Annotated in this window: 39 protein-coding genes and 1 pseudogene; 31 read left to right on the top strand and 9 right to left on the bottom strand. The window is 62.5% G+C overall.

The annotated features are described in order from the left end of the window. From G485_RS30635 to G485_RS28390, 5 genes and pseudogenes are all read left to right on the top strand, one after another. Nucleotides 1-217 (top strand): annotated as a pseudogene (locus G485_RS30635) (ISAs1-like element ISMul1 family transposase); the annotation flags it as partial. A gap of 179 nt (nucleotides 218-396) precedes the next feature. Continuing rightward, a complete protein-coding gene (locus G485_RS0112270) occupies nucleotides 397-1,473 on the top strand; it encodes an LLM class flavin-dependent oxidoreductase (RefSeq protein WP_051318225.1) in 1,077 nt (358 codons plus the stop codon). A 33-nt stretch (nucleotides 1,474-1,506) separates the two neighbouring features. After that, on the top strand, nucleotides 1,507-2,136 hold the full coding sequence (locus G485_RS26230; RefSeq protein ID WP_035155931.1) for a cysteine hydrolase family protein: 630 nt from the start codon (nucleotides 1,507-1,509) through the stop codon (nucleotides 2,134-2,136). After that, complete coding sequence (locus tag G485_RS26225) at nucleotides 2,133-3,476, top strand: zinc-binding metallopeptidase family protein (RefSeq protein ID WP_051318224.1); 1,344 nt, start codon at nucleotides 2,133-2,135, stop codon at nucleotides 3,474-3,476. Before G485_RS26230 ends, G485_RS26225 begins: the two co-directional genes overlap by 4 nt. 39 nt (nucleotides 3,477-3,515) lie before the next feature. Continuing rightward, complete coding sequence (locus tag G485_RS28390) at nucleotides 3,516-4,613, top strand: TetR/AcrR family transcriptional regulator (protein ID WP_051318223.1); 1,098 nt, start codon at nucleotides 3,516-3,518, stop codon at nucleotides 4,611-4,613. A gap of 102 nt (nucleotides 4,614-4,715) precedes the next feature. Here G485_RS28390 and G485_RS0112250 read toward each other — a convergent pair whose 3' ends face one another. The 9 genes from G485_RS0112250 to G485_RS0112210 form a co-directional block, all read right to left on the bottom strand. Then, complete coding sequence (locus G485_RS0112250; RefSeq protein ID WP_027092807.1) at nucleotides 4,716-6,032, bottom strand: glutamate-1-semialdehyde 2,1-aminomutase; 1,317 nt, start codon at nucleotides 6,030-6,032, stop codon at nucleotides 4,716-4,718. Between the two features lie 276 nt (nucleotides 6,033-6,308). Continuing rightward, nucleotides 6,309-7,397, bottom strand: coding sequence for a Gfo/Idh/MocA family protein (locus G485_RS0112245; protein WP_027092806.1), 1,089 nt, complete (start codon nucleotides 7,395-7,397; stop codon nucleotides 6,309-6,311). A 4-nt stretch (nucleotides 7,398-7,401) separates the two neighbouring features. Then, nucleotides 7,402-8,256 carry a sugar phosphate isomerase/epimerase family protein gene (locus G485_RS0112240; protein WP_027092805.1) on the bottom strand — a complete coding sequence of 285 codons (855 nt, stop codon included), beginning with the start codon at nucleotides 8,254-8,256 and terminating at the stop codon, nucleotides 7,402-7,404. Between the two features lie 74 nt (nucleotides 8,257-8,330). Next, nucleotides 8,331-9,218 (bottom strand): carbohydrate ABC transporter permease, encoded by an 888-nt coding sequence (locus tag G485_RS0112235; RefSeq protein ID WP_027092804.1) that lies wholly within the window; start codon nucleotides 9,216-9,218, stop codon nucleotides 8,331-8,333. 16 nt (nucleotides 9,219-9,234) lie between these two features. Beyond that, nucleotides 9,235-10,113: an ABC transporter permease gene (locus tag G485_RS0112230; protein WP_420805769.1), complete on the bottom strand. Its 879-nt coding sequence runs from the start codon at nucleotides 10,111-10,113 to the stop codon at nucleotides 9,235-9,237. A gap of 131 nt (nucleotides 10,114-10,244) precedes the next feature. Beyond that, nucleotides 10,245-11,771, bottom strand: a complete 1,527-nt coding sequence (locus G485_RS0112225) for an ABC transporter substrate-binding protein (RefSeq protein WP_027092802.1) — start codon at nucleotides 11,769-11,771, stop codon at nucleotides 10,245-10,247. Between the two features lie 94 nt (nucleotides 11,772-11,865). Next, nucleotides 11,866-13,461 (bottom strand): response regulator, encoded by a 1,596-nt coding sequence (locus G485_RS0112220; RefSeq protein WP_035155928.1) that lies wholly within the window; start codon nucleotides 13,459-13,461, stop codon nucleotides 11,866-11,868. A gap of 30 nt (nucleotides 13,462-13,491) precedes the next feature. Next, nucleotides 13,492-15,204 (bottom strand): sensor histidine kinase, encoded by a 1,713-nt coding sequence (locus tag G485_RS0112215; RefSeq protein ID WP_027092800.1) that lies wholly within the window; start codon nucleotides 15,202-15,204, stop codon nucleotides 13,492-13,494. Between the two features lie 170 nt (nucleotides 15,205-15,374). After that, nucleotides 15,375-16,265 (bottom strand): LysR family transcriptional regulator, encoded by an 891-nt coding sequence (locus G485_RS0112210; protein WP_027092799.1) that lies wholly within the window; start codon nucleotides 16,263-16,265, stop codon nucleotides 15,375-15,377. A 184-nt stretch (nucleotides 16,266-16,449) separates the two neighbouring features. Between G485_RS0112210 and G485_RS0112205 the strand changes: the two genes are divergently transcribed. The 26 genes from G485_RS0112205 (at nucleotide 16,450) to ltrA (ending at nucleotide 43,807) form a co-directional block, all read left to right on the top strand. Beyond that, nucleotides 16,450-17,601, top strand: coding sequence for an ABC transporter substrate-binding protein (locus tag G485_RS0112205; protein ID WP_027092798.1), 1,152 nt, complete (start codon nucleotides 16,450-16,452; stop codon nucleotides 17,599-17,601). A 3-nt stretch (nucleotides 17,602-17,604) separates the two neighbouring features. Continuing rightward, nucleotides 17,605-19,299 carry an ABC transporter permease gene (locus tag G485_RS0112200; protein ID WP_027092797.1) on the top strand — a complete coding sequence of 565 codons (1,695 nt, stop codon included), beginning with the start codon at nucleotides 17,605-17,607 and terminating at the stop codon, nucleotides 19,297-19,299. Beyond that, nucleotides 19,296-20,414, top strand: coding sequence for an ABC transporter ATP-binding protein (locus tag G485_RS0112195; protein WP_027092796.1), 1,119 nt, complete (start codon nucleotides 19,296-19,298; stop codon nucleotides 20,412-20,414). Before G485_RS0112200 ends, G485_RS0112195 begins: the two co-directional genes overlap by 4 nt. A 7-nt stretch (nucleotides 20,415-20,421) precedes the next feature. Then, nucleotides 20,422-21,072 (top strand): metallophosphoesterase, encoded by a 651-nt coding sequence (locus G485_RS26215; protein ID WP_051318222.1) that lies wholly within the window; start codon nucleotides 20,422-20,424, stop codon nucleotides 21,070-21,072. 160 nt (nucleotides 21,073-21,232) lie between these two features. Continuing rightward, nucleotides 21,233-21,721 (top strand): RrF2 family transcriptional regulator, encoded by a 489-nt coding sequence (locus tag G485_RS0112185; protein WP_027092795.1) that lies wholly within the window; start codon nucleotides 21,233-21,235, stop codon nucleotides 21,719-21,721. A gap of 53 nt (nucleotides 21,722-21,774) precedes the next feature. Continuing rightward, on the top strand, nucleotides 21,775-22,692 hold the full coding sequence (locus tag G485_RS0112180) for an NAD(P)/FAD-dependent oxidoreductase (RefSeq protein WP_027092794.1): 918 nt from the start codon (nucleotides 21,775-21,777) through the stop codon (nucleotides 22,690-22,692). Nucleotides 22,693-23,015: 323 nt separating this feature from the next. After that, nucleotides 23,016-24,119 carry an amidohydrolase family protein gene (locus G485_RS0112175; protein ID WP_051318221.1) on the top strand — a complete coding sequence of 368 codons (1,104 nt, stop codon included), beginning with the start codon at nucleotides 23,016-23,018 and terminating at the stop codon, nucleotides 24,117-24,119. A gap of 8 nt (nucleotides 24,120-24,127) precedes the next feature. Further along, nucleotides 24,128-24,481, top strand: coding sequence for a Rieske (2Fe-2S) protein (locus G485_RS0112170; protein ID WP_027092792.1), 354 nt, complete (start codon nucleotides 24,128-24,130; stop codon nucleotides 24,479-24,481). Between the two features lie 82 nt (nucleotides 24,482-24,563). Continuing rightward, nucleotides 24,564-25,313: a DeoR family transcriptional regulator gene (locus G485_RS26210; protein ID WP_084423275.1), complete on the top strand. Its 750-nt coding sequence runs from the start codon at nucleotides 24,564-24,566 to the stop codon at nucleotides 25,311-25,313. Between the two features lie 694 nt (nucleotides 25,314-26,007). Next, nucleotides 26,008-26,886 (top strand): carbohydrate ABC transporter permease, encoded by an 879-nt coding sequence (locus G485_RS0112160; RefSeq protein ID WP_027092791.1) that lies wholly within the window; start codon nucleotides 26,008-26,010, stop codon nucleotides 26,884-26,886. Continuing rightward, nucleotides 26,887-27,717, top strand: a complete 831-nt coding sequence (locus tag G485_RS0112155; protein ID WP_027092790.1) for a carbohydrate ABC transporter permease — start codon at nucleotides 26,887-26,889, stop codon at nucleotides 27,715-27,717. Nucleotides 27,718-27,804: 87 nt separating this feature from the next. Further along, entirely contained in the window at nucleotides 27,805-29,136 is a 1,332-nt protein-coding gene (locus tag G485_RS0112150) for an ABC transporter substrate-binding protein (RefSeq protein WP_027092789.1), read from the top strand. 93 nt (nucleotides 29,137-29,229) lie between these two features. After that, nucleotides 29,230-30,528 carry a Rieske 2Fe-2S domain-containing protein gene (locus G485_RS0112145; RefSeq protein WP_027092788.1) on the top strand — a complete coding sequence of 433 codons (1,299 nt, stop codon included), beginning with the start codon at nucleotides 29,230-29,232 and terminating at the stop codon, nucleotides 30,526-30,528. A 20-nt stretch (nucleotides 30,529-30,548) separates the two neighbouring features. Beyond that, entirely contained in the window at nucleotides 30,549-31,448 is a 900-nt protein-coding gene (locus G485_RS0112140) for a VOC family protein (RefSeq protein ID WP_051318219.1), read from the top strand. A gap of 68 nt (nucleotides 31,449-31,516) precedes the next feature. Next, nucleotides 31,517-32,455, top strand: a complete 939-nt coding sequence (locus tag G485_RS0112135) for an acetamidase/formamidase family protein (protein ID WP_027092786.1) — start codon at nucleotides 31,517-31,519, stop codon at nucleotides 32,453-32,455. 30 nt (nucleotides 32,456-32,485) lie between these two features. After that, nucleotides 32,486-34,018 (top strand): FGGY-family carbohydrate kinase, encoded by a 1,533-nt coding sequence (locus G485_RS0112130; RefSeq protein ID WP_027092785.1) that lies wholly within the window; start codon nucleotides 32,486-32,488, stop codon nucleotides 34,016-34,018. Continuing rightward, nucleotides 34,015-34,797, top strand: a complete 783-nt coding sequence (locus tag G485_RS0112125) for an SDR family NAD(P)-dependent oxidoreductase (RefSeq protein ID WP_027092784.1) — start codon at nucleotides 34,015-34,017, stop codon at nucleotides 34,795-34,797. The genes G485_RS0112130 and G485_RS0112125 overlap by 4 nt, the downstream gene beginning before the upstream one ends. Before the next feature lie 12 nt (nucleotides 34,798-34,809). Then, nucleotides 34,810-36,429: a gamma-glutamyltransferase family protein gene (locus G485_RS0112120; protein ID WP_035155924.1), complete on the top strand. Its 1,620-nt coding sequence runs from the start codon at nucleotides 34,810-34,812 to the stop codon at nucleotides 36,427-36,429. A 61-nt stretch (nucleotides 36,430-36,490) separates the two neighbouring features. Then, a complete protein-coding gene (locus G485_RS0112115) occupies nucleotides 36,491-37,312 on the top strand; it encodes a BtpA family protein (protein ID WP_276203357.1) in 822 nt (273 codons plus the stop codon). Then, complete coding sequence (locus G485_RS0112110) at nucleotides 37,309-37,956, top strand: DUF1349 domain-containing protein (protein WP_051318218.1); 648 nt, start codon at nucleotides 37,309-37,311, stop codon at nucleotides 37,954-37,956. The genes G485_RS0112115 and G485_RS0112110 overlap by 4 nt, the downstream gene beginning before the upstream one ends. Then, entirely contained in the window at nucleotides 37,953-39,116 is a 1,164-nt protein-coding gene (locus tag G485_RS0112105; RefSeq protein WP_027092780.1) for an iron-containing alcohol dehydrogenase, read from the top strand. Before G485_RS0112110 ends, G485_RS0112105 begins: the two co-directional genes overlap by 4 nt. Then, entirely contained in the window at nucleotides 39,085-39,885 is an 801-nt protein-coding gene (locus G485_RS0112100) for an HAD family hydrolase (RefSeq protein ID WP_084423273.1), read from the top strand. The genes G485_RS0112105 and G485_RS0112100 overlap by 32 nt, the downstream gene beginning before the upstream one ends. Before the next feature lie 20 nt (nucleotides 39,886-39,905). Beyond that, nucleotides 39,906-40,886 (top strand): NAD(P)/FAD-dependent oxidoreductase, encoded by a 981-nt coding sequence (locus G485_RS0112095; RefSeq protein WP_027092778.1) that lies wholly within the window; start codon nucleotides 39,906-39,908, stop codon nucleotides 40,884-40,886. Nucleotides 40,887-41,093: 207 nt separating this feature from the next. Next, a complete protein-coding gene (locus G485_RS0112090; protein WP_027092777.1) occupies nucleotides 41,094-41,447 on the top strand; it encodes a hypothetical protein in 354 nt (117 codons plus the stop codon). Nucleotides 41,448-41,586: 139 nt separating this feature from the next. Further along, a complete protein-coding gene (locus G485_RS0112085) occupies nucleotides 41,587-41,877 on the top strand; it encodes a hypothetical protein (RefSeq protein ID WP_027092776.1) in 291 nt (96 codons plus the stop codon). A 493-nt stretch (nucleotides 41,878-42,370) separates the two neighbouring features. After that, entirely contained in the window at nucleotides 42,371-43,807 is a 1,437-nt protein-coding gene (ltrA, locus tag G485_RS0112080; protein ID WP_027091291.1) for a group II intron reverse transcriptase/maturase, read from the top strand. Nucleotides 43,808-43,842 lie beyond the last annotated feature (35 nt).

Here is a 43,842-nt window from a genome sequence, read left to right as displayed (position 1 = left end):
ACATTGGTCGATTGAAAATCGGCTCCATTGGGTACGCGACGTCACGTTTGACGAAGACCGTTCTCAGATTCGAACCAAAGAAGGGCCGCGAGTCATGGCCACCTTGCGCAATCTCGCAATTAGCTTGTTCCGCTTAGGAAATCAATCCAACATTGCGAAAGCGACCCGCCGTTGTGCCAGAAAACCAGAAAGGGCTTTGGAACTGATCGGAGCTTAAAGACGACAAAGGACATGTCTGAGCATTTATCAACCTGACTTTGACGAATCCCTGAATTCGCAAGTGATATAAGTTGACACAAGGGAGACTCGCGTGCTAATTTAGTAACAAAGAGGTTTAACTAAATATTTATATGATTTAAGTGTTTGGTTAAAATGACCGATAGGAGCGATGAGACGATGGCAACCTCCCCCGAGCTCGACTACAACAAGCTGGATTTTGGCATTTTCCTGCCGATCGCGAACGGCGGCTGGATCATCTCCGACGCGGAGCCGCGCCCGGACGGCAGCTACGCGCTGAATCGCGAAGCCGCCGTGCTGGCGGAATCGCTCGGCTTCGACTTCATTATGTCGATGGCGAAGTGGAGGGGCTACGGCGGCACGACCAATCATTGGGGCGTGTCGCTCGAGTCGATGACGATGATGGCGGGCCTCGCGGAGGCGACGTCCCGGGTGAAGGTGTTCGCGACCGTACATACGCTGCTCTACCATCCGGCCGTCGCGGCGAAGATGTTCGCCACGCTCGACCACATCAGCGGCGGGCGCGTCGGCATGAACGTGGTCTCGGGCGCTTACGCGGGCGAATTCCGGCAGATGGGCATGTGGCCGGAGCATCTGGACCATGACCAGAGGTACGACCTGGCCCGCGAGTGGATGCAGGTCGTGAAGCGCCTCTGGCGCGAGGAGCGGGTGACGCATCGCGGCGACTATTACCAGCTGGAGGATTGCGAGTCGAATCCGAAGCCGCTGCAGCAGCCGCGCCCGCCGATCATCTGCGCCGGGGCATCCGAGAAGGGGATGGGCTTCACGATCGAGGAAGGCGACGCCTGCTTCATCGGCGGCCGGGATTTGGACGAGCTCGCCCAGGTGAGCCGCCGCGCGAAGGAGATGGCGGCCGAGCGGGGCAAGACGATCAAGACGTACGCCATGTTCGGCGTGCTGCCCGGCGATTCCGCGGAAGAGGTCGAGGCGAGGATGAAGAAGTACCAGGACGGGGCCGACCTGGAAGCGATCAAAGGACTGCTGCGCAGCTACGGCCTGGAGCCCGACGGCCGCGAGAATTCGATGCAGGCCCGGGCGCGCAACGTGTTCATGAACGAGATGCTGACCGGCAACGCCGACGACATCGTCGGGCGGATCAAGCTCATTATGGAGACGACCGGCCTCGACGGCATGATGCTGACGTTCCCGGACTATATCGGGGATTTGCGCTACTTCGGCGAGAAGGTGCTGCCGCTGCTGCGCGGAACGAAATAAGCCGGCATCCGGCGAATGGGCGGTTGATCCGATATGATGGATATTCCTAGCAAGGGAACGGCGCTGCTGGTCGTGGACGTGCAGAACGATTTCTGCGCCGCGGACGGCCTGATGGGAAGGTACGGCGCGGACCTGTCGGCCATCGACCCGGCGGTCGGGCGAATCGGCCGCTTGGCCGAAGCGGCTCGCGGCGCCGGCGTCCCCGTTATTTTCATCCGGCTGATCACCTCGCCGCACACGGATTCGAAGGCGATGCTGGCCTTCTTCGCCCGCCAGGGCATCGACGAATCCGGCGCGGCCATCTGCCGGGCCGGAACGACGGGAGCGGATTATTACCGGCTGTTCCCGGCCGAGGGGGATTACGTCGTCGACAAGCAGCGATACAGCGCCTTTATCGGCACGAACCTGGAGCTGACGCTGCGGCATCTCGGCGTGGACAAGTTGGTCGTGACCGGCGTGTCGACGGAATGCTGCGTAGAGTCGACCGTTCGGGACGGCTTCATGCTGGATTACGAGACGTTCGTCGTCGAAGACGCCTGCGCGGCGTACGAGCGGGAGCTGCACGACATCTCGCTGCGGCTGATGCGGCTGAACTTCGCGACCGTCGCGACGACGGCGGACGTGCTGAACGGCTGGACGGCCGGGAAGGGAGCGCCGGTATGATTCGAAAGAACGGGACGGCCGCGAATGCGGCGCCGGCCGGGCCGGAGAAGCCGGTGGTCGCGACGGTCGCCGAAGCGGCCGCGCTGATTCGCCGCCACATCGACCGAGAAGAGCTGATCGAGCTCATTCTGGAGCTGTGCAATATCCGCAGCCTGGCCGGCTTCGAGAAGGAGGCGGGCGACTACGTCTTCGCGTGGATGGAACGGGAGGGGCTGTCGCCGAAGCGGATCGGCATGGTGCCGGACCGATTCAACGTCATCGGGCGGATGGGCGGCGACGACCCGGCGAACGGGCGGAACCTGCTGTTCACGAGCCATCTCGATACCGAGGCGCCGCAGTACAATTGGCGCGACGGCTGGAAATACCGGCCCGGCGGCGCGATCGACGATCCCGATTGGGTGCGGGCGGAGCTGCAGGGCGGCGTCTTCCGCGGGCACCCGGTGGAGAACGACCGGGGGCCGATGGCTTGTTTTCTGATCGGAGCCAAAGCGCTGAAGCGGGCCGGCCTCGCCTTGAACGGCCATCTGTATCTGACCGCCTGCCCGGCGGAGATCGGCCCGGAGCACGTCGAGGAGTTCCAAGGCCCGTCGTATTACGGCAAGGAGATCGGCGCCCAGTACATGATGACGCACGGCGGCGTCGCGCCGGACTTCGCCGTCGCGGCCGAAGGGACGGACTTCGGCATCTCGTGGGTATCGTGCGGCTATGCGAACTTCCGCGTCGACGTCTACGGGGAAGACGTGTTCACCCCGCTGCTCGAGCATCCGCCGCGCCTGCGGGACCATCCGAGCGCGCTCGTGCTTGCCGCTCCGCTGATCGAAGCGGTGCAGCGCTGGGCCGCCGATTACGAAGTTCGCCATACGTATCGCGCCCCCGGCGGGACGGCCGTTCCCAAGGTGCAGATCGCGGCGATCCGCGGCGGGGACCCGCACATTATGGGCGGCGGCAGCGAGGTATGCTCGCTCTACCTGGAGGTTAACCTGACGCCCGTCCAGTCGATCGCGGACGTGCAGCGGGAGCTCGAGGCGCTGCTGGCGGACGAGAAGTTCGCCGGCAGGGCTTATCCGATCGTCTATCGGCAAGGCTTCGAGGCGGACGAAGGGAAGGTGGGGCCGCTGCGCCGGGCGTTCGGCGCGGCGGGCGAAGCTTGCGGCAGAGGCGCGGCCGAGCTGGCCCACCCGGTCTACTCGAGCATGTGGCGGGATCATAACGTGTTCAACATGTTCGGCATTCCGTCGGTCACGTACGGGCCGAGCCGGTCCCGGCCGACGGTGGACGACATGATGGACGCCGCCGTCATCTACGCGGCGACGGCGTGGCGAATTTGCAACGGAAAATAGGAGACTGCGAGCGGCGGAAGCAGGAAAGGGGGGACTCGCGTGGCGGAGGTTCTCGAGTCGCCGAACGTCAAGGCATCGGTCAAGGAGCGCATTCTGAACGCGGCGGAGGAAGCGTTCGCGTGCAACAGCTTCTCGGGCACGCGCGTCGGCGAGATTGCCGTCAAGGCCGAAGTGAACCAGGCGTTGATCTATTATTATTTCGAGTCCAAGGAGCGGCTGTACCAGGAGGTGCTGAACCGGCTGTTCGCGCAATGGGAAGCGATGCTCGGCCGGCAGGACTGGCAGGGCAAAGACGCGACCGCGTTCCTTCGCGAATACATTCGGGCGCAGTACGAGATGAAGTGCAAGCTGCCGAATCTGTATAAAATTTTCCACTGGGAGTCGCTCGAAGGCGGCGGACTGTTCGAGAAATACGCCTCCCCGATGTGGACGCAGGATTTCCGCGACATCGCGGGCAAGCTGGCGGCATGGCAGGACACGGGCGCGCTTCGGCCGCAGCTGAACGCGAAGGCGCTGCTGTTCCTCATGTTCGGGATGATGGACCAGTTCTATTATCGCGGCGATCGGGAGCTGGCTTCGATTCTCGGCGGCGAAGGAAGCCTCGAACGGCTGCATGCGGAGGCGGCGGAGCAGATGATCGGCCTGACGCTGCACGGCGCGCTGTCCAGGCGGGAAGAGCCGGCGCGGACGCCGTCTTCCGCATCGCATCCGGAGCCCGCCCTGACGGTCGTTCGGCCGGCGGCGGACGGCGAGGCGCCGAGCGAGGAGCAGCGCCGCATCCTGGAGACGCTGCGGGATCGGTCCGAAGCGCCGCTCCGGTTCGTCGACGAGCGGTCGCCGGAACAAGCGCTGCAGGCGGACAGCCGGCTGATCTTCGTCTTCGCCGCCACTTCGGTCGGGGAAATGCCGGATTGGCTCCGCGGCTGGCTGACGGAGCTGGAGCGGCATCCGGCGCCTGCGGCGGGGCGCTTCTTCGGCATTTGGACCGGCGGGAACCGGCCCGCGGCGGACGGCCTGCAGCGGCTGCTGGAGGACGCGTTTAACGCCGCGGGCGGCTACGCGGTATCCCGCCTCCCGGGGCAATCGCCCGGCGATTATGCGGACAGATGCCTCGGCGTGCTCCGCTCTCTGCACTGAAGGGCGCGGGGCGGGGGGAAGAGCCGGGAAGCGAACGATCGCGGCGAGCAGCGGCACCAAGAAGACCCGCAGACACTTCTGCGGGTCGCATTCGTTATGGGGTCACCCCCGGCCGATCGCGCGCAGCGACGCCTCTGCCGCTTCCAGGGTGGCGTCGACGTCCGCGTCGGTATGGGCGGTCGTCAGGAACCACGCTTCGTACTTCGACGGCGCGAGGTAGACGCCGCGCTCCAGCATCTCGCGGAAGAAGCGGGCGAACCGCTCGCCGTCCGTATCCTGCGCCTCCTCGTAATTCGTGACCGGATGGTCGCAGAAGTGCGTCGAGAACGCGCCGACGATCCGGTTGATCGTCAGCGGCACGCCGTGGCGGGCGGCGGATTCCCGCAGCCCGTCCGTCAGCCGCGCGGCGAGCGCGTCCATGCGCTCGTACACGCCCGGCTGCCGCAGCACCTCGAGGCAGGCGATGCCCGCCGCGACGGAAGCGGGATTGCCCGCCATCGTGCCGGCCTGATAAGCGGGACCGAGCGGCGCGACCTGCTCCATCACCTCGCGCCGTCCGCCGTAGGCGCCGATCGGCAGCCCGCCGCCGATAATCTTGCCGAGCGCCGTCAGGTCCGGCTCGATCGCCGCCAGATCCGGGAACGCCGCCGCGAACGTCTGCGTCGACCCGTAATGGAAGCGGAACGCCGTAATGACCTCGTCGTAAATGATGAGAGCCCCGGCCTCGCGCGCCAACCGGCACACGCCCTCCAGAAAGCCCGGCTTCGGCATCACCATGCCGAAGTTGCCGACGATCGGCTCGACCATCACCGCCGCCACGTCGTCGCCCCAGCGCTCCAGCGCCAGCTTCAGCCCGTCCAGCTCGTTATACGGCACCGTGATGACCTCGCTCGCGATGCTGACCGGAATGCCGGCGCTGTCGGGAATGCCGAGCGTCGACGGGCCCGAGCCGGCCGCGACGAGCACGAGGTCGGAATGGCCGTGGTAGCAGCCGGCGAACTTGACGATCTTGTTGCGCTTCGTCGCCGCGCGCGCGACGCGGATCGTCGTCATGACCGCCTCCGTGCCGGAATTGACGAAGCGCACCTTGTCCAGCGACGGGATCGCTTCCTTCAGCATGCGGGCCAGCGTGATCTCGAGCTCCGTCGCGGTGCCGTACAGCGTTCCATTCTGCGCGGCGCGCACGATCGCCTCGGTGACGTGCGGATGCGCGTGACCGGTAATGATCGGCCCGAACGCGGCCAGATAATCGATGTACTTGTTGCCGTCCGCGTCCCAGAAATACGCGCCCTCCGCCCGCTCCATGAACACGGGAGCGCCGCCGCCGACCGCCTTGAACGATCGGGACGGGCTGTTCACGCCGCCGACGATATGCCGCTTCGCCTCTTCGTACAATTGCGCGGATCTTGCTCTCTCCATGCTCCGATAACCCCCTGGCCATAAGATAACGAACGCAACCGGGGACCGTCCGGAAGACGGCCCCCGCTGGGAAGTCCGCATCCAGTCGGAATACGACCCTGTGGCGGAGGAGACGGCGATGTACCGCAAGCTCGCCAAGGAAGTGGACGGCCGGTACGACAGGAAGAAATAAGCGAAGACAGCAGGATGTGGCAATTGGTGGAAGAGGGATTCCGTACAGCAAGGCGATGCAAGGGAACGATTCCCATGCATCGCCTTGCGCAAGTTTACCGCCGCTTACCGCAAGAAATTCATCGGCAGCGGCTCGGGTTTCCCGCACGTGCTCGACAGTTCGTAATGCCGGCCTTCCTCGGAAGCCTTCAGAATTCCGTGCATGGCCTCCAGCACGTGGTAGGCCAGCTCTCCGCTCGCCCGATGCGGCGCTCCGCTGCGGATCGCGCAGGCCATGTCCGCGAGGCCGAGTCCCCGGCTGTTCTCCGTATAGCCGTGCGTCAGGGGAACCTCCGCGAAATCGGAGTGACCCTGCCTTTTCACATAGACCGGCCCGCCGAACGTATTCGGGTCCGGGACGAGCAGCGTGCCTTCGGTTCCGTGCACCTCCATGTACGGCGTCTTGGTGCCCCAGACGTCGAAGCTCGTGATGAGCGTCGCGACCGCGCCGTTCGCGAAGTCGAGCACGCCAGCGATGTGCGTCGGGGTTTCCACCGGGAATTTGCGCCCGTAGTTGCTCGGGTTCGTGACCGTCCGCTCCGGGAAGGTAATGCGGGCCGAGCCCGTGACGCGGCGGATCGGACCGATCAGGTTGATCAGCGCCGTCAAGTAATACGGCCCCATGTCGAACAGCGGGCCGGCGCCTTTCTGGTACAGGAAATCGGGATTCGGGTGGAATATTTCCGGCCCGTGGTACATCATGAACGCCGTCGCGGCGATCGGCTCGCCGATCCACCCGTCGTCCACCAGCTTGCGGCACGTTTGGATGCCGCCGCCGAGGAACGTATCCGGAGCCGAGCCGACGCGCAGCTTCTTCTCGGCCGCAACGGCCAGCACCCGCCGGCCGTCTTCGAGCAGCGTCGCGAGCGGCTTCTCGCCGTACGCATGCTTGCCGGACTCCAGAATCTTCAGATGCACGTCGGCATGCGCGTTCGGGATCGTCAGGTTGACAACTATGTCGATCTCGGGGTCGGCCAGCAGCTCTTCGACCGTGCAGGCTTTCGGAACGCCGAATTCCTGCGCCCTCGCGGCGGCTCTCCCCATATCCATGTCCGCGCACGCCACGATCTCGATGATGTCGAACTTGCGCCCCGCCTCGAAATAAATCGGGCTGATGTTGCCGCAGCCGATCATGCCAACTTTGAACGGTTTCACGCTTTTATCCCTCCATGGAAGCGAGCAGCTTCGTGATGTTCCGGTAGCTGATTCCGACGCTTTCCAGCTCGTCGCGCACGGTATGGTCCTGTTCGACGAACAGATACTTGGCCGCGCCGATCCGATTGATCTCTTCGACGATGCCCCGGATGTTCATGGCGCCCTCGCCGATTTCCGTGAAATATTCTTTCTTGGAAAACAACATGAAGCGCCCGAACGTAATCGGCTCGGACTCGTCGATCGTTTCGAACGCGCTCAAGGGCCGAACGCCGGCCGGAACGTCCTTCTGGTGCACGAGGTCGCACCGGTCGCCCAGCTTGGCCAGCCATTCGATCGGATCGACGCCCCCGCGCAGCGCCCAATACGTGTCGAACTCGATTTTGACCAGCTCTTTGTCCGTGCGCTCCAGCAGAATGTCCAGCATATATCGTCCGCCGAACCGCTGGAACACCTCGAAGTGGTTGTGGTAGTAGAAATCGATGCCGTTCCGGCGGCAAATGTCCCCGTAGCGGTTCATCTTGTCGCAGAAAGCGTAGACGGCTTCGAGATCCGCGAACAGCTCCATCGGGCAAACGATCGTCTTGCTGCCGATCTCGTGAGTATAGGCGATCAGTTCGTCCCAATCGACGCTGTCCAGAATGCCGACGTGGCTGGACACGATCTTCAACTGGTTTTCGTCCAGCGTTTTTTTCAGCTCCTTCGCGGACAACCCGCAGAAGCGGATGCCGTTCGAAGCGTCGTGGATGAACAGCTCCAGGTTCCGGTAGCCGATCTTCGAAATTTCCGCCAGCGTTTTCGCGCAGTCCTGCTGCAGCGCCTGGCGCACGGAAAACAGCTGCAAACCGAGTTCAAAGCTCATGGGACAAGCCTCCTAAGGTTGTTTTCGTTCACGGCATCCGACGTCCGGCTTCCGGGACCCGCCCGCAGCCGGCCTTACCCTTTTACCGCGCCGATCATGATGCCTTTGACGAAATATTTCTGGAAGAACGGATACGCGATCAGAATCGGAACGACGCCGATGACGGCGATCGCCATCCGGACGGTCGTGCCCGGGATGCTGCTCATGGCGTCGCCCACGTGGGACGACATGTTGCTGCTCGAGAGGAACTGGATATCCATCAGAATGCGGTTCAAGATGTTCTGGATGCTGAAATAAGCCGGATTCGTGATGAAAATGACGCCGTTGAACCAATCGTTCCAGTACCCGATGCCCTGGAACAGCCCGACGGTCGCGAGGATCGGGGTCGACAGCGGCAGCACGATGGAGACGAACGTCCGGAACTGCCCCGCTCCGTCCAGGCCCGCGGATTCGATGACCGCGTCCGGCACCGACGTCAGGAAGAACGTGCGCATCAGCAGGATGTTGAAGCCGCTCATCAGCAGGTTCGGGACGATGAGCGCCCAAATCGTGTTCTTCATGTCGAAGTACTGCGTGTAGACGAGATAGGTCGGCACCAGGCCGCCGTTGAACAGGATCGTGAAGAACACGATGAACGTCAGCGGTTTGCGCGGCCCGAACGCTTTCTGCGACAGCGGATACGCCAGCATGGCCGTAATCGCCAGCCCGACCGACGTCCCTACGACGGTAATCAGCACGGTGATCCCGTAAGCCCGGATCAACTGGGTCGACTCGCGGGCCAGATACCGGTAAGCCGCGTCGCTGAATTCGGCCGGGAACAGCGAATAGCCGTCGCGGAGAATCGCCTGCTCGTCCGCGATCGAACTCATGAACAGCAGCAGGAACGGAAGAATGCACGCTAACGCGATCAGCATGAGGAACGCGTGGGCCGTCCACTGGATCAGCCGGTTTTGGCTCGTCATGCGCCGGCCCCCCCTTTCAGAACAATGCTTGGTCTTTGTTGATTTTGCGAACGACGTAATTCGAGAGAAGAACGAGAACGAATCCGACGATCGATTGGTAGCAGCCGGCCGCGGCCGACATGCCGATATCGCCGATTTGCATCAGTCCCCGGTACACGTACGTGTCGATGACGTTGGTTGCGTTCATGATCGGACCGGACTCCATCGGAACCTGGAAGAACAGGCCGAAGTCTGCATAGAAGATGCGGCCGATGAAGAGCAGCAGCATCATGACGATCACCGGGGAAATCAGCGGAATCGTGATGAGGCGGATTTGCTTCCACTTGGAGGCTCCGTCCAGCGTCGCCGCCTCGTAATATTCCTTGTCGATGCCGATGATCGCCGCGAGGAAGACGACGCACAGGAATCCGGCGTTTTTCCATAAGTTGACGATCACCAGGATGAACGGCCAGTAGACCGGTTCGTTATACCACGATATTTCCTTGATTCCGAACAGCGGAAGGATCGTATGGTTCATCATTCCGGTATCCTGGCTCAGCAGGGCGAACACCAGGTAGCTGACGATGATCATGGAGATGAGATAAGGAAGCAGCAGCACGCTCTGGTAGAAGCGCGAGAAAAATTTCGACGTGATTTCGTTCAGGAAAATGGCGATTGCGATGGAGAACGCGAAATTCACGACGATGAACACGGCGTTGTATCCGAGCGTATTGCGCGTAATGAGCCAGGCGTCCGAAGTTTTGAACAAGTACTCGAAATTTTTGAAGCCGATCCAGTCGCTGTGCCAAATTCCTTTGGCGAAATCGACGTCCTTGAACGCGATGACCAGTCCCAGCATCGGCAAGTAATTGTTGACCAGCAAATAGAGAAGTCCGGGAATGACCATCACGTACATGGCCTTGTTCCGGGCGACGTTCCTCCACGTTCGTTGCCAAAGGGTCGTACCCATGGCGCCTCCTTCCTGGCGGAGGAACGGACCGTCGCCGGGGGCGGCGGCCCGTTCTCCAGTCCTGCGGGCGGGTCGTCTTATTTCGAAGCGGCCCACTCATCCAATTGCTTTTGCTTTTCCGCGATGATCTTGTCGATGCCGGCGTCCTTCAGCTTCTTCCGGAATTCCGGGAGCACCTTGGCCGGATCGACCGTCCCCCATTCCAGCGCCATCTTGTATTGGTTGAGCACGTTCTGCACCGCGGCCACTTCGGTCTTGACCGGCGTCTGGTCGAACGTGAATCCGAGCGCTTTCGACGGCACAGCGGAATCGTTGAAAGCCTGCAATTGCTTCCAGAGGTCGGGAGAGTCGCCTTCCCAGACGTAGGTCAGGAATTGGTTACCGAACATCCAGCCCTGGTTCAGGTTGTACTTGCTGTTGTTCTGGTCCACGCCGTCCGGATAACCGGCGACGCCGTCGGACTTCACGACGTAGTGCTTGCCTTCGATCCCCCAGGCCAGCAGGTTGGCGACGTCCTTGTCGGTGAACATCAGGTTCAGCATCTGCATCGCTTTGTCCGGGTACTTGGCGTTGCGCGGAATGCCCCACATCATGTTGGCGACGGAGCTGGTCCGGGCTTGCGGCTGCGTCAGCGGGATGGTGACGACGGGTTTGCCGATGAGACGGGACTCTTGTTCGGCGTATCCCGGCTTGATCCGGGTCAGGAGAACGTCGCCCCGTCCGGCCTTCATCAGCTCGAGCCCGCTGTCCCTGTTCGTCGCGGCGTCCTTCATGATGAAGCCCGCTTCATACCAGCTCCGGATCTTGTTCAGCAAATCGGCGTATTCCGGCTGCTCGAACCAGTCGACGACCTTCAGATCCGTCGCGTCGCCGGGCAGCACGCCGAGCTTGTCGCCCAGGTTGTCGTACGTCATGTAGTTGTCGAGCAGAGAGTCGCCGGGGCCGAACGGGACGAGCGGAGTGGAATCCGGCTCGTTCTTCTTGATCGTGGCGAGCAGGTTGCCGACGTCGTCGAACGTCTTGATGTCTTCCGTCTTGATCTGGTACTTGTCCAGCACGTCCTTCGGGATGACGAGACCGTACATGTCCGCCAGGTCGCGCATCGTCGCGACGCCGTACGTCTTCCCTTTCACCTTGCCGGCGGAAATATAGTTGTCCCCCAGCGTCTTCACGATGTCCTGGCCGTATTGGGCCAGCAGGTCGTCCAGCGGAAGCAGTTGGTTCTTGGCCACCTGCGTCGTGTAGTTGAACCACGTGCCGACGACCATGAGGTCGACCTGCTCGTTCCCCGTCAGCATCAGGTTCGTCTGCTGGCCGTAAGTGCCGTAGCTGATCGGCATCAGCTTCACGGTCGCGCCGATCTTCTCCTTCGTGATTTTGTTGATCTCGTCGTTAACCGCTTGCATGTCTTCCGGGATGCCGTTCAGGACGAAGAACGGCATGACGATCTCGGGCGTATCTCCGCTGTTCGCGGATTCACCGCCGGACGCTTGCGTTCCGGAAGCCTCTTCGCCGCCTTTGGAGCCGCCGCCGCATGCCGTCAGCACCATGAGCAGCGCGAGCACAAGTGATAAACCGCTTACATGCCTCTTGAACTTGTTCATTTGCAGCCCCCATGCAGTAAGATTGGTGAATCTGAGTTGATTGTAGGGCAGCGGCGGGTGCGGGCTCTACCTGCGTTCTGACGTCTTCCTGACTCTAATCTGACCTCCGGCCGCTCAGGTCGTTCAGCGAGCGGCGGTAGTCGACCGGGTTCATGCCGGCTGCGGCTTTGAACATTTTCGAGAAGTACGAGAAATTCGTATACCCGACGCGGGCCGCGATCGCCTGCACGGCCAGATCCGTCTTGGCCAGCAGCTCCTTGGCGATCTCCACGCGCAGCTGCGTCGTATATTCGGTGAGGGACAAGCCGGTTTTCTTCCGGAACAGGCGCGAGATATAATCCGGATTCAAAAACACATGCTGGGCGATTTCCTGGCGCGTCAGCTCCTTGTCCAGATGGTTCCGGATATAGTTCTTGATGCGGTCGATCACCATTTCCGGCTTCTGTTCGACGTTCAGATGGGCCTCGGCTCTCTCCGTCACGTGGCGGAGCCAGACGCGCATATCTTCCAGGGAAGCCGTCGAACGCGCGGCAAGCTCGAGCGACGTGCTGTCCTGGTACAGCTCCGCCGCGTGAATGCCGTTCTCGTTCAAATAGAAATACAAGACTTGAAGGAAGTGGTGGTAAAACCGGTGCAGCATGTCAGCATCGAGCGCCTGTTCCTCGACCAGACGTTCCAGGAAGTGTTCCGCGTCCTGGACGAGCAGCGTCATCTTGCCTTCCTGCAGCATGACCTTCCACAGCCGGTCGTCCGGCAACGGGACGTTCCGCTTGGACGCCGGGGTTTCGCCCGGCATGAACACGCGGCTGCGGATCGCCACGTTGGCTTGCATGCCGTGCTTCAGCCGTTCGAACGATTCCGGCAAGCCCGTGACCGGAACCGGAAAGTCCACGTAACACGACAGCTCCCAGCCGTACGTCTCCCGGCAAAAGGCGATGAACCCCCGGCAGCAGCTTCGGATCGCGTCCAAATCGTACGGGGCGTCGGGCCGCTGCGGGATCGCCACGAACAGCGTCCCGGCATCGACCGCGACGGAGAACGCTTCCGCGAACCGCTTCGAGACGTACGCGGATGCCGCCTCCTTCAAGCTCCGTCCCGCGGATTCGCCTTCCGGCATCCGCTCCAGATCGATCAGCACGGGCAAATATTCGCTCTCTTGCGCAAGCTCGATATTCCGCGACGCGGCGGCTTCCTCAATCGCATGGCGGTCCGGAGGAATGACGCGGTGCAGAACATCGTGCCAGAACCGCTCCATGACCAGAGGCTTGTGCCGTTCCCAATATTCGCTGTTTTTGTGCCGGTTCTCCCGGTCCCGCCTGTCCAGCACCAGCCTTTTCGCCTTTTCGACCGCTTCGGACAATTCGTCGTGCGGCACCGGCTTCAGCAAGTACTCCAGGCCTCCCAGCTGGATGGCCCTTTTGGCGTAGGTGAATTCGGCGTGGCAGGTCAGGATGATCGACTCCACTTCCCGGCGGCTCTCCTTCACCCAGGCGAGCAGCTCGAGCCCGCTCCCCTCGGGCATCTCGATATCGCAGATCATGATGTCGACGGAATGGCTCCGAAGCACTTCCTTGGCCTGACGGATATTGTTGGCCGTCAAGACGGACGCGATGCCGAGGGCTTCCCAATCCAGCGCGTGCTTCAGCCCTTCCAGCGCATGGATCTCGTCGTCAACGATCAGCATGTTCATCGGTCGTGGCACCTCCAACGGAAATTCGGTTCATACGGGAATGAGCACTTCGACGGACGCTCCGCCTTCCGGACGGTTCGAGAACGTGAGCTTGCTGCCCGGATGCAGACGGGACAACCGCTCCCGGATATTCCACACTCCGATATGCTCGCCATCCTCGTCCACGATGCGTTCCCCTGCCTGCAGCTTCGCCAGCGCTTCCTTCGAAAACCCGCCTCCCGTATCCCGGACCCGAATCCAGAGGCGGGGGGCTCCTTCTTCCTTCCTCAGCCCGGTTTCGACCGTAAGCGTCATCACCCGGTCCATCGACATGGCATGCTTGACGGCGTTTTCGACGAACGTCTGCACGGTCAGAGGGGGCACGGGCAAGGGCAGCGTCTCGTTCTGCGCACGGATCTCGCACCGGAAGCGTTCCGGGAACCGCAGCTCCTGGATGCGAAGGTAGTTGCGCACATGCTTCAGCTCCTTGTCGAGAGAAACCGCGTATTGGTTCGTCTGCAGCATGTAGCGGAAGTAGCGGGACAAGGCGATGCACAGCTCCTGGATCACCTCGTATTTCCTGACGTGGGCCAGGCTGTAGAGAACGTTGATCGCGTTCAGGAAAAAGTGCGGCTTGATCTGAAGCTGGTAATAATTCAGCTCCGCCTGCTGTTTTCGCAGCTGCTCTTCGTAATAGTTGATTTTCAGCGTCTCGATTTCCTGGATCATGTTGTTGAACGATTCGTTCACGGTCTCGAACTCGTCCGAAGTCGGGTACGGCGCGATCGCGACTTTCAGGTTCCCTTCCTTGACGAGCTTCATGGCCGTCAGGATGCGCCTCAGCGGCAGCAGCACCGTCTTGCGCAGCATCATCAGCGAGATCGGAACCAGCAGCGCGACGGCCGCGAAGCACAGCGCGATGACCTTCGTCAAATACGGAAGCCCTTTCAAAATATCGCTGTCCGGAACGAGCGCGACGAGACTGATGCTGCTGGCTTGCGACTTCTCCCGCACGACCAGGAACCTGTCCCCTTCGCCCGACAGGTAATAGGAGTCGGTCGGGCGGGCCAGGTCGATTCGATGCCCGCGGACGAAGTCCTCGTTCACGATCGGAACGCCCGTGTCCGTCGCGAACAGCGACGTGACGTTTTTCCCGGAATTTACGTATCCGAGCGGCATCAGCAAATTTTTCACATTCACCCAGGCGCCGATCAGCAGATGGTCCGTCTTCAGGTACGTGACCAAATAATGCTCCTTGCCGAATTGCTCGACGTACCACGGCTTCGTGACGTCTGCCGGCGAGGAGATGGGGGCGCGCAAACGCCGGAACAATTGGCCGTATACGGACAGCCCGTCCGGAGGACTGTTCCGGTACGTCTTGAGCACGTCGTCGTTCGGAATCGAATAGACGAAAATGGAGTCGACCGCCTTCAGGAGCAGGATGTCCTGGTTCAAATCGTTGGAAAGCTGCAATTTGGACAGTTCGTATCCGGTGGTCAACCCGACCTGGTTCATCCCGATCAAGTCCGGGTTGCTCGACGCCATCTTGTACAAGTATTTGGAGACGTCGTCCAAATTCTCGTCGATCTGGCCCATGTACAAGGAAATCATGTTTTTGTTGGAAACGTAAATTTGGTCGCGGACGACATGGATCGCGTAGAAATTGTTGAAGAACAGGAGCGAAATCAGGGGGACGACGACGATCAGCACACCGGAAAACAGCTTGAATTGAATGGAATTTCTCCTGATCTTGAGCAGTCTCAACGAGTTCCCTCCCCGCGCGGATGCAAGCGGACTTGATGATCTGGACGTTGTCGGGCTTCCGTCGCAAAGATTAGTTCCATTCTAACAGAAATCGCCGTCCGGAGAATATGAAATTGAAGCGGGGAGCAATGCGGACATGTCTGGACGCGGAAGCGGCTGCGGCCTGCGGGTCAAACGCCCAGCTTGGCCCGCAGGAAGGAGATGAACTGCGCCGCCTGGGGCACGAGCTCGTCCTCCTTGCGGTACGCGAGGCTGATCGTGCGCTTCCGCACCCGTCCGGGCAAGTCGCGCATCGCCAGCGTTCCTTCCGACGCTTCCTTCATGACGCTGCGCCAGGGGAGAATGCCGACGCCCATGCCGTGCTTGACCGCTTCCTTGATCGTCTCGATGCCGCCGAGCTCCATCCGGACGTTCCAGCGCAGCCCGTTTTCCAGCGCCCACTGCTCGGACAGCTCCCGCGACGTCGAGCCGTGCTCGTGCACGAGGAACGGCTCGCGGCGCAGGTCGTCCACCTCGATGCGCTCGCGGGAGGCGAGCCGGTGGCGGGGCGGCAGCGCCAGCTTCAGCTCGTCGTCCGCGAGCTTGACGACGTTCAGCTCCGGATACGGCCGGTCCGGCAGCGAGACGATCGCCACGTCGATCTCGTAGCCGGCCAGCATCTCCAGCACGTCGCCGGCCTGCTTGACCGTCAGCAGCGGAAGCGTCCGCGGGTTCTTCTCCTGGAATTCCGCGAGGTAGGGCGGCAGGAAGTAGGTGGCCGGCGTGTAACTTGCCCCGATTCGCAGCTTGCCCCTTCCGGCCTCCTTGTGCTCCCGCATCAGCTGGCCGGCTTCCTCCACCAGCGTGACAATCTTGCGGGCGTAAGGGAGCAGACTCTCGCCCGCGTTCGTGAGCGCGAGCCTCCCCGCCAGCTTGCGGAACAGCTCCACGCCGAGCGACTCCTCCAGCTTCCGCAGATGGAAGCTTACCGTCGGCTGCTTCAGCCCGAGCTCCGCCGCGGCTTCCGTGACCGTGCGGCAGGCGGCCGCCTTCTCAAATACCCTCAACTGCTGAACGTTCATGCCGCAGCCTCCGTCCCTTTCGCGCAAAGTTCTTTCTCCTCCCCCAATATAGACGATATCTATGCAACTAACAATAAGGATAGAAACTATTTAATTTACATTTAGCACAACGTTTACGTCGGTCTGACAAATCCCCGCTAGAGTAGAGCTATACCAAAGATTCATAGGGGAGGATCCAATCCACATGCGCAGCTCCAAATGGTTGACGACCGCCGCACTGCTCAGCTTGACCGTAGCGGCAACCGCCTGCGGCAACTCGAACGACAACGCTTCGAACAACGCTTCCGCATCGCAATCGCCTTCGGCTTCGGCTTCGACATCGCCGTCCGCTTCCGCCGAGAGCGCAAGCCCTTCGCCTTCCGCTTCGGCGCCTGCCGAGAGCGCGAGCGCCGCGCCGAACGGCAACGGCGAGACGCTGACCGTCTATCTGAACGACTTCGACGACATTGTCAAGCCGATGTTCGAAGAGCAGACGGGGTACAAGCTCAACATCGTCAGCGGCAACGGGGCGGAGATCATGTCCCGGATCGAAGCGGAGAAGGGCAATCCGCATTGGGACGTCGTCTGGATGGACTCGATGCCTTCCATCGATCAGCTGGGCGCCAAAGGCGAGCTGCTGGAGGGCTGGACGCCCGACAACGCCGCCAACCTGACGGACTTCTCCAAGCAGTTCGTTCCGGCCAACCAATCCTACTACCCGACGGGCACGCACGCGGCTTCCGTCATCGTCTACAACACGAAGTCGTTCGACGAGGCCAGCGCACCGAAGACGTGGGCGGATCTGGCCGATCCGAAGTTCAAAGGAGCCGTCGGCATGGCCGACCCGGCCGTCGCGGCGCCCGCGTATCCGTTCGTCGCCTGGTTCTTCCAGTCGCAGGGCATGGATGCCGGCAAGTCCTACTTCCAAAGCTTGATCAAGAACGGCATTCACATCTATCCGAAAAATCCGCAAGTGGCCAACGCCCTGACGAGCGGCGAGATCAAGGCGGCGGCGCTGCAGGAGAGCAACGCCTATACGCTGAAGAACAGCGGCGAGCCGATCGGCATCATCTGGCCGGAGGAAGGGGCGCCGGGCTCGGTCCGCGTCGCCGCCATCCAGAAGAATACGCAGCATGCCGACGCGGCGAAGGCGTTCGTCAACTTCCTGCTGGATCCGAAGACGCAGCAGGCGCTCATCGACAAAGGCGACGAGAGCTACTTCGAGCCGAGCGTGAAGGGCGTCACCGCGAAGCCGGACCGCGATCCGAACGCCAAGCTGGTCGTGGCCGAAGCCGGCTGGGCGGGCGAGCACGAAGGCGAGATCAAGCAGTGGTTCGCCGACAACTCGGTGCAGTAACGAATGGTTAACCGATGGTTCGCTTACGGGAACAGGACGGGCTGGCTGGTGCTGGCCGTCCTGATTCTTCTTATTCTGCTGCCTCTCGCCGCCGTCGTCATTCAGGTGCTGCTGCCGGGCGTCTTCTTCGGCAATTGGCAGCTGGGCGATCTGTCGCTGCTGCTCGACGTGTTCCGGCGTCCGCTCTGGTATACTTCGCTGAAAAATACGATCGTGCTCGGGCTCGGAACGACGCTGCTGGGAACGCTGATCGGCGCCGCGCTCGCGACCGTGCGCGCGCAATGGAAATTCCCGGGCGCCCGGCTGCTGGACGTGACGGTGTGGCTGCTCGTCATTACGCCGTCCTTCATCCTCGCCCAGGGCTGGGTCATGTTCGCGGCCGCCGGCGGCCTCGCCAAGCAGTGGTTCGGCTGGGACTGGCTGCATTCGTTCATCTTCACGCCGGTCGGACTGATCGTCGTCATGGCGCTCAGCAAGTTCCCGTTCGCCTATCTGGCCGTCTACACCGCGTTGGAATGGAAGGTGGACCGGCTGGGCGAGGCGGCTCGGATGAACGGCGGCTCGCCTTGGACGGTCTGGCGCACGGTGCACGCGCCGCTGCTGCTGCCGGCTTACTGCTCCGGGGCGATGCTCGTCTTCATGGACACGGTCGGCGACTTCGGCCTGCCGGCTTCGATCGCCGCCGTCTTCCGGTTCCCGACGCTGCCCTACTCCATCTATTCGGCGCTCTACACGTCGCCGATCCGCTTCGATATGGCGGGCGTGCTGTCGTTCTATCTCGTGCTGCTGATCGCGCTGGCGATGAGCGTGCAGTTCTACGTGCTGCGCCGGTCGCGCTTCGACTTCCTGAACGCGAGGGCGACGCGATCCGAACCGAGGCCGCCGATCCGGGGAAAATGGCTGTTCGCCGCGATCAACGTGCTGACGATGGCGATCGCGGCAGGCATTCCGTTCGGCTCGAACCTGCTGACGTCCGTTACCCGTTCGGGCAGCGGCGGCGGCGCGGCGCTTACGCTGGATAATTACAAGCAGCTGTTCGAGACGAGCGGCCTGCTGTCGGAAGGGCTCGTCCATTCGCTGGAGATCGCGGCGGGAGCGGCCGTCATCGGCCTCATCGTCGGCTTCTTCGTCTCCTACGTGCTGACCTATTCCCGCTTCGCGCTGCGGCAGGCGGTCGACGTCATCTCGCTGATCTCGCTGGCCGTGCCGGGCGTCGTGCTGGGAATCGGGTATATCTTCATTTGGAACCAGGCGTGGCTGGAGAAGATCGGCATGCTGCTCTACGGCAAGCCGGGCATTCTCGTGCTGGCGAGCGTCGCGGGCGCGATCCCGGTCATCACCCGCATGCTGTCCGGGGCGATGGCGAAGGTGCCGGAACGCCTGCTGGCAGCCGCGCAGATGCAGGGCGCCGGCTTCGGCAGCCGGCTTCGCACGGTGTTCGTGCCGCTGCTGCGCGGCGCGCTCGTCTCCGCGGCGCTGGCCGCGTTCGGGGCGAGCGTATTCGACCTGGCGACGACGTCGATTCTGTTCCCGCCGAACTTCATGACGCTGCCGGTCGTCATCAACCAGGCGTTCGAGGACCTGAAGTTCGGCTATGCCGCCGCGGCCACGCTGACGGGAGGCGGCGCGGTCATCGCCGCCATCATGATCATCGAATGGCTGTTCAAACCCAAGAAGGCAAGGAGAACCGAACCATGACACCGATTCTGGAAGTGGAAGGGCTTCATAAAACGTTCGGAAGCCACGCCGCGCTGCAGGGGCCGAGCTTCAGCGTGTCGGCCGGGGAGATCATCAGCGTGCTCGGTCCGTCCGGCTGCGGGAAGTCCACGCTGCTGCAGCTGATCGCAGGGCTGCAGCAGCCGAGCGCGGGCGAGATCCGCTTGCGGGGCGAGGTCGTCTCGTCGGCCTCGCGGCTCGTTCCGCCGGAGAAGCGAGGCATTAACATGGTGTTCCAGGACTATGCGCTCTGGCCGCATATGTCGCTTTACGATAACGTCGCGTACGGCCTGCGCAGGAAGAAGGCTTCCGCGGCCGACATTCGCGCCAAGGTATCGGAGCTGCTGCGGCTGCTGCGGCTCGAGGGCATGGAGGAGCGGCTGCCCGCGCAGCTGTCGGGCGGCCAGCAGCAGCGCGTCGCGATCGCGCGGGCGCTGGCGACCGAGCCGGATCTGCTGCTGCTCGACGAGCCGCTGTCCAATCTCGACATGCGGCTCCGGATCGAGATGCGGGCGGAGATGGCGTATCTGTTCCGCCGTCTCGGCACGACGGTGTTCCATGTCACGCACGATCCCGAGGAAGCGTTCGCGATGGCGGATCGGCTGATCATTATGCGAAGCGGCGCGATCGATCAGATCGACACGCCGCAGGCCTGCTACGAGCGCCCGGCCACCCGGTCGGCGGCGTCGCTGCTCGGCACGGCCAACCGGCTGCGGGGCGAGGCCGTGCGGAAGGAGCCGGCTCCGGCGATCCGCCACGGGGACGAGGTCGTGCGCGGCGTCGCGCCCGCGGGCTGGGGCCCGACGGCCGCCGAGAAGTCGGCCGAGGCGCTGTTCCGGCCCGACGCGGCGCGCTGGGAGACCGGCACGCGCGGCGATGGCGACGGTGCCGCCGGCGGGCGACAGACGTACAATGATATCGGGGCGCGCGTCGTTCACAGCTCCTACGAAGGCAGCCGCTGGCGCGTGCTGGCGGAGACCGAAGGCGGCGTCAAGCTGGCGCTGTTCCATCATGAACCGCTGCCGGCGGGCACGCCGGGGAGGCTCGTCGTTCCGGTCGCCGACACCTATGTATATCCGCATACAGACGAAAGGTGAGCCGTTCATGACCCGCATATTAGCGATTTCGGATATTCACGGCCATGCCGCAGGGATGCGTTCCCTGCTGCGCATGGCCGCTTACGACCCCGGCCGCGACCGGCTGTATTTGCTGGGGGACTTTATCGATGCCGACCCCGTCACCTGGTCGGCCCTGCGCGAAGTGCGGGAGCTGACGGAGGGCGGGGCGCGGGCGGTGCTCGGCAATATGGAGCGCTGGCTGCTGGAAGAAGCGGTCAAGAAGGGCCGGGCGGACGGCGGCCTGTCCGAGCGGGAGCTCGCCTGGCTGCGCGGGACGCCGCTCGTCTGGCGGGAAGAGGACTACTTGTTCGTCCATGCCGGCATCCGTCCGGGCTTGCCGCTGGAGCGGCAACGGCCGGACGATCTGACCGGCATCCGGCAGCCGTTCTGGGGCGACGGCGGCGAGCTGCCATTCACCGTCGTGTTCGGGCACACGCCGACGTTCAAGATGGGCGCGGAGCCCGGCGAGCTGTGGTTCGGTCGCGACCGTATCGGCATCGACACCGGCGCCAAGCACGGCAAGCGGCTGACGCTCGTCGACCTGAGCAACCGCGTCGCCTATTCCTGCTCGACGGCCGCGGCTGAGCGCTACGGCGATTACCGCCGGATGAGCTGGATACCGGTTAGAGCCGAATAAGCCTAACGCCGGCCGCCGGTGAGCGCGCTGTCGAACAAGCGGGCTTGCCGTCGGCCGGCTGATGGTTGTCCGAAGCTTGCATTGCGCCGCCCGATCGTTTATTATGGATATCGAATATCCATAATAAGAGCGACCGCGGAGAGGGAAGGATCGAGGAAGCATGCAGTATTCCAAAAGCACCGACTACGCCTTGCACGCCTTGCTTCATATGGCGCATACGCGGCGGCGCGACAACATCGGAATCAAGGAATTGGCCGCTTCGCTCGGCGTCTCGGAGAGCTACCTGTCCAAGATCATGTCCAAGCTGAGACAGGATGGGATCGTCCGCGCCGTGCCGGGCGCGAACGGCGGCTACGAGCTGGCGAAGCCGCCCGGGCGGATTACGTTCCTCGACGTCGTCCGCGTCATCGAAGGCCGGCAGCGGCTGTTCGAATGCTCGAACGCGAATTCCCGGCAGCATCGAATGCTGGCCGAGGAGTCGGGCTCCGAACCCGCCGGGGACCTTCCGGACAGCGACGAATGCCTGGTGAAGCAGGTGATGGACGGGGCCGAGCGGCACCTGCATCAATACTTGCAGGAGCATACGATCCAGTCGCTGCTGGACGCCGCGGCTTCCCGCGAGCGCTCCCGAACCGCGGGCAGGAAGTGACGAGCTTCTTGCGCTTTAATTATGGACATTAAAGATCCATGGAGGTTATGATTATGGACCATGAGCTTCTCGATGCGGCGATTATCGGCGGAGGACCGGCAGGCTTGAGCGCGGCGCTCGTGCTGGGGAGGGCGAGGAAGCGGGTGGCGGTGATCGACGAGGGCCGGCCCCGCAATGCCGTGACGCGCGAGACCCACGGATTTCTGACGCGCGACGGCGTCAGTCCGGGCGAATTCAGACGCTTGGCGAAGGAACAGCTCGAGGCTTACCCGTCCGTAACCTTCGTGGCGGATGCGGTCGTGTCGGTCGCGGGAGAGGACGGCCGTTTTCAAGTGGCGACCGCGCAGGGCGCGACCGTCGTCAGCCGCAAGCTGCTGTTCGCCGTCGGCATGAAGGACCGGCCGCTGGACATCCCGGGGCTGGCGGACGTCTACGGGAAGAGTGCCTTCGTCTGCCCGTATTGCGACGGCTGGGAGTTGCGGGACGAGTCGCTTGTCGTCATCAACAGGGGGCATGAGCTCATGCATTTCGCCCCCTTGATCTCCGGATGGACGAAGCGCTTCGCCGTCTGCGCGAACGGGCCGGACGAATTGACGGACGCGCAGCGCGAGGAGCTTCGCCGGCATGGGGTGCCCGTTCACGAATCGCCGATCCGGTCGATCGACTCCAGCGACGGAATCGTGCGGCAAGTCGTTCTCGAGGACGGAACAGCCATTCCGTGCCGGGGCATCTTCTTTAAGCCCGAGCTGACGACGGGATCGGATCTGCCCCGGGCGATCGGATGCGAAGTGACGGAAGCGGGGACGGTGGTCGTCGACGGCTTCGGGAAGACGACCGTGCCGGGCGTCTATAGCGCTGGGGACGCGGCCTCGCGGATGCACCAGGCCATCGCCGCCGCTTCGGCGGGCTCGATGGCCGCCGCGGCGATGAACAACGAGCTGAACCTGGAGGCGTGGAGCCGGAACGGGTGAACGAAGGGGGCTGCGAGGGGAGGCGTATCGAACGGAGCGCGGCATGACGGCAGACGCGTCGGATCGGCATTGTCCGGTCCGGTGCGTTTGTTTTGCGTAAATATAGGTGACACCAATCGTTTTATATAGGACAATATTTTCCTAATTATGGGCGGTTGATGTGGGTTTTTGATTCAATTTGATCGTAATGTGATTTTTATTGACTTAAATTGATTGAAAATCTATAATAGCCTTAACGAAGACGGTATTTCGGGTTCATGTACGTTATATTGCATAACATGACATTAACCCGGCCGATTTTGCGAAGCAGAGGAGGAGCTCCAATGACCACAGCGCCGACCGATGAGACATCGGAAGGGAAGAGAGTCAGACCTGCGCCGTTTCCGATTATCGATACGGACGTTCACGAACGGATGGTATCCATCGAGGATTTGCTTCCTTATATGAAGGAGCCTTTCCTCGGCTATATGAAGCATTGGACGGGCTGGGGCGAGCTGAAGTATACGCACCCGATCGGAGGCTCGAGGCTGGACTCGCTGCTCCCGAACGGCAACGTGCCGGGCTCGGACTACCAGGTGCTGAAGGAGCAGCTGCTGGACCGGTACGACATGGACTACGCCATTCTGACCGGACTGTTCTATCCGGCGACAATGGAGGCGCAGTTCGAGCTGGCCGGGGCGCTCGCGTCCGCGTATAACGAGTGGTACGTTCGGAATTGGCTGGAGAAGGACGACCGGTTCCTCGGCTCGATTCACGTCGCGCCGCAAATACCGGAGTTGGCGGTGCGCGAGATCGAGAAGTGGGGCGACCATCCGCAGATGGTGCAGGTGCTGCTGCCGATCGGCAGCGTGCCGCTGGGCGATCCGTTCTACCATTCGATCTACGAGGCGGCCCAGCGGAAGAATCTCGTCGTCGGGATGCACCAGGGCAACTCGGTGACGACGGGCTTCGGCCAGCCGCGCTATTACATCGAATGGCATACGATTCTGTCGCAAGCGTTCATGGGCACGGTCGTCAACCTGATTCTGAACGGCGTGTTCGACAAGTATCCGGGCACCCGCATCGCCATGCTGGAGGGCGGCTTCACTTGGCTGCCGTCGCTCATGTGGCGGATGGACCACAACTACAAGTCGCTTCGCGTCGAGGTGCCGTGGGTGAAGCGGCTGCCGAGCGAATACGTCAAGGAGCACTTTCGGTTCTCGACCCAGCCGATCGAGGATCCGAATCCGCAGTTTATGCTGCGGATGGTAGAGATGATGGAGAGCGACGAGCTGCTGATGTTCTCCACCGACTACCCGCACTGGGACTTCGATTCGCCGCTGCGCAGCCTGCCGACCACGTTCTCGCCGGAGCTGAAGCGCAAAATTTTCTACGACAACGCCAAGAACTTCTATCAATTGCCGGATTCTCCGAAGGCTGCGAGGTGAAGGTTCCGATGAGACAAATCGTGTGCAGCTCGGAGGCGCTCGTTCCCGGGCAGAAAATGGCTGTTCAGGTCGGCAAGCGCTCGGTGGTGCTCGTGCGAATGGGCAACGGCGACTACAGCGCGCTGATGGATACGTGCCCGCATCAAGGGGCGAAGCTGTCCGATGGGGAGCTGACGGGGACGACCCTGCCCTCCGGCGTCGGCGAATACGTATACGGCAAGGAAGCCGCGGTGCTGCGCTGCCCCTGGCACCGTTGGGAGTTCGACGTGACCAGCGGCCAGGCGCTGTTCGAAGATCGGCGCGCTTGCGTCAAGCATTTCGAAGTGACGATCGAGGACGGCAACGTCGTCATTCATTATTGATCCCGCCGGAGGTGCGCGAGGGGTGCTCGGGCAAATTTATTTGTGTTATAGTTAGAACAAAAATTGGAAAAAGGCAGTCGATATGTCGATGAATAGGGAGCAGGAGATCTTACATCATCTCGGTAAGAAATCGCCCTTGTCAGTCGAAGAACTGGTCAATCTTCTTCAGGTGTCGGAGGCGACGGTCCGCAGAGACCTGGTGGAACTGGAGAATCGGGGGCTGATCCTCAGGAGGCGGGGCGGCGCTTCGCTGCCCGGACTCGGCGTGGAGCCCATGTTCAACCAGCGGCTGAGCCAGAATGTGGATTTGAAGCAGCGGATCGTTCAGCATGCGGCGGAGCAGATCGCGGAAGGGGAAGTGATCGCGCTGGACGTCGGAACGACCAATGCGGCGCTGGCCAAGGAACTGCTGAAGAAGAAGGGGCTCACCATCTTCACCTATTCGCTTCAGATTGCCTCGATCTTGTCGCGAAGCCAACACAATATTTACGTGATCGGCGGCGGCTTCCGCAAGCTGGAGATGTCGATGGTCGGCTCGATCGCGATCCAGACGATCAAGCAGTTCAATTTCGATCGCTTCTATTTGGGATTGGCGGGCTTCTGCAAGGATCAGGGGCCGACGGATTTCGCCCTGGAAGAAGTGGAGATCAAGCGGGCGCTCATCGAACGCTCGAAGAAGGTCGTCGCTTTGGTGGACAGCTCGAAATACGGGGTCACCTCTCTGGTGAAGGTGTGCGACTACGCCGACATCGACGAGATCGTGACGAACGAGATGCCGGGCGTTCCGCTGGCGGAAGAGCTGGCGTTTCAAGGCAAGCTGACGATGGTTTGACGAAAGGCTGAGAGAAGATCTTTGCCCGCGGGATCGGGGCCTGTTCAAGGCTGCGGTCGCCGGCGGCGGAGGTCTTTTTTTTCGGCGACTGACGGATGGGGCGCGATAGATGCGACGCGTGCGCAGGTTAACCGGGTCGTCCGGATGATTTCGCGGCGCGCGCTGCCTCCGGTCCCGTTAGGCCGTCTCGCCCAGGCGAGATCGGCATGCTGGCTCAATTCCCCCTGTCCCGCACGAATAAGTCCCCTCACTGACCGCTAATTCGCGCGATCCCCGTGTCTCGCACCCATAGCGCTCTCGCGGACCGCCAATTCCCTCGACTTCCCTCCTTGTATCTGGTTTTGCGAGAAAATAGCGGACGAGCCCGGCATCATTCGCTGCGCACACCGGCCTCTACGCAGGTGGGCGGGTTTGGCTCTGCTCGTTCGTGTTATGAAATATAACCAACGGATGACGCAAACGTAAGGGCTTTCCTTGGCGTTTTGATAGAAAATGGAGGACAAAAATAGAACGAATGGAAAAAACTAATCGATTTTAAGGAGTTAATGAACAAATTATGATTGAAAATGATTTTTGAATGATTGATATTGACTGAAACTGAAACGTATCTTATAATCTATCTATGAAATGTGTTATATATAATTACATAACCGGTAACTAAATATAACTAGAACGGCTTTGGGAGAGGGATGCCATGAGGAAGAAGATGTTCGAAGCGCTCCGCCAGTCCGCATTTATGGGCCCGTCAATCGTGGTGTACGTAACGATGATCCTAATTCCGTTCCTGCTTGGGCTGTACTATTCGATGACCGATTGGAACGGCGTCTCGACGGTTTATCGATGGGTCGGGTTCGACAATTACCGAACAACGCTGCTCCACGATCCGGACTTCGCCGCCTCCTTCTGGTTCACGATCCGGCTGACCTTCGCCATAGCGGTGCTGATGAATCTGATCGGCTTCGGGCTGGCCTTCCTGCTGACGAAGAAGCTCCGCTTCCGCACCGCCTGGCGAGCCGTGTTCTTCATTCCGAACGTGCTCGGCGGCCTCGTGCTCGGATTTCTGTGGAACTTCATCTTCACCAAGGGCTTCGGGGCGATCGGGGCCGCGACGAACTGGCATCTGTTCAAGATCGCTTGGCTCGGCAACGAGCATACCGCCTTCTGGTCGCTCGTCATCGTCAGCGTCTGGCACGGACTCGGGTACGTGATGGTCATCTACATCGCCGGACTGGCCGGCGTGCCGCAGGAGATCCGGGAAGCGGCGCAGATCGACGGCGCCGGCGGCTGGAAGATGCTTACCAGGATCACGCTTCCGCTCATCATGGCATCGATCACCATCTGCCTCTTCTGGACGATCAGCTCCACGCTGCGAATCTTCGATTTGAACTTCTCCCTCACGTCCGGCGGACCGTATGGGTCCACCGAGTCCGTCGCGATGAATATTTACAAGGAAGCCTTCGGCAACAGCAACTTCGGTCTCGGCTCCGCGAAAGCCGTCATTTTCTTCTGCGTCGTCGTTGTCATTACATCCGTTCAAGTCATCCTGACGAAGCGCAGGGAGGTGGAGATCTAAATGGGACAGCAAGCGCGCAAACGCCTGATCGCGACCGAATGGCTGCTCGCCGCGGCCGCGCTCCTCTTCATGTATCCGCTCGTTCTGGCGATCCTGAATTCGGTCAAGACGATGAACGACATTCTGATGCACACGGGCTCGCTGCCCAGGCAATACATCTGGTCGAATTACAAGACGGCCTGGTCGGTGCTGAACTTCCCGCGGGTCTTCCTCAACTCGCTGCTGATCGACGTCTTCAGCATACTGGGCGTGACGCTGTTCGCCGCGATGGCCGCCTACCAGATCGTGCGCCGGCCCGGCCGGTTCAACAACGCGACGTTCGGGCTGTTCGTCGCTTCGATGGTCATACCGTTCCACGCGATCATGATCCCGCTCGTTCAGGTGCTCCGCGAGTTCGGCTTGATCAACAGCCTGTTCGGCATCATTTACGCCTACTGGGGGCTCAGCCTCGCCTTCGCCGTCTTCCTGTTCCACGGCTTCGTCAAGGCGCTGCCGTACGAGATCGAGGAAGCGGCCCTGATCGACGGCGCCAGCATCTACAGCGTCTTCTTCCGGATCGTCCTCCCGCTGCTGCGGCCGATTACGGCGACGGTGCTGATCCTGAACGCCCTCTGGATCTGGAACGACTTCCTGCTTCCGATGATTCTGCTGCAAGGTCCCGAGAAGCATACCATCCAGGTGGCGATTAACACGATGTTCGGCCAGTACATGAAGCGATGGGACGTCGCGCTTCCGGGCATCGTCATGGCGCTTGCCCCGGCCGTCGCCTTCTTCCTGCTGCTGCAGCGCCACATTATCGAAGGTATATCGAGCGGAGGAATCAAGGGATAAGCGGACGCGCCTATCTCTCCCGGCTCTTCGGCTCCTTATATAGATAGAAGAAAAATACGGAATAGGGATGAATTGGAGGAGAAACGAATGGGAAAATGGAAGTCCGCAGCACCTGTCATGGCTTTGGTAGTAGCGTTGGCGCTGTTCCTCGCCGCATGCGGCGGCAAGAACGATGCCGCCGGCGGCTCGTCCGCATCGTCAGCCGAATCGGCATCCGCATCCGGAGCCGCCTCTCCCTCTGCATCTGCGAAGAAAGCAACGCTTAACCTGTTCCTGAACCGCTCCGAGAGCGTGGACGCGCTGAACAAGCTCAAGCAAATTTACGAAGCGGCCAATCCGAACATCACGCTGAACATCGAAGTGACGCAGGGCAGCGACTTCGGCACGGCGCTGAAGGCCAAATTCGCCGCGGGCGCGGGTCCGGACATCTTCACGAACGCCGGCTTCACCGACCTGGATATATGGGCCGATCATCTGGAGGACCTGTCCGGCGCTCCTTGGCAAGGCGACGTGCTGGATCATTCGCTGGACGGCATAACGAAGGACGGCAAGGTGTACGGCTACCCGCTGTCGATGGAAGGCTACGGCTTCATGTATAACAAGGATTACTTTGCCAAAGCGGGCATTGCGAAGGTGCCGACGACGTTCAGCGAGCTGAAGGACGCCGTGGCGAAGCTGGAAGCGGCGGGCATCAAGGCGTTCGTGCCGGATTACAGCAACTTCTACGTGCCCGGCGTGTTCGAGACGAACAACGCGGTGGCGAAGCACCCCGATCCGGACAAGTTCCTGGCCGATCTGAAGTCCGGGGCCGCGAAGCTGACGGACGACCCGCTCTTCTCGGACATGCTGGATCTGTTCCAGCTGCAGTACGAGCACGCCAGCAAAAATCCGCTCTCGATCGACTACACGGGCATGATCACCGACTTCGCGGCGGGCGCGGGCGCCATCACGCTCGGCTGCTCCTGCTCGCAGCCGCTGCTCGACCAAGCGCAGCCGAACTTCGAAGTCGGCGTCTTCGGCACCCCGCTGAACGACGACGCCGCGCTGAACGACAAGGTGTTCGTGCAGGTGTCTTCCTACCTCGTCGTCAACAAGGACTCAAAGGTGAAGCCGGAAGCGGAGCAATTCATCAACTGGCTGGAATCTTCGCAAGAAGCTCGCGATTGGTATGTCAAGGACTTCCGCTATTTGCCGGTGCTGAAGGGGCTGGAGACGGACGACGCCAGCCTCGGATCGATCGGCGCCGGCATTAAGGATTATTTGGACGAAGGCAAGTACCTGTCTTATCAATACCCGAAATACCCGGAAGGCCTGACGACCGAATGGGGCAACACGATGATCAAGATGCTGGCCGGCAAGCTGGACAAGCAGGGAACGCTGCAAGAGATGCAAGCCGACTGGGACAAGTTGAACAAATAACGGCCGCGCCAAGCGTCGTCGGCGAGGCGGCCCCCGCGCCGCCTCCGCCCGGCGATCGGCCCGCAGGGCGCGGAAGCGAAGGAGGATACGACGATGCTGTCGCGTGAGGACAACGAACTGATTACGAGGGTGGGCGAAGGAACGCCGCTGGGCGACCTGTTCCGCCGGTATTGGCTGCCCGCGTTGCTGTCCGAAGAGCTGAAGCCGGGCGGCGCCCCGGTGCCGGTCAAGCTGCTGGGCGAGCGGCTGGTCGCTTATCGCAACAAGGAAGGCAAGATCGGGCTGCTGGGCGAATTCTGCCCGCATCGCGGCACTTCCTTGACGCTCGGGCGCAACGACGATTGCGGCTTGACCTGCATTTACCACGGCTGGGCGTTCGATACGGACGGCTCCTGCACGAACATGCCTTCGGAGCCGGATTTCAGCCGCTTCAAGGAGCGCATCAAGAACAAGAGCTATCCGGTTCACGAGGCGGGCGGCATCGCCTGGACCTATATGGGCGATCCGGCGCTGCAGCCGCCGCCGCCGAACTTCATCTGGACGTCGCTGCCGGAGACGCACCGAATGGTCGCCAAGGTGTACCAGGAGTGCAACTTCATGCAAATCTGGGAGAACGAGATCGACTATATGCACGCCGCGTTCGCCCATCTCGCCTTGAAGGAGCAGGATATGAAGGAAGGGGCGCTCAGCACGGCTCTCGGCATCAACCCGTCGCATCCGCTCGTCACGTCCCGGAACCCGCTGCTCAGCGTGCAGCCGACGACGTACGGGTTCCGCAACATGTTCGTCGGCCAGGCGGACACGTCGGAGGATGCCGACCAGTTCATTCTCGACGCGCCGATCGTGATGCCGTCGTTCGCCTTCACCCCGCGGATGCCGGAGGAAGACCATCTATTCCATGCCTACGTGCCGATCGACGACACGACGACCTGGTCGTACGACGTGCACTTCACGCTCGACCGGCCGCTCAACCACGAGACGCAGCGCGAGCGCCGCGGCCTGTGGGTGGACGAGAATTACAGGAAAATTTACAACCGCGAGAACAACTACAAGCAGGACCGCTCGCTGATGGACAGCGGCAACTTCTCCGGCATCCTCGGCATCAGCAACCAGGACCATGCGGTGACGGAGAGCATGGGGCCGATCGTCGACCGCTCGAAGGAGCATCTCGGCACGAGCGACGTCGGCGTCATCGCGCTGCGGCGCATGGTGCTGCAGTCCATCAAGATGCTGCAGAGGGGCGAGCTTCCGCCGGCGCTCGATCCGAGCATCCCGATGGACAAGATTTACAGCGAGGGCGTTATCGCGCCGAGAGGCATTCCGTGGAAGGAGGCTTGTCCGCTGAATCCGGCGTTCTCGCCGGTCAAGACCGATAAGCCCGTCACCAACTGAAGGCAAGGGAGAGGATCCTCATGACCTGGACGCAGCCGACTGGGGCGAAGCTGCCGTCCGCGGCGGCGCATGCCGGCACCGAGATGGGAGCGGTCCATCTGAAGGTAAGCGATCTGGAGCGGTCGGTGCGGTACTATACCGAGACGATCGGCTTGTCCGTGCTGAACCGCTACGGCGGCGCGGCAAGGATGACGGCGGACGGCGCCTACCCGCTCGTCGTTCTGGAGCAGGTGCCGAACGCGCTCGTTCTGCCTCCGGGAAGGAACAGCGGCCTCTACCATTTCGCGCTGCTCGTCCCGAACCGAAGAGATTTGGGCAATGTCCTGAAGCATCTGATCCGCTCGCAGGTTCGGGTCGGCTCCGCGGATCACGACGTCAGCGAGGCGCTGTACTTGACCGACCCCGACGGCATCGGCATCGAAATTTACCGGGACCGTGACCGGACGGAATGGAAGCGGATGAAGAGCGGCGAGATCTACATGTCGGCCGATCCGCTGGACGGCGCCGGCCTGCTGCGGGAAGCGGAGGACGGCGAATGGAGCGGACTGCCCGTCGGCACGAGGGTCGGGCACGTGCACCTGCACGTGGGCGATCTGCGGCTGGCCGAAGCGTTCTACTGCGGTCTGCTCGGCTTCGGCACGACGCTTCATTACGGCTCGTCCGCCTTGTTCGCCGGCGCCGGCGGGTATCATCACCATATCGGCCTGAACCTCTGGGCGGGCGCGAACGCGCCGCCGACGCCGGAGCGGGCGACCGGACTCCGGTATTTCACCATCGTGAATCCGGACCCCGGACATATCGAACGCATTCTCGAGAAGCTGGCAGTCTGGTCAATCGAAGCGGAGACCCGCGGCGACGGCTGGTACTTCCGGGATCCGTTCGGCATCGGCGTCCGGCTGACCACCTGCGGCATTCTGTAACGACGGAAAATAAAGCTTTGATTCATAGATATCCGGAACCATCCCGATCCTGACGAGAGGTGAGCATGATGTCCAAGCTTCATCGGTTAGACCCGTCCGCCGAGACGGTCGTCTGGGGGTTCATCGGCGGAGCGCAGCGCCCCGTGCTCGAGGTGGAGCCGGGCGATTCCGTGCTGCTGCGCTCCGTCTCGGGCACGCCGGACGACGCGGTGCCGCGCGAATGGATTCCGGACGCGCTGCGGGAGATTTACGCGACGGTGACGGACCACGGCCCGGGCGTTCACATCCTGACCGGTCCGGTCGCCGTCAAGGGAGCGGCCGTCGGTGACACGCTGGCGGTCGGGATCGAGCGGATTCGCGTCGACGCCCCCTACGGATTCAACTACATGGGGCCGATGTCGGGGCTGTTCTACAACGAGATGGAGGACGCCGAAGTCGCGATCGTGACGTACGACGAGGAGCGCCGGTACGGCCGCCTCGGCCGCGCGTCGATTCCGCTGCGGCCGTTCTTCGGCATCATGGGCGTGAACCCGCCGGAGGATTGGGGCCGGATCACGAGCGTCACGCCGGGCCGGTACGGCGGGAACATGGACAACAAGGAGCTGACAGAGGGCGCGACGCTGTATTTGCCGGTCATGCGCGAAGGGGCGCTATTCTACGCGGGCGACGGGCACGGCGCGCAGGGCGACGGCGAGATCGACGTGACCGCCATCGAGACGTCGCTGGAAGGGCAGTTCAAGCTGGACCTGATCCGGGGGACCGGGCAGACGTGGCCCTATGCGCGCAAAGGTTCGACGCTCGTCAGCATGGGCTTCGACGAGGATTGGGCTTGCGCGCTTCAGGCGAGCGCGAACCAGATGATCGGGCTGCTGGAGGCACAGTACGGCCTTAGCCGCCGCGAGGCTTACCGGCTGTGCAGCATCTGCTGCGACTTCCGCGTCACCCAGGCGGTGAACGGTATCAAGGGCGTTCACGGGCTGCTCGACACGTCCGTCATCACGGCATAAGAGGTCATACGAACGAATGAGGTGAGGCAGATGTCCTCTTACGCGCTTGGCATCGATATCGGCACGACCGCCGTGAAGGCGATTCTGCTCTCGGAGGACCGCATCGTCTACCAGACGAGCGCCGCGCACGACCTGCTGTCCCCGCGGCACGGCTGGGCGGAGGAGGACGCGGGCCGATGGTGGAGCAACGCGGTGCGGGTCGTCCGCGAGACGCTCGCCGCCGTGCCCGACGCGAAGGACGGCATCCGCGCGATCGGGGTGAGCGGGATGGTGCCCGCCATCGTGCTCCTGGACGATCGGGGCGAGCCGCTGCGCAACAGCATTCAGCAGAACGACGCGCGGGCGACCGAGCAGATCGAGCGGCTGAAGCGGGAGCTCGATCAGGAGAAGCTGTTCGCGGCGACCGGCGGGTTCACGAACCAGCAGCACGTCCTGCCGCGGCTGCTCTGGCTTCGCGAGCACGAGCCGGAGCTGTGGCCGCGGATCGCGACCGTGCTCGGCTCCTACGACTATATCAATTACAAGCTGACCGGCGTTCGCGCGCTGGAGATCAATTGGGCGGTGGAGAGCGGCCTGTTCGACATCCGCCGCCGCGAGTGGCTCGGCGAGCAGCTCGCGATGCTGGGCCTGCCGCAGGCCGTCTTCCCCGCGGTCAAGGAATCGGCCGAAGTCATCGGCGGCGTCTCCGCGGAGGCCGCGGCGATGACCGGGCTGAAGGCGGGCACGCCGGTCATCGCGGGAAGCGCGGATCATATCGCTTCGACGCTGGCGGCGGGCATCCTCGACCAGGGGGAGCTGCTGATCAAGTTCGGCGGCGCGGGCGACATCCTCTACTGCCTGAACGAGATCCGTCCGGCGCCGGAACTGTTCTTCGACTACCATGTCTACCCCGGCAAATATTTGCTGAACGGCTGCATGGCGTCGAGCGGCTCGCTCGTCAAATGGTATTCGAACGAGCTGCTGCAGGACGAGTCCCCCGACCTGTTCGCCCGGCTGGACCGCGCCGCCGAACGGGTTCCGCCCGGCTCGGACGGGCTGATCGTTCTGCCGTACTTCCTGGGCGAGAAGACGCCGATCTTCGATCCCGAAGCGAGAGGCGTCCTGTTCGGCATGAGCCTCGCCCATAAGCGCGAGCACCTGTTCCGGGCCATTCTCGAATCGGTCATCTACGGCTTCCGCCACCATATCGAAGTCATTCACGGCCTGGGCTACGAGCCCAAGCGGATTCTGGCCACGAACGGCGGCGCGAAGAGCAAGTTCTGGTGCCAGATCGCGGCGGACGTGCTGAACGCCGACATTCGCTCCTATCCGTCCCATCCGGGCTCCGCGCTCGGCGTCGCCTTCCTGGCGGGCAAGTCGGCGGGCGTCTACGAGCGGTGGGAACAAATCCGACATTTTCTAACCGACTACAGGGATTTCAGGCCGGACCCGGAGCGGGCGGCCGTTTACGACAAGGCATACGCCATTTACCGATCGCTGTATACGCAGCTGAAACCACTGTTCGCTTCCGTCGGGCAGCTTTACGACGGGAAGGCGACGCACCGGGAGGAGCTAACGAGATGAGCAACCTGCAAGGGAAAGTAGCGGTCGTCACCGGCGCGGCCAGCGGCATCGGCAAGAGCATCGCCGTCCGCCTGGCGCAAGCCGGGGCGGCGGTCGTCGTCTGCGACCTGAACGGCGAAGCGGCCCGGGCGGCCGCCGAATCGCTGCCCGCCGTCGCGGCCGGCAAGCACGGCTTCGTCGCCGTGGACGTGACCGACAAGGAGCAGGTGCAGGCGGCGGTGCGAGCGATCGTCGCCGAGCACGGGGCCATCGACATTCTGTGCAACAACGCGGGCGTATCGACGATGAACCGCATCGAGGATTTGACCGAGCAGGAATGGGACTTCAACTTCGGCGTCAATACGAAGGGCGTCTTCCTCTTCACCCAGGCGGTATTCCCGCATATGAAGGCGCGCGGCCGAGGCAGGATGATCAACACGGCGTCCATGGCGGGCAAGCGCGCCACGCCGCTGCTCGCGCACTACGCGGCGTCGAAGTGGGCGGTCGTCGGCTTCACGAAGAGCGCGGCGGTCGAGTTCGCACCCTTCGGCGTCACCGTCAACTGCGTCTGCCCCGGCTTCGTGAAGACGAGCATGCAGGAGCGGGAGCTGGTGTGGGAAGCGGAGCTTCGCGGGATGACGCCGCAGGAAGTGAAGGACGAGTACGTCAGGCTGACGCCGCTCGGCCGCATTCAGGAGCCCGAGGACGTGGCGAAGGCGGTCTGCTTCCTGGCGTCGGACGAGGCGGACTTCATCACCGGGGAAGCGCTGGACGTCACGGGCGGCGCGCATCTGCTGTAGAGGAGGATGGACATGGGCATCGAGTTCGACGCGCTCCGCTACCCGCACGCTTCCAGAAGAACGGCCGTCTACGGCAGAAAAGGCATGGTGGCGACCTCCCAGCAGCTGGCGGCGCAGGCGGGGCTCGACATCCTCAAGAAGGGCGGCAACGCCGTCGACGCGGCGGTCGCGACCGCCGCGTGCCTGACCGTCGTCGAGCCGACCTCCAACGGCATCGGCGGCGACGCCTTCGCGCTGGTCTGGATGAAGGGCGAGCTGCACGGCCTGAACGCCAGCGGTCCTGCGCCGGAAGCGATCTCCATCGGCAAGCTGAAGGAGCAGGGCTTCGCCGAGATGCCGAAGTACGGCTGGCATCCGGTGAACGTGCCGGGGACGCCGTCCGCATGGGCGGAGCTGTCCGAGCGGTTCGGGCGGCTGCCGTTCCGCGACCTGCTGGAGCCGGCGATCCGCTATGCGCGCGAAGGCTTCGCGGTGTCGCCGACGCTCAGCTATTTCTGGCGTCTGAATTACGAGCGTCATGTGCGGGAATTCCCGAAGCATCTGCTCGAGCAATGGAGCGAGCTGTTCCTGCCGGACGGGGCGCCGCCTGCGCCCGGCGACATCTGGTCGTCGCCGCGGCACGCGGACACGTTGGCCGAGATCGCACAGACGCGGGCCGAATCGTTCTACCGGGGAGCGCTGGCGGACCGCATCGACCGCTTCTCCAGGGAGACCGGCGGATTCCTGCGCAGGTCGGATCTGGAGCGGTACGCGCCCGAGTGGGTGAAGCCGATCAGCGCCCGTTACAAGGGCTATGACGTCTGGGAGCTTCCCCCGAACGGCCAAGGCATCGTGACGCTGATGGCGCTGAACATTTTCAAAGGACTGGACACGGATGGGGACGATCCGGCGCGCTTCGCGCACCGGCAGATCGAAGCGATCAAGCTGGCGTTCGAGGACGGGCTGGAGGAGATCGCCGATCCCGCGAAGCTTCGCGAAGGCGCCGTCGACTGGCTGCTCTCCGAGGAGTATGCGGACCGGCAGCGGCGGCGAATCGCCGAAGAGGCGTTCCAGCCCCGCACGCCGCCGATCCCGACCGGCGGGACGGTCTATCTGTGCACGGCCGACGGGGACGGCAACATGGTCTCTTATATTCAGAGCAATTACATGGAATTCGGCTCGGGCCTCGTCGTGCCGGGCACCGGCATCGCGCTGCACAACCGCGGCCACTCGTTCTCGCTGAATCCGGCGCACCGCAACGCGCTTGAGCCCGGCAAACGAACGTATCACACGATCATTCCGGGATTTCTGTCGAAGGGCGGCGAAGCGATCGGGCCGTTCGGCGTCATGGGCGCGTTCATGCAGCCGCAAGGGCATTTCCAGGTCGTCGTGAACTCGCTGGACGGGCGGATGAACCCGCAGGCCGCGCTGGACGCGCCGCGCTGGCGGTGGGACGAAGGCAAGCGCGTGCTGGTCGAGCCTTCGTTCCCGGAGGAGCTGGCCGAGGCGCTGAGGCGGCGCGGCCACGAGGTGGCGGTCGGCGACAATCCCGGTCTGTTCGGCCGGGGGCAGATCATCTGGCGGAACCCGGAGACGGGCGTGCTGACCGGGGGGACGGATCCCCGCACGGACGGCGCGGTCGCCGCTTGGTAGGCGCGGCAAGGGGCCGCGAGGTCCAACTGCGTAACCGATTCCATAAACAAGGAGCGTGCGTATGATGAGCTGGTTAAAGGATGTTATCGGAACCGAGAAGGCGATCATCGCGATGTGCCACTTCAACGCTTTGCCCGGAGATCCGCACTACGATCCGGCGAAGGGGATGGAGGACGTCATCGAATGGGCGAGAAAAGACTTGATGGCGCTGCAGGACGGAGGCGTGGACGCCGTCATGTTCTCCAACGAATTCAGCCTGCCGTATCTGACGGACGTCCGCACGGAGACGGTGGCCGCGATGGCCCGCATCATCGGCGAGCTGATGCCGGATATCCGCATTCCGTTCGGCGTCGACGTGCTGTGGGACGCGAAGAAGTCGCTCGATCTGGCCGCGGCGACAGGGGCGAGGTTCGTCCGCGAGATCTTCACCGGCGTCTATGCCAGCGACTTCGGCATGTGGAACACGAACGTCGGCGACACGGTCCGCCATCAGCGCCACATCGGCGCGACGGACGTCAAGCTGCTGTTCAACATCGTGCCGGAGGCGGCGCAGTATATGGCGAGCCGCGAGATCGAGAGCATCGCGCGCTCGACCGTGTTCAACAACCGTCCCGACGCGCTGTGCGTGTCCGGCTTGACGGCGGGGGCCGAGACGGATTCGGCGCTGCTGAAGCGGGTGAAGGACACGGTGCCGGACACCGTCGTGCTGGCGAATACGGGCATGAGGCTCGACAACGTGGACCGGCAGCTGGCGATCGCCGACGGCGCGGTCGTCGGCACGACGTTCAAGTATGACGGGAAGTTCGAGAACCACGTCGACGTGAACCGCGTGAAGGCGTTCATGGACAAGGTGAAGGCGTTCCGCGGGGTGCTGGTCCAATGACGGAGCGGCTTCAAGCGCTGCCGGACGGCTCGGCGCTGCCGGCGGACGCCGGCTTGCGGTGGATGAACGAGCCGCGCGATTGGAGCGTGCGGGACGGACGCCTGCGGATGACGGCCCCGGCCCGGGGCGACTTCTTCAACGACCCCGGCGCCGATACCGTCGTCGCCACCGCCCCGTTCCTGTATGCCGCCGTCCGAGGGGACTTCGTCGCCGTCGCGCGGCTCGGCGTCGAGATGGCGGCCCCATGCGATTCCGGCTGCCTGATGATCATGGCCGACACCTCGAACTGGGCGAAAATCTGCTTCGAATACATGAACCGGGTGCCGACCATCGTCACCGTCGTTACCCGGTCGCGATCGGACGACTGCAACGGCAAGGCGGCGGCGTCGGACGCTCCGTACCTGAGGGCGGCGCGCTCCGGGAACGGCTTCGCATTCCACTATTCCGACGACGGTGCGAACTGGGAGCTGGTGCGGTACTTCCGCCTGGACGTCCCGGACGAAGTGAAGGTGGGGCTCGTGGCGCAGGCACCGTTCGCGGACGGCTGCACGGCGACGTTCCACTCGTTCGAGATACGGGAGAACGGCGCGGGGGATGTCAGGATCGTATCGCCGCAGAGCGGCGGAGGAGGCGCAGAACAATGAATGAATTCGTGCATATGAACCCGACGAAGCTGATCTTCGGCCAAGGGACGTTGAGCCGGCTGGCCGAGGAATTGAAGCCGTTCGGCCGGAAGGTGCTGGTCGCTTACGGCGGCGGCAGCATCAAGCGCAACGGCGTCTACGACGGCGTGATGGCGCAATTGAAGGAGGCCGGGGCCGAGGTGTTCGAGCTCGGCGGCGTCGAGCCGAATCCGCGCTTGTCCACGGTTCACAAGGGCGTCGACCTTTGCAAGAAGGAAGGCATCGACTTCCTGCTCGCCGTCGGCGGAGGCAGCGTCATCGACTGCGTCAAGGCGATCGCGGTCGGCGCCAAGTACGACGGCGACGTCTGGGACATTATTTGCAAGAAGCTGTATGCGCCGGGCGCGCTCCCGTACGGAGCGGTGCTGACGCTGGCGGCGACCGGCTCGGAGATGAACGCGGCATCCGTCATCACGAACTGGGAGACGAAGGAGAAGAACGGCTGGTACGCGCATTTCAACCATCCGCAGTTCTCCATCCTCGATCCGGAGTTCACCTACTCGGTGCCGCGCGACCAGACAGTGAACGGCATTGTGGACATCATGTCGCATATTTTCGAGCAATATTTCCACCATACGCCGAATGCGCCCGTGCAGGACGGCTTCTGCGAATCGCTGCTGCGCACCGTGATCGAGACCGCGCCGAAGCTGTTGGACGATCTAAGCGACTACGAGTCGCGCGAGACGATGATGTACGCGGGCACGATGGCGCTGAACGGGACGCTGGCGATGGGCACGCCGGGCGACTGGGCCACGCACAACATCGAGCACGCGGTCAGCGCGGTCTACGATATCGCGCACGGCGCGGGGCTGGCCATCCTGTTCCCTTGCTGGATGGAGCATGTGCTGGACGACGGCCTGGCGCGGTTCAAGCGGATGGCCGTCCACGTGTTCGGGATCGACCCGGCGGGCAAGACGGACCGCGAGACGGCGCTCGAAGGCGTCCGCGCGCTGCGCGCCTTCTGGACGTCGATCGGGGCGCCGAGCCGGCTGGCGGACTTCGGCATCGGCGAGGAGAGGCTGGAGGAGATGGCGGACAAGGCGATGGCGAGAGGGCCGTTCGGCGTCGTCAAGCAGCTGGGACGGGAGGATGTGCTGGCCATCTATCGGCTGGCGCTCTGACTTGGCGGCGCTGCGGGTGAACGGGAGGCGGATCGACGCGGACGTCGTCGTCTTCGACAAGGACGGACTGCTGTTCGATTCCCAATATTTCTGGAAGCGCCTGGCGGAGGTCCGGCTGCGCGAGCTGTCGCGGCATGTCGGGCCGTCGGGCCTCCGCGAATGGCTGGAGCTGTTCGGCGTTCGGGAAGAGGACGGGCGCATCGCCGGCGCCGATCCGAACGGCATCTTCGCGCTGGCGTCGCCGCAGGAGGAGATCGTCGTCACCGCCTCGCTGCTGAAGAAGCACGGCGGCGGCGACTGGGGAGCGTGCAGAGACGCGGCGGCGGCCGTGTTCGAGCGGGCGGACCGCGAATTCCGCGTGCGGGACGCGCTGCAGCCGAAGCCGGGCTTCCCCGGCGTGTTCGGCAGGCTGCGCGAAGCGGGCATCCGCTTCGGAATCGCAACCTCCGACGACCGGGACCGCACGGTCGCCTCGATCGGCCTTTTCGCGGCGGCGGACGACCTGGCGTTCATCGTGACGCCGGCGGACGTTCGCCGCGGCAAGCCGCATCCGGACATGCTGGAGCTGATCGCGGATCGGACGGGCGCCGCGCCGGGACGGATCGTCATGATCGGCGACTCGTTCGTCGACGTGCAGATGGCCCGGCTCGCGGGCTGCATCGGCATCGGCATTCCCGACGATCCCGCGATGCGGGAGAAGATGCGGCCCTTCGCGGACGAGATCGTCGGCTCGCTGGAAGAGATCGAGGCAATAGGGGAACGACTTTGACGCGCTAGAGGGAGACAACGATGAGAGATTCGGATCTGATCGTCATCGGCGGAGGACCGGCCGGTCTGTTCGCCTGCTTCTACGGCGGGATGCGCAACGCTTCCGTCACTTTGATCGAAAGTTTGCCGCAGCTGGGAGGACAGCTCGCGGCGCTGTATCCGGAGAAGTACATTTATGACGTGGCGGGATTCCCGAAGGTGACCGCGCAGGAGCTCGTGAACGGGCTCGCGGAGCAGATGTCGCATTTTCCGATCGACGTCCGGTTGGACGAGCAGGTGTTGTCGGTGAAGAAGCTCGAGGAACGGAAGTTCGAGGTGACGACGGACAAGGAGACGCTGTACGCGAAGGCGGTCATTATCGCGGGCGGCATCGGCGTCTTCAGCCCGAAGCGCCTCGGGCTGGAAGGCTCCGAGAAGTACGAGCGGACGAACCTGCACTACACCGTCACCGACCTGGAGAGGTTCCGGGGGAAGCGCGTGCTGATCAGCGGGGGCGGCGACTCCGCCGTCGACTGGGCGCTGATGCTGGAGCCGATCGCCGGCCAGGTGACGCTCGTTCACCGGCGGGACAAGTTCCGGGCCCACGAGCACAGCATTACGCGGCTGGAGGCATCCGCCGTCCGCGTGAAGACGCCTTGGGAGATCGGCGCGCTCGAAGGCGAGGAGCGGATCGAGCGGGTGACGCTCGTTCACGCCTCGACCGGCGCGCGGGAGCTGCTGGAGACGGACGACGTCATCGTCAGCTTCGGGTTCGTGTCCCAGCCCGGTCCGATCATGGAGTGGGGGCTGGCCATGGACGGCGGCTCGATCCTCGTGGATTCCCGCATGGAGACGAACGTCCCGGGCATCTTCGCCGCCGGGGACATCACCGCTTACGACGGCAAGCTGAAGCTGATCGTCGTCGGCTTCGGCGAAGCGGCCACCGCGGTCAACAACGCGAAGACGTATATCGACCCGGGCGCGAAGCTGTCGCCGGGTCACAGCAGCAACATGAAGCGGTAACGGCTCGCGCGGGAGACGGGCGGCGCGGGGGATGCGGACATCCCCGCGCCGCCTTTTTGGCGTTTCCGGCGTTTCATGAGAAACGTGAATATTCTCTCATATCTGGCAACCTTTTAACGAGAGTGCGGTATGATGTTCGTAAGAAAGGGGGAGAGATTCAAGTCGAGGAGCGCATCCATTTCAACCAGATTTAAGGAGGTACTGCATATGAAACGAGGATTCTCTTATTTGCTAGCTCTGTTGCTCGGCGTTGTACTGCTGATGGCTGCCGGATGTTCCAACAATAACGAGAACGCGCCTGCAGACGGGATGAGCACGGATAACATACAACAGGACGACGGCTCCGCATCCGAGGCTCCGGCCGGAGACGCGGGCGCCTCGGCGGGCGCTTCGATCGATCCGGGCGCGTCGGCGGACAGCGGCGCCGCGGGAAGCGACGCAGGCGACGCCGCGGTCGGCGGGGCCGCGGATGCAGGCAGCGATACGGGAAGCGGCGCCGCGGACGCGGGCACTCTCGAGAGCCCGGCGGCTTCGCCCGAAGCGAGCCCGCAAAGCCCGTAAGGGCGCGCGCCGAACGCGTCTTTATGGCCAGCGGTCCCGATGGACCGCGATCGCCCGAATGTCTTTTCTCCGTAATCGCGTTGGAGAAAGCCCATCATTCTGAGCCCCTATCCGGGGCAATCAAAGGAGGACATTCATCATGCTTAAAGCGGCGGATGTCAACTTGGATGCGACAGAAATGGTGCTCACGCTGGAGAAGGAGAAGTCGCCCAGGACGATCGAGTACATGAAGATCGACCGGTTGGAGAAGGTAACGGAACCGGTACGCAAGCTGTTCCGCACCGTCGAGGTGCAAGCGATCAGAATCTCGGTCCTGGGGATGGAAGAACCGATCGTCATTACCAGCGACAAGCTCGGGGATTTCCAACATGTCGAGAATTACTTGATTCACACGGTTGCCGAGAAGTACGATATCGCCGTAAGGCAATAGCTTGGCGAGCTCCGCGGAAGCGGGCGGCTCGTTCGAAGCCTTGAAGGGAAGTCCCCAAGCGCAGCGGCCGCTTGGGGACTTTGCGTGTACGCCCAGCATGGGCGTCATCTCTAGGGTGAAAGTCCCGAACGGGGGCTGGCGAACGCCTACCGTTAGCCAAGAGCAAGGGTGTCCACCGTGAGGTGGAATCTGAAGGAAGCTGGAGGCAAATGCACGAGCCAAGGGACACAAACTCCATCTGAGGCAGAGATAGTCGGATGAGTCACCACGACATGACGAAATCCAAAGTCGCCAAAGGCTATCTGTGTAAATGGAGTGGTTGCGGGCAGAAAGATGACGTTCTTATCTGGGGAGGCCTGTGGAATACGCGAAATCATTTCGTAACCGCGGCTGAGAAGCCGCGCTGAATCTACAGGAGTCAGCAGAGGCCATAGTACGGGAGTACGGGACGCCGGAAACCGGAAGGGCTGAACCGAAAGGAGAGAGGAAACCGATGCGTTCGCATGAAGAGCAAAGACAGCAGAATATCCCGCAAGGGAGCTTGCGGCAAAGAGAAGCGGTGAAGCCGTCAGGGTATGCCGGAGTGCCGAGTTCTTCGTCGGCACAAGTCGCCCCTTCCTCTCGCGAAGCGAATAACGACTTGTTAGAACGAATGCTCAAAGGAGATAACCTTAGGCTCGCCTACAAGCGAGTGGTGCAGAACGGAGGAGCGCCCGGTGTGGACAGTGTAACGGTAGCGAATCTACAAGCTTACCTGAAAACACACTGGGAGACGGTGAGGACCGAACTTCTCGCGGGAACCTACAGACCCATGCCCGTCAAACGGGTGGAAATCCCCAAACCCGGAGGCGGCGTAAGGCTGCTCGGCATCCCGACCGTGATGGACCGCTTTCTTCAACAAGCCCTTCTGCAAGTGATGAACCCGATCTTCGATGCTGGTTTCTCGAGGCATAGCTATGGCTTCCGCCCCGGGAAGCGAGCACATGACGCGGTAAAACAAGCACAGCATTACATTCAAGAAGGCTTTCGCTGGGTCGTAGATATGGATTTAGCGAAGTTCTTTGACCGAGTGAACCACGACATGCTCATGGCAAGGGTAGCCCGAAAAGTGACGGACAAGCGTGTCCTAAAGCTTATTCGAGCCTATCTAAACGCAGGGGTCATGGCGAATGGCGTGTTCGAGAGAACGGGAGAGGGTACGCCGCAGGGCGGACCACTAAGCCCGCTTTTAGCGAACATTCTGCTAGACGACTTGGACAAAGAGCTAACGGAACGAGGGTTGCGATTTGTCCGCTACGCGGACGACTGCAATATCTTCGTTGCCAGTAAACGTGCGGGTGAACGCGTCATGGATTCGGTAACACGCTTTGTAGAAGGAAAGCTGAAACTGAAAGTGAATCGAGAGAAAAGCGCGGTCGATCGCCCTTGGAACCGTAAGTTCCTCGGATTCAGTTTCCTGAGGGACAAGAAAGCCACGATTCGTTTAGCTCCACAAACCATCTCGCGATTCAAGGAGAGAATACGAGAGCTGACGAACCGAACGCGATCAATGTCTATGGAAAACCGGATTATGCAACTAAACCGCTACATGATCGGCTGGATCGGCTATTTCCGACTAGCTTCGGCGAAAGGTCACTGCGAGAAATTCGACCAGTGGATTCGCCGCAGACTGCGCATGTGCCTGTGGAAGCAATGGAAACGGGTACGGACCCGAATCCGAGAGCTCCGAGCACTTGGGGTCCCAGAATGGGCAGGCCGCGTGATGGCTTATTCCAGGCGAGGAGCATGGGAAATGTCTCGAAACACAAACAATGCCCTCCCGACCTCCTATTGGGAAGCGAAAGGGCTGAAAAGTTTGCTTACTCGTTATATGGAGCTTTGTTACCCTTTTGGAACCGCCGTATGCGGACCCGCATGTACGGTGGTGTGAGAGGACGGAGGCTAGGCGCCTCCTCCTACTCGATT

The sequence above is a fragment of the Cohnella thermotolerans DSM 17683 genome (assembly GCF_000429825.1).
Lineage (GTDB): Bacteria > Bacillota > Bacilli > Paenibacillales > Paenibacillaceae > Cohnella > Cohnella thermotolerans.
This window is presented reverse-complemented; position numbering and strand designations above follow the sequence as displayed.

Excerpts from the sequence above, each read along its gene's own strand:
- G485_RS0112270 (WP_051318225.1), top strand. The coding sequence starts at position 397 with ATGGCAACCTCCCCCGAGCTCGACTACAACAAGCTGGATTTTGGCATT.
- G485_RS26230 (WP_035155931.1), top strand. The coding sequence starts at position 1,507 with ATGATGGATATTCCTAGCAAGGGAACGGCGCTGCTGGTCGTGGACGTG.
- G485_RS26225 (WP_051318224.1), top strand. The coding sequence starts at position 2,133 with ATGATTCGAAAGAACGGGACGGCCGCGAATGCGGCGCCGGCCGGGCCG.
- G485_RS0112250 (WP_027092807.1), bottom strand. The coding sequence starts at position 6,032 with ATGGAGAGAGCAAGATCCGCGCAATTGTACGAAGAGGCGAAGCGGCAT.
- G485_RS0112240 (WP_027092805.1), bottom strand. The coding sequence starts at position 8,256 with ATGAGCTTTGAACTCGGTTTGCAGCTGTTTTCCGTGCGCCAGGCGCTG.
- G485_RS0112235 (WP_027092804.1), bottom strand. The coding sequence starts at position 9,218 with ATGACGAGCCAAAACCGGCTGATCCAGTGGACGGCCCACGCGTTCCTC.
- G485_RS0112230 (WP_420805769.1), bottom strand. The coding sequence starts at position 10,113 with ATGTACGTGATGGTCATTCCCGGACTTCTCTATTTGCTGGTCAACAAT.
- G485_RS0112225 (WP_027092802.1), bottom strand. The coding sequence starts at position 11,771 with ATGAACAAGTTCAAGAGGCATGTAAGCGGTTTATCACTTGTGCTCGCG.
- G485_RS0112220 (WP_035155928.1), bottom strand. The coding sequence starts at position 13,461 with ATGAACATGCTGATCGTTGACGACGAGATCCATGCGCTGGAAGGGCTG.
- G485_RS0112210 (WP_027092799.1), bottom strand. The coding sequence starts at position 16,265 with ATGAACGTTCAGCAGTTGAGGGTATTTGAGAAGGCGGCCGCCTGCCGC.
- G485_RS0112205 (WP_027092798.1), top strand. The coding sequence starts at position 16,450 with ATGCGCAGCTCCAAATGGTTGACGACCGCCGCACTGCTCAGCTTGACC.
- G485_RS0112200 (WP_027092797.1), top strand. The coding sequence starts at position 17,605 with ATGGTTAACCGATGGTTCGCTTACGGGAACAGGACGGGCTGGCTGGTG.
- G485_RS0112195 (WP_027092796.1), top strand. The coding sequence starts at position 19,296 with ATGACACCGATTCTGGAAGTGGAAGGGCTTCATAAAACGTTCGGAAGC.
- G485_RS26215 (WP_051318222.1), top strand. The coding sequence starts at position 20,422 with ATGACCCGCATATTAGCGATTTCGGATATTCACGGCCATGCCGCAGGG.
- G485_RS0112185 (WP_027092795.1), top strand. The coding sequence starts at position 21,233 with ATGCAGTATTCCAAAAGCACCGACTACGCCTTGCACGCCTTGCTTCAT.
- G485_RS0112180 (WP_027092794.1), top strand. The coding sequence starts at position 21,775 with ATGGACCATGAGCTTCTCGATGCGGCGATTATCGGCGGAGGACCGGCA.
- G485_RS0112175 (WP_051318221.1), top strand. The coding sequence starts at position 23,016 with ATGACCACAGCGCCGACCGATGAGACATCGGAAGGGAAGAGAGTCAGA.
- G485_RS0112170 (WP_027092792.1), top strand. The coding sequence starts at position 24,128 with ATGAGACAAATCGTGTGCAGCTCGGAGGCGCTCGTTCCCGGGCAGAAA.
- G485_RS26210 (WP_084423275.1), top strand. The coding sequence starts at position 24,564 with ATGTCGATGAATAGGGAGCAGGAGATCTTACATCATCTCGGTAAGAAA.
- G485_RS0112160 (WP_027092791.1), top strand. The coding sequence starts at position 26,008 with ATGAGGAAGAAGATGTTCGAAGCGCTCCGCCAGTCCGCATTTATGGGC.
- G485_RS0112155 (WP_027092790.1), top strand. The coding sequence starts at position 26,887 with ATGGGACAGCAAGCGCGCAAACGCCTGATCGCGACCGAATGGCTGCTC.
- G485_RS0112150 (WP_027092789.1), top strand. The coding sequence starts at position 27,805 with ATGGGAAAATGGAAGTCCGCAGCACCTGTCATGGCTTTGGTAGTAGCG.
- G485_RS0112145 (WP_027092788.1), top strand. The coding sequence starts at position 29,230 with ATGCTGTCGCGTGAGGACAACGAACTGATTACGAGGGTGGGCGAAGGA.
- G485_RS0112140 (WP_051318219.1), top strand. The coding sequence starts at position 30,549 with ATGACCTGGACGCAGCCGACTGGGGCGAAGCTGCCGTCCGCGGCGGCG.
- G485_RS0112135 (WP_027092786.1), top strand. The coding sequence starts at position 31,517 with ATGTCCAAGCTTCATCGGTTAGACCCGTCCGCCGAGACGGTCGTCTGG.
- G485_RS0112130 (WP_027092785.1), top strand. The coding sequence starts at position 32,486 with ATGTCCTCTTACGCGCTTGGCATCGATATCGGCACGACCGCCGTGAAG.
- G485_RS0112125 (WP_027092784.1), top strand. The coding sequence starts at position 34,015 with ATGAGCAACCTGCAAGGGAAAGTAGCGGTCGTCACCGGCGCGGCCAGC.
- G485_RS0112120 (WP_035155924.1), top strand. The coding sequence starts at position 34,810 with ATGGGCATCGAGTTCGACGCGCTCCGCTACCCGCACGCTTCCAGAAGA.
- G485_RS0112115 (WP_276203357.1), top strand. The coding sequence starts at position 36,491 with ATGATGAGCTGGTTAAAGGATGTTATCGGAACCGAGAAGGCGATCATC.
- G485_RS0112110 (WP_051318218.1), top strand. The coding sequence starts at position 37,309 with ATGACGGAGCGGCTTCAAGCGCTGCCGGACGGCTCGGCGCTGCCGGCG.
- G485_RS0112105 (WP_027092780.1), top strand. The coding sequence starts at position 37,953 with ATGAATGAATTCGTGCATATGAACCCGACGAAGCTGATCTTCGGCCAA.
- G485_RS0112100 (WP_084423273.1), top strand. The coding sequence starts at position 39,085 with ATGTGCTGGCCATCTATCGGCTGGCGCTCTGACTTGGCGGCGCTGCGG.
- G485_RS0112095 (WP_027092778.1), top strand. The coding sequence starts at position 39,906 with ATGAGAGATTCGGATCTGATCGTCATCGGCGGAGGACCGGCCGGTCTG.
- G485_RS0112090 (WP_027092777.1), top strand. The coding sequence starts at position 41,094 with ATGAAACGAGGATTCTCTTATTTGCTAGCTCTGTTGCTCGGCGTTGTA.
- G485_RS0112085 (WP_027092776.1), top strand. The coding sequence starts at position 41,587 with ATGCTTAAAGCGGCGGATGTCAACTTGGATGCGACAGAAATGGTGCTC.
- ltrA (WP_027091291.1), top strand. The coding sequence starts at position 42,371 with ATGCGTTCGCATGAAGAGCAAAGACAGCAGAATATCCCGCAAGGGAGC.